This is a genomic window from Chryseobacterium foetidum (assembly GCF_025457425.1).
GTDB classification, from domain to species: domain Bacteria; phylum Bacteroidota; class Bacteroidia; order Flavobacteriales; family Weeksellaceae; genus Chryseobacterium; species Chryseobacterium foetidum.
The window spans coordinates 57,672-115,342 of sequence record NZ_JAMXIA010000001.1; the positions used below are offsets into that span (position 1 = coordinate 57,672).

49 protein-coding genes and 1 pseudogene (1 of these 50 only partly in view) are annotated in these 57,671 nt (G+C 36.9%); 20 read left to right on the forward strand and 30 right to left on the reverse strand.

All coding sequences use genetic code 11. The features are described from left to right. Positions 1–84: 84 nt before the first annotated feature. The 15 genes and pseudogenes from NG809_RS00260 to NG809_RS00335 all read right to left on the reverse strand — a co-directional run bounded on the left by NG809_RS00260 (position 85) and on the right by NG809_RS00335 (position 15,095). Positions 85–1,422 (reverse strand): T9SS type A sorting domain-containing protein, encoded by a 1,338-nt coding sequence (locus tag NG809_RS00260; protein ID WP_262147041.1) that lies wholly within the window; start codon positions 1,420–1,422, stop codon positions 85–87. Positions 1,423–1,765: 343 nt separating this feature from the next. Then, complete coding sequence (locus NG809_RS18345) at positions 1,766–3,202, reverse strand: LuxR C-terminal-related transcriptional regulator (RefSeq protein ID WP_262147043.1); 1,437 nt, start codon at positions 3,200–3,202, stop codon at positions 1,766–1,768. A gap of 121 nt (positions 3,203–3,323) precedes the next feature. Further along, the gene (locus tag NG809_RS00270; protein ID WP_396124910.1) at positions 3,324–5,723 is read right to left on the reverse strand and encodes a ligase-associated DNA damage response DEXH box helicase; all 2,400 of its coding nucleotides are present in this window, start codon (positions 5,721–5,723) and stop codon (positions 3,324–3,326) included. A gap of 199 nt (positions 5,724–5,922) precedes the next feature. After that, positions 5,923–7,503 carry an ATP-dependent DNA ligase gene (locus tag NG809_RS00275; protein WP_262147047.1) on the reverse strand — a complete coding sequence of 527 codons (1,581 nt, stop codon included), beginning with the start codon at positions 7,501–7,503 and terminating at the stop codon, positions 5,923–5,925. 54 nt (positions 7,504–7,557) lie between these two features. Then, positions 7,558–8,574 (reverse strand): ligase-associated DNA damage response exonuclease, encoded by a 1,017-nt coding sequence (locus tag NG809_RS00280; protein ID WP_262147048.1) that lies wholly within the window; start codon positions 8,572–8,574, stop codon positions 7,558–7,560. 47 nt (positions 8,575–8,621) lie between these two features. Next, entirely contained in the window at positions 8,622–8,981 is a 360-nt protein-coding gene (locus NG809_RS00285) for a rhodanese-like domain-containing protein (protein ID WP_262147050.1), read from the reverse strand. Then, on the reverse strand, positions 8,978–9,280 hold the full coding sequence (locus tag NG809_RS00290; protein WP_262147052.1) for a DUF3817 domain-containing protein: 303 nt from the start codon (positions 9,278–9,280) through the stop codon (positions 8,978–8,980). The genes NG809_RS00285 and NG809_RS00290 overlap by 4 nt, the downstream gene beginning before the upstream one ends. A gap of 2 nt (positions 9,281–9,282) precedes the next feature. Continuing rightward, positions 9,283–9,741, reverse strand: coding sequence for a hypothetical protein (locus tag NG809_RS00295; RefSeq protein WP_262147053.1), 459 nt, complete (start codon positions 9,739–9,741; stop codon positions 9,283–9,285). Between the two features lie 69 nt (positions 9,742–9,810). Continuing rightward, complete coding sequence (locus NG809_RS00300) at positions 9,811–10,401, reverse strand: TetR/AcrR family transcriptional regulator (protein ID WP_262147055.1); 591 nt, start codon at positions 10,399–10,401, stop codon at positions 9,811–9,813. Between the two features lie 82 nt (positions 10,402–10,483). After that, a complete protein-coding gene (locus NG809_RS00305) occupies positions 10,484–11,560 on the reverse strand; it encodes an SDR family oxidoreductase (RefSeq protein ID WP_262147057.1) in 1,077 nt (358 codons plus the stop codon). A gap of 96 nt (positions 11,561–11,656) precedes the next feature. After that, positions 11,657–12,244 (reverse strand): Crp/Fnr family transcriptional regulator, encoded by a 588-nt coding sequence (locus NG809_RS00310; RefSeq protein ID WP_262147058.1) that lies wholly within the window; start codon positions 12,242–12,244, stop codon positions 11,657–11,659. 94 nt (positions 12,245–12,338) lie between these two features. Next, positions 12,339–12,734, reverse strand: a complete 396-nt coding sequence (locus NG809_RS00315; RefSeq protein WP_262147060.1) for a MauE/DoxX family redox-associated membrane protein — start codon at positions 12,732–12,734, stop codon at positions 12,339–12,341. A 77-nt stretch (positions 12,735–12,811) separates the two neighbouring features. Beyond that, positions 12,812–13,666 carry an NAD(P)-dependent oxidoreductase gene (locus tag NG809_RS00320; protein ID WP_262147062.1) on the reverse strand — a complete coding sequence of 285 codons (855 nt, stop codon included), beginning with the start codon at positions 13,664–13,666 and terminating at the stop codon, positions 12,812–12,814. A 15-nt stretch (positions 13,667–13,681) separates the two neighbouring features. Further along, positions 13,682–13,971: pseudogene (locus NG809_RS18395) on the reverse strand (DUF3861 family protein). A gap of 2 nt (positions 13,972–13,973) precedes the next feature. Further along, the gene (locus NG809_RS00335) at positions 13,974–15,095 is read right to left on the reverse strand and encodes an aldo/keto reductase (protein WP_262147068.1); all 1,122 of its coding nucleotides are present in this window, start codon (positions 15,093–15,095) and stop codon (positions 13,974–13,976) included. A 330-nt stretch (positions 15,096–15,425) separates the two neighbouring features. On the opposite strand from NG809_RS00335, the gene NG809_RS00340 reads away from it, so the two are divergent. The 3 genes from NG809_RS00340 to NG809_RS00350 all read left to right on the forward strand — a co-directional run bounded on the left by NG809_RS00340 (position 15,426) and on the right by NG809_RS00350 (position 19,617). After that, positions 15,426–16,055, forward strand: a complete 630-nt coding sequence (locus NG809_RS00340; protein WP_262147070.1) for a chloramphenicol acetyltransferase — start codon at positions 15,426–15,428, stop codon at positions 16,053–16,055. A 351-nt stretch (positions 16,056–16,406) separates the two neighbouring features. After that, positions 16,407–17,117, forward strand: coding sequence for a DUF6261 family protein (locus tag NG809_RS00345; protein WP_262147072.1), 711 nt, complete (start codon positions 16,407–16,409; stop codon positions 17,115–17,117). Between the two features lie 97 nt (positions 17,118–17,214). Then, entirely contained in the window at positions 17,215–19,617 is a 2,403-nt protein-coding gene (locus tag NG809_RS00350; RefSeq protein WP_262147074.1) for an alpha/beta hydrolase family protein, read from the forward strand. Positions 19,618–19,845: 228 nt separating this feature from the next. Here the strand turns inward: NG809_RS00350 and NG809_RS00355 are convergent, their stop codons facing one another. The 5 genes from NG809_RS00355 to NG809_RS00375 form a co-directional block, all read right to left on the reverse strand. Next, a complete protein-coding gene (locus tag NG809_RS00355; RefSeq protein ID WP_262147076.1) occupies positions 19,846–20,094 on the reverse strand; it encodes a DUF6952 family protein in 249 nt (82 codons plus the stop codon). Positions 20,095–20,099: 5 nt separating this feature from the next. Next, positions 20,100–20,405, reverse strand: coding sequence for a thioredoxin family protein (locus tag NG809_RS00360; RefSeq protein WP_262147077.1), 306 nt, complete (start codon positions 20,403–20,405; stop codon positions 20,100–20,102). A gap of 126 nt (positions 20,406–20,531) precedes the next feature. Beyond that, complete coding sequence (locus NG809_RS00365; protein ID WP_056030238.1) at positions 20,532–21,164, reverse strand: peroxiredoxin; 633 nt, start codon at positions 21,162–21,164, stop codon at positions 20,532–20,534. 143 nt (positions 21,165–21,307) lie between these two features. Beyond that, positions 21,308–24,247 (reverse strand): M16 family metallopeptidase, encoded by a 2,940-nt coding sequence (locus NG809_RS00370; protein ID WP_262147083.1) that lies wholly within the window; start codon positions 24,245–24,247, stop codon positions 21,308–21,310. An 18-nt stretch (positions 24,248–24,265) separates the two neighbouring features. Then, positions 24,266–25,459 carry a pyridoxal phosphate-dependent aminotransferase gene (locus NG809_RS00375; RefSeq protein ID WP_262147084.1) on the reverse strand — a complete coding sequence of 398 codons (1,194 nt, stop codon included), beginning with the start codon at positions 25,457–25,459 and terminating at the stop codon, positions 24,266–24,268. A gap of 160 nt (positions 25,460–25,619) precedes the next feature. Here NG809_RS00375 and NG809_RS00380 point away from each other — a divergent pair, with 160 nt between their 5' ends. From NG809_RS00380 to NG809_RS00400, 5 genes are all read left to right on the forward strand, one after another. Then, entirely contained in the window at positions 25,620–26,441 is an 822-nt protein-coding gene (locus NG809_RS00380) for a GLPGLI family protein (protein WP_262147086.1), read from the forward strand. Between the two features lie 62 nt (positions 26,442–26,503). Further along, positions 26,504–27,139, forward strand: a complete 636-nt coding sequence (gene rsmG, locus NG809_RS00385) for a 16S rRNA (guanine(527)-N(7))-methyltransferase RsmG (RefSeq protein WP_262147088.1) — start codon at positions 26,504–26,506, stop codon at positions 27,137–27,139. Between the two features lie 63 nt (positions 27,140–27,202). Next, positions 27,203–27,610: a hypothetical protein gene (locus NG809_RS00390; protein WP_262147090.1), complete on the forward strand. Its 408-nt coding sequence runs from the start codon at positions 27,203–27,205 to the stop codon at positions 27,608–27,610. Then, positions 27,611–28,162 (forward strand): DUF922 domain-containing Zn-dependent protease, encoded by a 552-nt coding sequence (locus tag NG809_RS00395; protein WP_262147092.1) that lies wholly within the window; start codon positions 27,611–27,613, stop codon positions 28,160–28,162. Continuing rightward, entirely contained in the window at positions 28,149–30,848 is a 2,700-nt protein-coding gene (locus tag NG809_RS00400; RefSeq protein WP_262147093.1) for a PD-(D/E)XK nuclease family protein, read from the forward strand. Before NG809_RS00395 ends, NG809_RS00400 begins: the two co-directional genes overlap by 14 nt. Before the next feature lie 108 nt (positions 30,849–30,956). Here the strand turns inward: NG809_RS00400 and NG809_RS00405 are convergent, their stop codons facing one another. The 3 genes from NG809_RS00405 to NG809_RS00415 form a co-directional block, all read right to left on the reverse strand. After that, positions 30,957–32,135, reverse strand: coding sequence for an acyl-CoA dehydrogenase family protein (locus NG809_RS00405; protein ID WP_262147094.1), 1,179 nt, complete (start codon positions 32,133–32,135; stop codon positions 30,957–30,959). Positions 32,136–32,216: 81 nt separating this feature from the next. Continuing rightward, a complete protein-coding gene (locus NG809_RS00410; protein ID WP_262147095.1) occupies positions 32,217–33,005 on the reverse strand; it encodes an NUDIX hydrolase in 789 nt (262 codons plus the stop codon). Positions 33,006–33,026: 21 nt separating this feature from the next. Beyond that, complete coding sequence (locus NG809_RS00415) at positions 33,027–34,211, reverse strand: MFS transporter (protein WP_262147097.1); 1,185 nt, start codon at positions 34,209–34,211, stop codon at positions 33,027–33,029. 177 nt (positions 34,212–34,388) lie between these two features. Between NG809_RS00415 and NG809_RS00420 the strand changes: the two genes are divergently transcribed. The 5 genes from NG809_RS00420 (at position 34,389) to NG809_RS00440 (ending at position 43,587) form a co-directional block, all read left to right on the forward strand. Beyond that, the gene (locus NG809_RS00420; RefSeq protein WP_262147099.1) at positions 34,389–37,172 is read left to right on the forward strand and encodes a SusC/RagA family TonB-linked outer membrane protein; all 2,784 of its coding nucleotides are present in this window, start codon (positions 34,389–34,391) and stop codon (positions 37,170–37,172) included. 11 nt (positions 37,173–37,183) lie between these two features. Next, positions 37,184–38,647 carry a RagB/SusD family nutrient uptake outer membrane protein gene (locus tag NG809_RS00425; RefSeq protein WP_262147101.1) on the forward strand — a complete coding sequence of 488 codons (1,464 nt, stop codon included), beginning with the start codon at positions 37,184–37,186 and terminating at the stop codon, positions 38,645–38,647. Positions 38,648–38,649: 2 nt separating this feature from the next. Continuing rightward, complete coding sequence (locus NG809_RS00430; RefSeq protein WP_262147103.1) at positions 38,650–40,080, forward strand: glycoside hydrolase family 30 protein; 1,431 nt, start codon at positions 38,650–38,652, stop codon at positions 40,078–40,080. Between the two features lie 150 nt (positions 40,081–40,230). After that, positions 40,231–42,453 carry a beta-glucosidase BglX gene (bglX, locus tag NG809_RS00435; RefSeq protein ID WP_262147104.1) on the forward strand — a complete coding sequence of 741 codons (2,223 nt, stop codon included), beginning with the start codon at positions 40,231–40,233 and terminating at the stop codon, positions 42,451–42,453. A gap of 327 nt (positions 42,454–42,780) precedes the next feature. Beyond that, positions 42,781–43,587, forward strand: coding sequence for a glycoside hydrolase family 16 protein (locus tag NG809_RS00440; protein ID WP_262147106.1), 807 nt, complete (start codon positions 42,781–42,783; stop codon positions 43,585–43,587). 197 nt (positions 43,588–43,784) lie between these two features. Here NG809_RS00440 and NG809_RS00445 read toward each other — a convergent pair whose 3' ends face one another. Then, complete coding sequence (locus NG809_RS00445) at positions 43,785–44,594, reverse strand: enoyl-ACP reductase FabI (RefSeq protein WP_262147108.1); 810 nt, start codon at positions 44,592–44,594, stop codon at positions 43,785–43,787. Positions 44,595–44,715: 121 nt separating this feature from the next. Further along, on the reverse strand, positions 44,716–45,015 hold the full coding sequence (locus tag NG809_RS00450) for a hypothetical protein (RefSeq protein WP_262147109.1): 300 nt from the start codon (positions 45,013–45,015) through the stop codon (positions 44,716–44,718). A gap of 305 nt (positions 45,016–45,320) precedes the next feature. On the opposite strand from NG809_RS00450, the gene NG809_RS00455 reads away from it, so the two are divergent. The 3 genes from NG809_RS00455 (at position 45,321) to NG809_RS00465 (ending at position 48,501) form a co-directional block, all read left to right on the forward strand. Continuing rightward, a complete protein-coding gene (locus NG809_RS00455) occupies positions 45,321–46,475 on the forward strand; it encodes a hypothetical protein (protein WP_262147111.1) in 1,155 nt (384 codons plus the stop codon). 283 nt (positions 46,476–46,758) lie between these two features. Then, positions 46,759–47,586, forward strand: a complete 828-nt coding sequence (locus tag NG809_RS00460; RefSeq protein ID WP_262147112.1) for a hypothetical protein — start codon at positions 46,759–46,761, stop codon at positions 47,584–47,586. 81 nt (positions 47,587–47,667) lie between these two features. Further along, positions 47,668–48,501 carry a hypothetical protein gene (locus NG809_RS00465; protein WP_262147114.1) on the forward strand — a complete coding sequence of 278 codons (834 nt, stop codon included), beginning with the start codon at positions 47,668–47,670 and terminating at the stop codon, positions 48,499–48,501. 152 nt (positions 48,502–48,653) lie between these two features. Here NG809_RS00465 and NG809_RS00470 read toward each other — a convergent pair whose 3' ends face one another. Then, a complete protein-coding gene (locus NG809_RS00470; RefSeq protein ID WP_262147116.1) occupies positions 48,654–48,854 on the reverse strand; it encodes a hypothetical protein in 201 nt (66 codons plus the stop codon). 70 nt (positions 48,855–48,924) lie between these two features. Then, the gene (locus NG809_RS00475; RefSeq protein WP_262147118.1) at positions 48,925–49,779 is read right to left on the reverse strand and encodes a nucleoside phosphorylase; all 855 of its coding nucleotides are present in this window, start codon (positions 49,777–49,779) and stop codon (positions 48,925–48,927) included. A 120-nt stretch (positions 49,780–49,899) separates the two neighbouring features. On the opposite strand from NG809_RS00475, the gene NG809_RS00480 reads away from it, so the two are divergent. Next, positions 49,900–51,732 (forward strand): cytochrome-c peroxidase, encoded by a 1,833-nt coding sequence (locus tag NG809_RS00480; protein ID WP_262147119.1) that lies wholly within the window; start codon positions 49,900–49,902, stop codon positions 51,730–51,732. A gap of 34 nt (positions 51,733–51,766) precedes the next feature. Here the strand turns inward: NG809_RS00480 and NG809_RS00485 are convergent, their stop codons facing one another. Further along, positions 51,767–51,967, reverse strand: coding sequence for a hypervirulence associated TUDOR domain-containing protein (locus tag NG809_RS00485; protein ID WP_262147120.1), 201 nt, complete (start codon positions 51,965–51,967; stop codon positions 51,767–51,769). Positions 51,968–52,184: 217 nt separating this feature from the next. Between NG809_RS00485 and NG809_RS00490 the strand changes: the two genes are divergently transcribed. Then, positions 52,185–53,624 carry an SDR family oxidoreductase gene (locus NG809_RS00490; RefSeq protein ID WP_262147121.1) on the forward strand — a complete coding sequence of 480 codons (1,440 nt, stop codon included), beginning with the start codon at positions 52,185–52,187 and terminating at the stop codon, positions 53,622–53,624. Between the two features lie 180 nt (positions 53,625–53,804). Next, positions 53,805–54,092 carry a hypothetical protein gene (locus NG809_RS00495; RefSeq protein WP_262147122.1) on the forward strand — a complete coding sequence of 96 codons (288 nt, stop codon included), beginning with the start codon at positions 53,805–53,807 and terminating at the stop codon, positions 54,090–54,092. A gap of 29 nt (positions 54,093–54,121) precedes the next feature. Here the strand turns inward: NG809_RS00495 and NG809_RS00500 are convergent, their stop codons facing one another. Both NG809_RS00500 and NG809_RS00505 read right to left on the reverse strand, forming a co-directional pair. After that, a complete protein-coding gene (locus NG809_RS00500; protein WP_262147123.1) occupies positions 54,122–54,880 on the reverse strand; it encodes a hypothetical protein in 759 nt (252 codons plus the stop codon). Between the two features lie 280 nt (positions 54,881–55,160). After that, positions 55,161–55,499 (reverse strand): hypothetical protein, encoded by a 339-nt coding sequence (locus NG809_RS00505; RefSeq protein WP_262147124.1) that lies wholly within the window; start codon positions 55,497–55,499, stop codon positions 55,161–55,163. 1,128 nt (positions 55,500–56,627) lie between these two features. Here NG809_RS00505 and NG809_RS00510 point away from each other — a divergent pair. Next, a protein-coding gene (locus tag NG809_RS00510) for a DUF11 domain-containing protein (RefSeq protein WP_262147125.1) crosses the window boundary here: on the forward strand, positions 56,628–57,671 show its beginning. 1,650 nt of this gene lie beyond the right edge of the window; the window shows 1,044 of its 2,694 coding nt (coding positions 1–1,044); its start codon is at positions 56,628–56,630; the stop codon falls past the right edge of the window.

The window sequence follows — 57,671 nt, forward strand, 5'->3', positions numbered from 1 at the left end:
GCTTTTATTCCGGTTTCAAGCAAAAACAGAACCCTGAAATACTTCAGGATTCCGTTAAAAACATTAAGTTATATGAATGATTTTTTATTTTTTCAGAATTTTCTGAGTATGTTCAGATCCATCACTTAATTTTAGCTTTAAAATATAATTTCCACGCTTCAACTGTGATACTGTCACGCTTTCCGTATCAAATGAAGGCTTAATAAGCTGTCCTGAAGTGGTAAAAATTTCTGCACCGGTGATTTTTTCATTTCCTTTCACAAAGATGTAATCTGTTGCAGGGTTTGGATAAATTTCTATATTAGATTTTTTATAATCCTGAACTGAAAGCAAGGACGAAGTAAAACGTTTAACTTTCACACCATTATCTACATAGGCAAGCACAACCTTGTTGTTGGAATCTACTGCCAGCTCATTGTAGGTTGCCGCGGCTTCAGAAATTACAGTTCCTCCCAATTTATTCCACGCTGTCGCACCAGGATTTAGGGCATAAACCTGATTCTTTGAATGATTGGCATTTTGACTGTCCCAGATACTTGCTGCCGCATACACCGTTCCGTCATTTGCCAGGGCTATTGATGTATAATTAACTACCGCATCGGAAAAATTCGCTGTTCCGACCTGCACCCAGTTGCTGCCGTCAAACTTTTTTACATTGAGCTTTCTGCCATCACCACTTGCCGAAACGTAGGAAATATAAGGTGCGTTGTTACTGTCGAGGGCAAGGTCAATAAAAGAATTATCTGAGGAATAGGCAGTGCCGGCGTTTACACCTCCCACTAAAGTCCAGCTATCTGTACTGCTTGCGTTAGCACTTATTCTGTAGAGTTTCAGACCACTTGCTATCTGCGCAACGTAAATAAAATTATCTGTCCCAACAGCCATTTTCACATAAGTAGAGCCTCCCGCAAAGCCGGTATTTCCAACTTGTTCCCAAACACCGTTTTTATATCTTTTGACCGTACCGGAGGCCAACGAGTGATGAGCAAAAAGATCACCTGTCGCAGAAATAGCCAAAGCCTGATAATTAATCTGTGAAGCTGCAGCATTAGGCAACATAGACCACGCACCATTGCTGAATTTTCTGATTTCCATTCCGGCAGATCCTGCTTGATTACTGTAATAAATACTTCCGGAATTATCCATTGCCATACATCCGTACAGAGCTGTGGTCGTTGTAACACCAGGTGAGCCACCTACATACGACCATGACTGACCGTCAAACTGCTGCACAGATCCTTTGCTTACGCTGGTATCATAGTAAGATAAATAATAGTTTCCTGACGATGTAGCTAAAAGGTTTAACCAGCTTGCTCCGCCTGCAGAAACGGTGTTGGAACTTCCAACGTTTTCCCACTGTCCCTGAGCTTTTGTTTGAAGACCCAGCATTAAAAAACAGGTTGCTGCCACTGCTTTTTTCAAAAATAGAGATTTTTTACCCATATTTATAATTATTAGATTTTAAAAAATAATCCGAAAATTTGTAAAACCGTTAGATATAATAATGCGTAGCATACGGCGAATTACTATTCAGCAAAACTAATAACAAAATGTTGTGAAGGATGATTTTTAAGAGAAAATAATGCGTTGTAAGATACTCATCAGGTACTTTTTTAAACTTAAATATGTTAAAAAGTAAAAAAATAATGTAAAATTGATAATTCTTACTAAATGTATTGCAACAATTCTGTACAATTTCAGGAATGATTTCGAAATAATGATATTTATTAAAATTACACTTATAATTATGAATATTTTAAGGCTTTCAAATTTGATCTATATAGTAATATATATCAACATCCTGAGGAATTTCCAGCTTTTTCCGTAATCTGTACTTTTTATTTTGAACTGTGCGTGTTTCAATAAAAGTGTATTTTGCAATTTCCTTGGTGCTTAATTTAAGTTTCAGCATCGCACAGAATTCTCTTTCTGAAGGCTGAAGCTCGGGGTGCCTTTGTGAAAGATTTGCAGTAAACTCAGGAAATGCCAATTCAAAATTGATGAGAAATGTTGGATCATTTTTGTCTAATAATTCAATCAGCTGTTGAAGAACCTCGGTTGAAGGCCCTGTTTTTTCGTATGAAGTTTCAACGTTAATTATTTGTGCTGACTTTCTTTTTTTTGTAAAATAATACAGTCCAAAAGCACTCAGAATTCCCAGTCCCAAAATTATGTAGAGAAAATACATCGGACTTTTACTTTGTTGATCTTTTTCTTTTGTAAGAACTTTCTGCAAAGAATTGTACTTGCTGTTCATTACTTTTAAATCGTACGCTTCGGCTTTATTCCGGTACAGTTCGGCGCTGTCTTTTTGATTGAGAACTGAATAAATTCTTTGCAGAGGAAGATAAATTTCGTTCAGATTAAGATCTGTCCCGTTGCTTTTGTTGATTTTTAAAGCCTGATGAAAATAATAGATGGCAGACTTAAAATCTTCTTTTTTCTCAAAATAATTTCCGAAAACGGTGTAATTGGTTATTAAATTCCTGTTGTCGGCATCTTTTACCGGCCTTATAGCCAAAGACTTGTCGGCAAACATTTTGGCAGAATCTATATCAATCTGAAGATAAATATTGGCAATGTTCGAATAATTCAGGTATTGAAAAGCATTTCTTTTCTGCTTATCAGGAATCTGCTCGCCGTTTTTGATGACCTGCAGGATTTTTTTAGCAGCCTCTTTTGGTTGCTTTTCATCGAGATAAATGTTGGCAAAACTCCCAAGCACATTGGCTTTGGCAAAGAAAACCTTTTCACTTTTCTGGTCTGCTTTTTCCAAAAGGCCGTAAGCTTCGTTGAGATTTTCAATGGCTCTGTCCGGAAGATTGTTGATAGAATAGGTCTCAGCAAGATAAACATGAGCCATAGATTCAAAATAATAATCCTGATGGTTGGCAGAAACTTTCTTCAGAACTTCAGCCTGTGTGATAAGGCTGTCTGTGAGATTTTTGCTGTAAAAATACCGGCATTTTCTGTCCAGAATCTTCATCTCCGCTTTCCCATCTTTCAAAACTCTCGAAAGTTTCAGCAAAGCAGGAAGCTGCTGAAAAGCTTTGTCTATATTGTCGCGGTAAAGTTTTGCGTTTTCATCCAGTCTGCGGTTAAGTTCTGCTGCAGAATTATTTTTCTGTCCCTGCACGATGGTACTCAAAAACAGAAAACAGCCCGAAAAAAATAGTATTTTAATGGCTTGAGGGAGATTCACAAAAACTTAATTTTAAATTTGATTGAGTAAAAGTATAGAAAAAGAAAGAATTTATGAAATATAAGACAAAATATTATCGGTTTTAATGAAAATAATTCGTGAAAAACATTCTTAAATTAATTTACTTAATTTTCTTCGCCTGCTGAATCAGTTTTTGAATTCTCGCATCCAGATCTTCACTAGTTAAAGTCTGTCTCAAACTGTCAACCTTAATCGGGAAGCTCAAAGGCGTAAATGCATTGGCAAATTTCAAAACAATTTTAGACTTTTCAATTCTTTTGAAAGCCTCTACCAATCGCTGTTCCTGCAACTGCATATTAAAAACTTCGGTATATGCCTGTTTTACTAGAAAATGATTTGGGTCATAATCTTCGAGAACTTTAAAAATCAATCCTGCCGAGCTTTGCAAAGCTTTATTCGAACGCTGTTGACCAGGGAAATTCTGCACGACCATTCCTGAAATCACTGCAATGTCTCTGAATTTGCGGCTTGCCATTTCTGCTGAATTGATACTTGAAATAACATCAACCATCAGATTATCTCTGGTCAGAATTCTATCCAAATTATCTTCAGTGATTGGAATTTCTTTATCGCTAAAAAGTTCAAAACCATAATCATTCATCGCCATCGAAAAGGAAATGGGAGCGAGTTTCGAAATTCGGTAAGCAATTAAAGCAGCCATTACTTCGTGCACCAAACGCCCTTCAAAAGGATACATAAACAAGTGATAGCCTTCACGGTTTTTAATCATCTCAACCAAAAATTCGTCCTCTTTGGGAATGTGAGAACGCTTCTCCTGATTGGCTAAAAGCGGATGCAGAAATTTCAGTTCCTTTTCAGAAGCTTTAGGGTTAAGTGCTCCTGATAATTTTTCTCTTAAAAAATGACCTAGATTCGAACTCAAAGGCAATCTTCCACCCAAATAACTCGGAGCCTGTGCTTTACCTTTAGAAGCCCGCACGAAAACCGTCATATCCTTAATCATCGCCACTTCCAAAACCCGACCTGCAAGAATAAATTTTTCTTCTTTCTTCAGTCTTGAAATAAAATATTCCTCGACCATTCCGATATATCCGCCGGAAATAAATTTCACCTTCAGCATTGCATCGCTTACGATTGCGCCCATATTCATCCGGTGCAACATCGCAATTTTTCGGGAAGTTACTTTGTGCAGTCCATCTTCCATCACGACCACTTTGTGATATTCTTCATAGCTTTTCAAGGCACTTCCGCCAATCGTGAGAAAATCAATCATTCCTTTCCATTCTTCATCTCTTATTTCCTGAAACGTGTAGACTTTTTTAATTCTTTCATAAACTTCAGCAGGGAAAAATCCGTCACCAACCGCCAAAGTCATTAAGAATTGGACCAAAACATCGAAACACAAAACCAAAGGTTCACGTGGCTCAATGACTTTCTGTTTTACAGCTTCCTTTAAAGCGGCAACTTCGATTAATTCTAAAGAATGCGTCGGGACACAGAATATTTTTGAAGTTTCAAAAGGGGAGTGGCCGCTTCGTCCCGCACGTTGCAAAAATCTCGCAACACCTTTCGCAGAGCCGATTTGAATGACCGTATCCACAGGTTTAAAATCAATTCCCAAGTCCAAAGAAGATGTGGAAACAACCGCTTTCAGTTTCCCTGAACTTAAATTTTCCTCAATCCAAATTCTCAGATGCGAATCAATCGAACTGTGGTGAATAGCGATTTGTCCCGCAAAATCTGGATATGCATTCAGTAAAAGCTGATACCACATTTCGCTCTGACTTCGGGTATTTGTAAAAACAATCGTCGATTTGGATTCTAAAATAATGGGAACCACCTTATCCGCCAGTTTTTGTCCCAGATGTCCTGCCCAAGGCAACAGTTCAACTTCGTCCGGAAAAACCGAAATAATATCGATTTTCTTGAGTTCTTTAGCTGTAATTTTTGTTTTCTTAATGTCATACGGAATCAAAACATCCTGCGCTTCATCAAGATTTCCGATGGTTGCCGTGATTCCCCAGATTTTAAGTTTTGGAACATAATGGAAAAGCTGTGAAATTCCCAATTCAACCATTACGCCCCGTTTTGAACCAAGCAATTCGTGCCACTCATCCACTGCAACGCAATGCATATTGGTGAAGAACCGCTGATGATTTTTCTGTCCTAAAAGTAAATGCAGACTTTCGGGAGTCACCACCAAAATCTCGGGCATATTTTTCACCTGTTGTTGACGGACTTTTGGGTCAGTGTCGCCGTTTCTTACGCCAACAGCCCAATCCAATCCAATCTCATCAATCGCTTCCTGCATTGCTTTGGCGATATCTTTGGCGAGGGAACGAAGTGGCGTAATCCAAATCATTTTCAGTCCATTTTTATACTTTTCAGGATAAGTCAGGAAATCTGAAATCAAAGCTAAAAATACCGAAAAAGTTTTCCCAAAACCGGTCGGAGCCACCACCATTCCGCTGTAGCCACTGCCGAATTTCTGCCAGGTATCGACCTGAAATTTAAAGGGCGAGTTGCCTTTTTCCATCATCCAATTCTGAATGATTTTAAAGCCTTCGGTATTTTCGTAGTTGCTCAAATTATATTTTTTTTTAACCACAAAAGTCACAAAAGATTTTAGTGCGTTTTAGTTATTCAAAAGTTCAAAAAGCTTTATTCTAAATCTTTTTTGAACTATCTACAGAATCATTTTAAACTTTAGCTTTTGTGACTTTTGTGGTTGATATTTTTTACTGAATCAATTTTTTAATCTCTTCAATATCATCAATATCGTTCACGGTTTTATCTTTCCGCCATCTTAAAATTCTTGGGAAACGCAATGCAACACCGCTTTTATGACGATTGCTGAAGCCAATTCCTTCAAAGGCAATCTCGAAAACCAATTCAGGCTTCACGGTACGCACGGGGCCGAATTTTTCAATCGCATTTTTATTCACAAACTTGCTGACTTCCATTATTTCCTTGTCGGTCAATCCGGAATAGGCTTTCGCAATTGTGACCAGTTTATCTTCACTTTTCACGGCAAAACTGTAATCGGTGTAGTAGGCGCTGCGTCGTCCGCTTCCTTTCTGAGCGTAAATCAATACCGCATCAATCGTCAACGGACTGATTTTCCATTTCCACCAGTCGCCTTTTTTTCGTCCGGAATGGTAATGTGAATTTTTCTGTTTCAGCATCAGACCTTCACTATTGATTTCCCGTGAATTTTCTCTGATTAAATCTAATTTGCTCCAATCATCGAAATCAATGGCCTGTGAAATTTTAATTTTTTCCGGTGCTTCATTCAGCAACAATTCTTCCAGCATCGCTCTTCTTGCAGAGATTGGTTTTTCCCGTAAATCTGTTCCTTCCAGTTCCAAAATATCATATGCAAAAACTTCAATAGGAATTTCAGCGAGCATTTTTTTAGTTAAAGTTTTACGGTTTAATCGTTTCTGTAATTCGTTAAAATTTAAAACGTTACCTTCCTTTACCGCAAGTATTTCTCCATCAATAACGAAATTTCCTTTCATATTCTGAACCACTTCTGCAATTTCAGGAAACTGTTCTGTTACCAATTCTTCACCACGCGACCAGATGAAAACTTCATCGTTTCTTCTGATAATCTGTCCTCGAATTCCGTCCCATTTGTATTCAATGAGCCATTCATCGGGTTTACCCAAATCTTCCAAATCTTTCTCCAGAGGATAAGCCAAACAAAAAGGATAAGGTTTTGAGTTGTCAGGATTAATATTTTCAGCAGAAATCAGCACTTGGAACGAAACTTCATCAGGTTGCCATTTTCCCATCAGACTGTGCATCAGCGTGCTCGCTTCCTGTCCGGAAAATTTAGTCAGAGAATTAATTAAAGTCTTAGAAGAAACCCCAATTCTGAAACTTCCACCCAGTAATTTATTGAAAATCAACCGTTCTGTATAATCCAAACCATTCCACGAGGTAAGAACAAACTCTTTTTTCTCAGCTTCAGTTTTTGTTTTTAAACCAATGATTTCATTCATCCATTCGGACAAGGTTTTTTCGATTTTTTCCGTTGGTGGCGGAAGAATCAAAGAAATCGTCTCGCCCAAATCACCTACCGAAGAATAGCTTTCCTGAAACAGCCAAAAAGGCAATTGGATAATTTCCAACGCCCATTCTTTCATATAATTGGTATTCACATTTCGCTTAGGTCTTTTCCCCGTAAACAGAGCGATGAACCATAGTTTATCGTCATCCGGCGCACGCTCAAGATAGTCGACGATGGCATCGATTTTAGCATTCGTTTTATTGGTGCTTTCCAAAGCGTTGATAAGTTCAGCGAAATTTCTCATTTCTGATTTATTTTAATATGTCCAAACCTTCAAGGTTTCAAAAACCCTGAAGGTTTATTTTGTCGCAACTTCTTTCTCAACAACTTCCTCATCATCATCGCCATACAAAGTTTCCACAACATCAGACTTGATTCCAATTTCATTTAAATATTTCGAAAAAACTTCGGTCTGGCCGTGTGTAACGTGAACGATTTCAGCTTCTGTAGCTTTGATGGCTTGCAATAATCCTTTCCAGTCGGCGTGGTCGCTCATCGGGAAACCGGCATCCATACTTCGCCATCTTCTGGCACCACGAACCTGCATCCAACCTGAGCAAATGGCTGTCGCCGCATCAGGAATTTTCTTAATCACATTGCTGTCCACCAAAGCTGGCGGAACAATGACAATATCGCCGGCAACATGCTTGATACTTTCCCTGAAATCAGGAACTTCATAATCAGGAAGTACGATTCCAACCTCTTCAAAAGCCTTATTCAATTTTCCAATCGAGTAGTGGACGTGAATTTTTCCCATTCCTTCAACCGCTTTCATAATTCTTTGAGCTTTCCCCAAAGAATAACCGATGAAAACAGAAGTCTTTTGATTTTCCTGATTTCTTAGAACCCAATTTTGGAGTTTTTTATTCAAGTCCTCAACTTCAAGCCAGTTGTAAATGGGAAGTCCGAATGTACTTTCAGTAACAAATTCATTGCATTTCACCAACTCAAAAGGTGTACTCAATCCATCATCCTGCACTTTATAATCTCCTGAAATTACGCTCACGTAACCTCTGTATTCCAGACGAATCTGAGCCGAACCAATAATATGACCAGCCGGATGCATTGAAAGTTTGACGCCGTTAATGTCTAAAACCTCACCGTACTGCAAGGTTTGACATTCGATATCCGGGGAAATTCTTTGATGTAAAATCGGTTTTGTGAAATGGTGACAAAGGTATTTTTTCATTCCCCAACGGGCGTGATCGGCGTGTCCGTGCGTAATGACCGCATAATCTACGGGTCTCCAAGGGTCAATATAAAATTTCCCCTGCGGACAGTAAATACCTTTGTTTGTGAATGTAATGAGTTTCAAAAGTGTGTTGATTGGTGTGTCTCTGAATATTCAAAAACCTAACCAAATTACTTTTTCTCAATACTTTTCTGTAAATCGCTCCACGCGCCGCCGTTGTATACTTTTTTGAAGCCTTTTTCCTTTAAAATAGATTCCACTTTTACACTTCGTAAACCGTGCGAACAGACGGTAATATAAGTTTTGTCTGGATCGAGTTCGGTATATCTATCTCTGATGGTTCCTAAAGAAATATTTTGTGAACCGGAAATATGTCCCATTTCAAATTCTTTTTCAGTTCGGACATCGAGAATAATGGCGCCGTTTTTAATTAATTTATCTAAACCATCGTCTAAAGTCTGATATTTATAAACTCGGTAAACAACGTAAATCAGTAGGATGATGCCACAAAAAATCAGGATATTCTTCATAATTTGCTCAGTATTTTTTTATCAATGTAAAATGTTCCGAAAGGAATAATGCACGCCAGAAGAACTTTCCCGGTGGTTTCTTTGAACTTCCAGTTTTGTTCGACGCCGACACTTAAAGTATTAAATAGAAACAGGAGAAATAAAGCGCCGTGAATAGGTCCCATCATTTTTACCAAAGCCGGATTGTCAAATGCGTATTTCAGCGGAACCGCAATGAATACTAAGGTAAGTAAAGAAATTCCCTCAAGAATGGCAATGATTCTCAAACGCCCGATTTTGGTTTTAAATAAATCAATCATAATTATCTGAAATAAGGTCTGTTGGCGAGCGGTGAAAATGGCCACGGAATGGCGATGAAAATAATGATTAAAGCAATAACGAAATAAATCAACATCGTTTTAAACTTCTCTTTATCAGTTGTTTTTCGTTTGGAAACTGATGAGCCGATTGTTATTAAAATAATGGAAAACAACATCAGAAAAATATGAATCATCCCGAAAAACAGTAAATCAAAAGATTCTTTAGCTTGATTGAAATTCTTCCAAAAGTATCTGATAATTGGACTTTGAGAATATAATGTAATTCCCAAAACCAACTGTATATGCGCAATCGTAGCAGTCCAGTGTCTGGCTGAATCGTCTGTTTTAGAAAATTTTGTATTGCTGAAATAACCTCTGTAAGCTCTAAAAATTGAGTAAAGCAAACTCAGTAAAACCAGCCAGCGAAAGATTGAATGTAGAAATGTAAGCGTCTGATACATTGTTTTAAAATTTCAATGCAACAAAGATAAAATAAAAACATACTAATTAGTATGTTTTTGAATAAAAAATTATTTTAAACTATCGAAATAATTCTTAAGTCCTTTCAAATAAACGAGATACACCGATTTAGAGTTTTCTAATTTTCCCAAATTTCTCACACCCCAATAACCCGACATCACGAAAACAGCAATCTCTTTTGCATTCACATCTTTTCTGACCGTGCCATCAAGTTGAGCCTTTTCAATCGCGTCGATCATTGTTTTTTCCCAGTCGAGAGAGAGTGTGTTGAGTGCTTTTGTAAAATCAATGTTCCAAGGTGCCATTTCCTGCGTGAAATTGGAGGCTGGACAACCGTATTCTACTTTTAAATCTTCACTTTCAATAAGTAAATAATAAAGCATACCGTGAATTATGTCCAGCGGATTTCCCTCATTTTTAAAAGGTTCAATAAAATTGTTTTTAAAAGTCGGAATCATCAGTTCATTGAGAATCGCCAGTCCCATCTCGTCTTTCGTTTTAAAATGATAATAGAACGCACCCTTGGTAACCTGCGTGGTTGCGATGATCTCATCCACACTGGTCGTCTGATAACCTTTTTGGTAAATCAAATCAAATGCTTTTCGGAGAATATTCAAACGGGTTTCCTGTGATTTTTTCATAAAATACCAATTGGTCTGTTTTGCAAAGGAACAAAATTTTGATACAATAAAAAAGAGCTGTAAAAACAACTCTTCCAAATATTTACGGTATAATCTTTTCTTCCTTCAGTTTTTTAAACAGATCAAAAAAAGATTCTTCGGTGTTCTGAAATTCTTTGAATCCTGCTTTCCGGCTGTTGGTCATATCCGTCATCACTTCCAGCGGTCTTCCTAAATCCAAATCGGTATGCCATGCGGAAGAAAGTCTTTCCAATTTTTCTTCTTTCAAATTATATTTCTTTACGATTTGGCTCCAGATTTCCCGGTTGCCTTGCATTTCTATTTCAAGAGGTCTGATTTCATTTTCGAAACCTGTTGCTTCAATTCCAAAATAATCTGCCAATCTAAACCAAAGCCATTTCCATCTGAAAATATCTCCGTTTGTAATATTGAATGCTTTGTTTTTCGCTTCTTCAGTTGTCGCAGCCCAAACCAGTTGTTTAGCCAAAATTCTTGCATCCGTGACATCAGAAATTCCGTTCCATTGGGCAGATGATCCCGGCCAAATAAACTGACGACCTGTTTCTTTGCAAATGCTTGCATACACCGCTAAAGTTGTTCCCAAATTCATCGCATTTCCCACTGCATAGCCGATAACGGTATGTGGTCTGTGAATGCTCCATGTAAATCCTTCTCTTTGAGAAGCCGTATAAACTTCATCTTCCTGAGCGTAATAAAAATTGGGTAGCGGAAGCCGTGGCTGCTCTTCTCTCAAAGGCGTTTCGGGTAGTTTTCCTTCTTTTGCATACGCTTCAAACGGTCCTAAATAATGCTTTAAACCCGTAACCAAAGCCACGTGCTGCACCGATTTTTTTGGAGATAAAACGTTCAGTAGATTTCTTACCAAAGCACTGTTGATTCTGATATTTTCTTCTTCAGTATCATTTCGCATCCACGTTGTGAAAAATACGTGGGTGGGATCGATGTTTTCCAAAGCGGTTTCTAAACTTTCAATGTCTGATAGATCTGCTTTAACAGAAATTAGTCCGTTGATATTGTTGTTGGTATTTCGGGAGATTCCGTAAGTAGTCCAGCCTTGGGATAGAAGTTCGTTGGCGAGATTGCTTCCCGTAATTCCGGTGGCACCAACGACTAATGCTATGTTTTTATTGTTTTCCATTATGTAAAATTTATTCTACAAATTTAGAATGATGAAAAGCGAAAGCACTTGATCTAAGTCATGAGTTGCGACGAATTTAAAATTCAGGATTTAAATTTAAAGTTGGTTTTTTAACAGAAGTTTTTTACGGATTCTGCTGACGGTTTCAGGGGCTAAACCTAAGAATGAAGCAATCAGATTGTGTGGAATTCTTTTAATGACTTCCGGACTTTTTTTAGAAAATTCAAGGTATTTTTCTTCGGCAGTGAAGCTGTTGGAAGCAATCAAACGGTAATCTTTCGTAACCAGACTGTTTTGATACAAAATCCTGAAATATCTGTCCATCACAGGAATTTTCAGCATTAATTTTTCATAATCGTCGAGACTGATGATGAGCAATTCTGTTTCTTCGACGGCATCAATATTCAAAACTGCCTTTTCCTGACTGATAAAACTTTTAAAATCTGAAATCCACCAGCCTTCAAACGCAAACATGTTGATGTTTTCACCACCTTTTTCATCCACAAAATACGATTTTAATAAGCCTTTAAGCACGAAGGAAAGATGTGTACAGACATCACCTTCCTGCAGCAGAAACTGTTTTCGCTTCAGATTTTTAACTGTAAAAAAAGACTGCAGATCAATTTTTTCTACATCGGTAAGCTGCACTTTATTTTGAACATGAGAAATGAGAACTTCAAACATTTAGAAATTTATAAAACAAAATTAAGGTTTCTCGACAGACTTTTGAAATCATAAAAACTGATTCAACACTTTCATGTTTCGTTTCTGTCGTCGATTATATTACAGGTTGATTTTCCTGAGGGCTATTTTTAATATAAAACCAAAGAAGTACAAATAAATACAAAGAATGGAGTAGCTGTGCTTCGATTGCCGACCAGTTTTCAACGGAGCTGCTTCCCAAAATCAGGATGCTCATCAGGGCAAGTGATGCGTAGATTGTCGGTTTCGGTTTAAAACCAATCAACAGCACAATTCCCAGAATCGCTTCTAAAAAAGGCAACAGGTATCCGAAAGGTGTGATTAATATGTCAGGAATCACTGATTTCTCCATAGATTTTACCATTCCTTCGGTGAAGGTCTGCAGTTTTGGAATTCTTACCAATCCATGTCCTGCCAAAGAAATGGCAATGGGAAGTCTCAGGAAGAAAAAGAGGGTTTTGAAGTCTTTCATAGTTTTTTGGTTGGGTGTTTGAAGTGGGAAGATGGGAGATGTAAGCGGGAAGTTTGGATGCTTCTTTTAAAATATATTTAAGTTCGGTTGTTTTTTAAATAATTAATGATTCCAATGACGTCATCTTTTCCGAAGCCTTCGTTTTGTGCTGACTGGTAGGTTTCAATTAAGGTTTTTGACAGAGGGAAATCGGCGCCGGCATCTTTGGCGAGGAGAATGTCTTTTAACATTAAGTCCAGTGAAAATGCAGGTTGGTAATCGTCTTCAATCAGCAAATGCGTTTTCACTTTGGTGGCGCCACTGCCGCTTGCACTTTCGTTAATGATGTCGAGCATGTCTTTTCTTTCAATTCCTAAATGATCTGATAACAGAATCGTTTCTGCCAAGCCCTGATACAAAGCCGAAATAAAATAATTAACCGACAGTTTTGCTGCCAGACCTTTTCCGTTTTTGCCTAAATGTTTGATTTCTTTTCCAAGCTTTTGCAGATACGGTCTTGCTCTTTCAACATCTTTGTCTTCGCCGCCAACCATGAAAATTAAAGTGCCTTCAGCAGCAGGTTTTGTACTTCCGGCAACAGGAGCATCCAGAAACGAAGCTTCCTTAATTTTCAGCGCATCGGCAATTTTTCTACTGGCTTCCGGCGAAACTGTACTCATGTCGATAAAGAGTTTCTCTGAAATATCCAGTTCTAAAATCTGTCTGTAAATATCCTTCGCCGCTTCATCATTAGTCAGCATTGTGAAAATTACATCACTGTTTTCCACCAGTTCTTTCACGTCATCAGCTACTTTTGACTCAGCTTTAAACTCGTCTGCTTTCTCCGCAGTTCTGTTGTAAACAGTTAATGGAAATCCTGCTTTTTCAAGGTTTTTTGCCATCGGATGTCCCATATTTCCTAACCCGATGAAGCCTATTTTTTCTGTGCTCATATTTTACTGTCTAAATTAATAACTTTTAAGTTTTTTCATGAATTCTGAAATTGCCGGACTTAAATCTTCAAACAGCGGATGATTTTTATTTTTAATTAAAACTTCTGTAAATAATTTCAAACCTAATGTAAATTCAAGAGACGTTTTTTCATCTTCAAAGAGATTTTATTTTTTATTAAATAGAAAATTTTAAAAAGATCATCATGGTTTTCAAACTCAAAAGAAAGATTTTTGCCGGCCATCGAGCCATCTTTTAATTCTAATTCTTTCAGATCAATATGGTATTTGTTATTTCTTTTTTCCATAATTAAGCTTTTGGTATTGGAGCGTTTTCTTCAATTAATTTTTCCTTTTTCAATTCTGCCCAAAAACCCGCAGGAATTTTTTCATTAAATGATGCTGCATTTTCCTGAGCCTGTTTCACGGTATGCGCTCCCGGAATCACTCCCGAAACCACGTCAGGAGCCGCCGCAAACTGAAGTGCTGCCGTGCGGAGATTCACTTTATGATTGTTGGCAACACGCTGTAAAGCTGTCAGTTTTTCTTTCACGCCAGCCGGAAAATCGCCATTGTATAAATATCGATCTTTACCTGAGAGAAAACCCGCACACAGAGGAGCTCCAACCACAATAGAGATGTCTTTTTCAGCAGCTTTTGGAAATACTTCATTTAAATCAGCCTTATGCTCAATCAAAGAATACTGACATGCAGACAGGAAAATATCAGGATCTGAAACTTCCATCGCTTTCAAAATCGGCTCGATGGTGTTGACACCAAATCCCCAGCCTTTTATTAAACCTTCCTCGCGCATTTTAATCAATTCCGGCATTGCACCTTTGGCGGCGATATCAAAATATTTTACCCAGTCACCCTTCATATCCTTATTGTCCGGCGACAGATCGTGGATGAAAACAATGTCAAGAGAAGCCAGTCCGAGGCGTTGGAGGCTGTCTTCCACACTTTTTCTCACACCGGCAGCGGAGTAATCGTATTCGTATGAAAAGTTGAGCTTTCCTTTCCAGAGTGCATCAAGCTTGAAATCGTCATGAGGTTCCAGAATTCTACCGATCTTTGTTGAAAGCGTGAAATCATCCCTTTTTTTATCTTTCAGAAACATTCCCATCCGATGTTCGCTAATCCCCAAACCGTACCACGGCGAAGTATCAAAATAGCGTACACCCGCATTCCATGCAGCTTCCATAGATTGCAGACATTCGATATCGGGATTTACATTGAAACCGTTTCCCAAGGCGACACCGCCAAATCCTGATTTATATTTCGGTCTGAATCTTTTACCCAAGCCGGTATTTTCAAATTGTTCCATTGTATTTTTGCTTAAAAATTGTGAGGCAAACGCAGGTGCGGCGGAGGATGCCATTAAACCTGCAGCGGCAAGTCCGCTGTTTTTCAAGAAAGTTCGTCTTTCCATTTTCTTATATTTTTGTGTGGTGTTTGCCGGTATTTACAGCATTTACCAGACCATCCCCATTATCACAGCTCCGATTTATTCAATTTTAACATAATTTTTTCAACTTTCCATTTGTGAAATCTGTTTTTTTGAATATTCAGAGTTATCAGTAAGAAAACTTTTAAATTTTAATGAAGGCTGAAGTTCAGAAATGATTTGTCGAATATTTAAATCTATTGATGAAGACATTGTAACATGCCATCAACTGAATATGATTTGTTACAGTGTATTTATCTGAACTTTCATTTTCAAAATCAATAAATCTTACGGAAATTTGCGAAAAAGAATTTCATGAAGATCATCGATTTTGAAAACTGGAACAGAAAAGAACATTTTGAATTTTTCTCATCTTTAAAAAGCCCGTATTTCGGTTTTACCACTGAGGTGGATTGCACAAAGGCTTATGACAATGCAAAGAAAAACGGACATTCTTTTTTCGCCTATTATCTTTACAAATCGATGGTTGCGATTAATAAAGTGGATGCTTTGAAACTCAGAATTGTAGATGATAAGATTGCTTTGTACGATACAGTTCACATTGGAAGTACAATTGGCAAGGCAGACGGCACTTTCGGTTTTTCATACTTTGAGTTTTCCGATGATTTTTCCACCTTCAACGAGCGTTTGCAGGAGCAGATAACGACGGTTCAGAACACGAAAGGTTTAGGAATTAAAAATGAAGTTTTACCGCCGAATCACATCAGACACACGACGATTCCGTGGCATTCTTTTACTTCGATTCTGCATCCTACCGATTTTGATCCTAAAGAATGTATTCCCAAAATAGCCTTTGGAAAATTCAGCGAGCGTGATGGAAAAAAAATGATGCCTGTTTCCATTGAAGCGCATCACGGATTGGCGGATGGGATTGATCTGGCGAAGTATTTTGAGGCTTTTCAGGTGGAGTTGGATAGGGAGTGAATTTGGTATATACTTGTTTTCCTGCATATTTTGTTTTGTTAATAATTGAATAATCTATCAAATAGTTTTTCTAATAGAAAGACTATTATTAGTCCTCATTCAAGCAACAAGTATTTTTGATCCACACAACAACTTCGAGGGTTACAAAACAACCATTCCGCAACAAAACAACTTTTACTTTTCTTTAAAATAAAGTCTGTGTAACAAAACACAATTGACGGAGGTTTCCCAGACTTCATTTGAGACAAAACACAAACATGTTTTGTTTCGCGGAAAATTTTTGGAACAAATCAATAATTTATTTACATTTAAATTATTAATGAATTATTAACAAGTAAAAACACATTTTGTATGAAAATTACACTGTCAAAATTGAGTACCAAAGATTTGGCTACGCTTTCTCAGAGAATCATCAATTCTTCAGAATCAGGAAACTTTCCGGTCATCAGCAATCATCCTTTACTTGCAGAATTAAAAATAATGTATGCAGAGTACGATAAGGTCTACACCAAAAAAATCTACAGTGGAAAAGGTGCCAATGTAGCAAATGCAGACTTAGAGAGAGACCATGCTTTCAGAATTTTAAAGAATTTTCTCAACGCCTACAGAAAAATGCACACTTTAGCTAATCATTTGTTAGCCGAAGAACTTTATCAGATTTTTAAGCTGTACGGACTTAGTATGGATATTGAAAGCTATTCTACACAATCTGCCCAAATGAAAAAGCTGACTGAGGATCTCGAAAAACCAGAGAACTTTCAAAAAGTCAATGCACTTTCATTAGTTCCGGCTTTGAATGAAATGAAAGCTAAACATGATGCTTTTGAGCAGATATTTGCAGAACAGGCAGGGGCCAATGCCAGTTTGAGACAAATGAAAAGTGCAACAGCTATCCGAAGAGATTTAGAAAAAGTTTTAAAATCTTTTATCAATATACTGACTGCCATGAAGGTTGTCGAAGAATGGAAATTATTGTATGCTGAAATAAATGAGTTTGTAACTTCAGCAAAAAAATCTCAGCAGAAACCCTCCGAAGAAAACATCAAAGGTAATTCTAATTAACCTTTAAGACAGCCATCTAAAAATGGCTGTTTTTATTTTATAAGAAATATTCAACAAAAACAATTTTTCATTAATTTCGTCAAAAATCAATTAGATTATGAAGATTAAATTAACTATCTGTTTGCTGGCTTTTCTGAATTTTTATGAAGCGCAGGAAAACATCGGCTATCAGAAGCCTTCTGCGGAGATTTTGCAGCTGGCAGATTATGAGCGACCGCCAAGTGTTCTTACCAATTCAAAAAAAGACTGGGTTGTTTTTGTGTACAGACCAACGTACAAAACGCTGGATGATCTCAATCAGCAGGAAATGAAACTGGGCGGCTTGAGAATTAATCCGGTGACCAATATTTCAAGTTCGGTGACGTACATCAACAATCTGAAAGTGCGGAAGATGAATGATAAAACGGAAGTTCAGGTAAAAGGTTTGCCTCAAAATCCGAAGATTACCAATACGAGTTTTTCGCCAGATGAAAAGAGAATGGCTTTTACCAACACCACCGACAAAGGAGTTGAACTTTGGGTAATCGATCTGGAAACAGCAACGGCAAAAAAGATTTCTCAGGATAATCTGAATGCCAATTACGGTTCGCCTTACACGTGGATGAAGGATTCTCAGAGTTTCCTTTTAAAAGTCCTTCCGGCCAACCGTCCGAAACTGATTGATGCTTCCAAAGATTTACCGACAGGCCCGATTGTTTCGACAGCAGATGGTAAGGTTTCACAAAACAGAACATATCAGGATTTGCTTAAGAACCCTCAGGATGAAAAGAATTTTGACAACCTGATGAGCTCTGAACTGTATCATACTGACCTTAATGGAAATCAGAAAAAATTTAAAGAAAAAGATCTTTATGCCGGTCTGTCTTATTCTCCTGACGGAAAATATCTGATGGCAACTACGATTAAAAGACCTTATTCCTACATCGTTCCGTTGAACCGTTTTCCGATGACTTCAACCGTTTATGATGCAAATGGAAATGTAATAAAAGTGGTCAATGAGATTCCGCTGAATGAAATTATGCCTAAAGGTTTTTCCTCTGTAAGAATGGGGAAAAGAGACATGAGCTGGAGAAGCGATATGCCTGCAACATTGGTGTATGCCGAAGCTTTGGATGGTGGCGATCAGTCTAAAACAGTGGATTTCAGAGATGAAGTTTTCACTTTGGACGCACCTTTCAACGGAACTCCAAAATCTTTTTTCAAAACAAAACAGCGTTATGAAGGCACGAGCTGGACAAACGATCATTACGCTATTGTTTCGGAAGGCTGGTACGACACCAGAAATACAAAATCCTATCTGATCGACCTGAACAGCGGAAAATCTCAGGTCATTGAGGACCGAAATTATCAGGATGTTTATAGCGATCCGGGAAGTTTCAACACAACCAAAAATGATTTCGGAAGATATGTGGTCAATATGAAAGGGGAGAAGGCTTACCTTATCGGAGCAGGTTTTACGAAAGACGGTCAACATCCTTTTGTGGATGAGCTGGATATGAAATCTTTAAAAAAGAAAAGACTCTACACCTCAAATCTGAAAAATGCCAAGGAAGAAATCATCGATATTATTGATCCTAAAAAAGGCGATGTTTTAACGATACAGCAGTCGGCAAGTTCTTATCCGAATTATTTTAAGAAGAACATTAAATCCAATAAATCTGAGCCGGTAACGCAGTTTGCCAATCCTTTTGAAAGCATTAAAGATGTATACAAGGAAGTGATTACCTACAAAAGAAACGACGGTGTTACTTTGACGGGAACGCTTTATTTACCTGCCAACTACGACAGAAAAGCGAAGAAAGAAAAGCTTCCGTTGCTGATCTGGGCATACCCAACAGAATATAAAGATAAAAATACGGCAGGGCAGAATACACAAAACCCGAATGACTTTACCTTTCCATATTATGGTTCGTTTGTTTACTGGACGGCAAAAGGGTATGCGGTTTTGGATGATGCAGCATTCCCGATCATCGGAGAAGGAAAAACAGAACCGAACGATACTTTTATCACACAGTTGGTTGCCAACGGAAAAGCGGCAATTGATGCTGTGGATCAGTTAGGTTACATCGACAGAACAAAGGTAGCTGTGGGCGGACATTCTTATGGAGCTTTTATGACAGCGAATCTTCTGACGCATTCCAAAGATTATGCATGTGGAATTGCAAGAAGTGGTGCGTATAACAGAACTTTGACGCCATTCGGTTTCCAAAGCGAACAGAGAAATTACTGGGACGTACCGGAAATCTACAACGAAATGTCTCCTTTTATGAATGCCGATAAAATGAAAACTCCGCTGTTGCTGATTCACGGTGATGCTGACAATAATCCTGGAACATTTACTTTGCAGACGGAAAGGTATTTTCAGGCTTTGAAAAACCTTGGGGCACCAGTGAAGATGGTTCTTTTACCTAAAGAAGCTCACGGATATGTTGCGAAAGAAAACATTTTGCATTTGCTTTGGGAACAGGATCAGTTTCTGGAGAAGTGTCTGAAGAAGTAAGCGTAAACAGGTATTTAAAAACAAAATTTTCAACCATTTTTCTTCCTCCAACTCTGAAGGGTGGAAAAATGCCGAGAAAGCATCGTTAAAATCATGCTTGTGTCATCCTGAGTTTGTCGAAGGAAATTTTGATCAAATACAAAAAAGTTTAAAACGACTTTTAAAATAAACTGCCCCTGAAAGTTTCATCCTTCAGGGGCAGTGTTTTTATAGTTTTAAAACTAAAATTTATTTATCAATCGATCCCAAAACCTTTTGTGCAAAAGAGTTTAGGGCATCTTTTTCGCTCATTCCGTTTTGTACGTTGGCGTGAACTTCCAAAGCACCGCAGATATTGGTGATCAATTCTCCGGCAACATTCATATCTTCGTCAGTGGTTCCTCTGAATTCTGTAAAGCTTTCCAGAACTTCCAAAGTTTTTTCTAAATTTTCAGGAGTCTGTGTCTGAAAAAACTGTCTTATAATCGGTAATTTCATTGTAATTAAAGTTCGATGAATAATTCAATTAAACTTTCAGCTTTGTTAGACTGCACCTGATTTACCAGTTCTCCGTTTTTGAAAATGGCAAACGTAGGCAAATTGTCTACTTTAGCTAATTTTCTACTTTCAGGAAGTTTTTCTGCATCCACATATAAAAAAGGAATTGCATCATTCTCAGAAGCTAATTTTTTGAATTTCGGCTTCATAATTCTGCAGTTTCCACACCATGTTGCTCCGTATTGCACCACAACTTTTTCATTATCGCTTACAATGCTTTGCAACGTATCTTCCGCTAATTCTGTATACATAATTTCAATTTGAAAATGTGAAAATTTATTAATTTGAAAATGTCATTAAACAGAAAATGAGATAATTTTTAAATAATCATGTGATTAATTTTCTAATTATCTCATTTTCAAATTAACACATTTATCTTAGTTTTTTGCTAAATACTCAGCTGTAGAAGTTCTGTCTGCTTTCATCGCATCTTTTCCTTCTTCCCAGTTGGCAGGGCAAACTTCACCATGCTTCTGAACGTGAGTGTAAGCGTCAATCATTCTTAAGAATTCTTTTACATTTCTTCCCAAAGGCATATCGTTTACCGCTTCGTGAAATACTTTTCCGGTCTCGTCGATAAGATAAGTTGCTCTGTAAGTAACGTTAGAACCTGTGAAAACTTCATTTCCTTCTTCGTCAAAATCAAGATCCTGATCTACAATGTCAAGCAGATTTGCCAACTGTCTGTGAGTATCAGCCAAAAGCGGGTAAGTTACACCTTCAATACCACCGTTGTCTTTTGATACATTTAACCATGCGAAATGTACTTCGTTTGTATCACAAGAAGCACCGATTACTTTAGTATTTCTTTTTTCGAATTCAGGTAAAGCTTCCTGAAAAGCGTGAAGCTCAGTCGGGCAAACGAAAGTGAAATCTTTCGGGTACCAGAATAAAAGAACTTTTTGTTGGTTTTCTGCAGCTTCCTGAAATACATTGATTCTTAAATCATCACCCATTTCAGACATTGCGTCAATCGTTACATTTGGGAATTTTTTTCCTACTAAAGACATAATTTTCTTGTTTTTATTTAAATTTTTCTGGTGCAAATATATTGCTTTTCGTCTATTGAATTAAAACTATCCAATAAATAAAATCTATAATTGTTTTTGGTTTCAATAAAAAAAAGCTCTCAAATTTGAGAGCTGATTTGGTTTTAATATCCGAAGATTTCTGTAAGGCTCAGCTTTTTCACTTCGCCTAATTTCTTCATATCCTCTTCCTTCACTTTATCTTTAGAAGCTACAATGCAATACGTGTAATTCTTATTTTTCATTTCCTTATTGTGGAAATTGTTGAGATCCGAAAAATTAAGTTTCGGAGACTGATCGTAGACATTTTTTCTCATGTCAAAATTGTTTCCGAGTCTTTGGGCGGCAAGATAATTAAAAATGATTCCATCCTGAGTGATTCTTTCAGCAGCAATCGATTTTCTTAAAGAATTTTTGGCTGTTTCGACCAACTGCTCAGATTTCGGAAGTTCATTCAGAAGCTCGTTCATAGCGACAGTTGCATCATTAAATTTATCAGCCTGCGTTCCTACATAAGCAATCACTGAACTTTTATCTTCTTTTTTGGAAGGCATCGAGTAGGCAGAATAGCTTGAGTACGCCAAAGCTTTAGACTCTCTGATGGTCTGGAACACGATGGAACCCATTCCGCTGCCGAAATAATTATTGAAGAGCTGAGCCGTCGGTGTGATTGTAGGATTGTAAAGTTCGCCATTTTTTACCCAAAAAACTTCAGCCTGAACCATATCAAAATCGGAAAACAGAACTTTGTTTTTGTCGGATGAAATTTGGGTAAACGTTTTCGATTTCGGCATATCCTTTAAATCTGATGCCACAGGATGGATAGGTTTTAAAGATGCAGTCACTTCAGTTCCGGTTTTTGGTCCGTAATAAAGAACTTTATGCTTGAATGTGAATAAATCTTTCAGGATTTTAACCAAATCTTCGGCCTTCAACGCATCCAGTTCAGCATCACTCAAAACATTATTGAAAGGATTCTGAGCACCGTACTGTGCATAGCTTCTCAATCCAGCCATAATTGATCCTTTGTTCTGCTTGGCATTGTCTCTTGCCTTTCTCAGACGGACTTTATAAGCTTCCAAAGCTGCCTGATCTGCCTGACAGTTTTTAATTAAATCTTCAAAAAGCGCTGCTGTTTTCTCAAAGTTTTCGTTTAAACCTTCAAGTGAGATGTAGGTCGTTTCATTTCCGGCTCCTACGTTAAAGCTGGAAGCCAGTTTGTAAAACTCTTTACTGATATCTTCTGAAGATTTATTTTTCGTACCTAAATACTGAAGATATTCTGCTGCCAGAGGCAACATTTTATTGCTCCATTTTCCAGCCTCGAAATAGTAATACATTCTGAATAATGCATTATCACTGTTTTTAACGGAAAGAACATCCACCGTTCCCAGTTTGTTTTTCGTTATGTCCTTTTCAAAATTCAGCCAGATCGGGGAAATGGCATTTTCAGGCATTGCATCGATCTTTTTCAGGAACGGAGACTGATCTTCTCTGTTCACCGAAACCGGAGTGATGGTCGGTTTTTCAACTTTAGCGATATTTTTGTCTTCGCCTTTTCGTTTATAAATCGATACGTAATTGTTGTCCTGAAGATATTTTGAAGCGAAATCCATAATATCTTTCTTGGTAATCGCAGAAATCTCTTTCACATATTCCAAAGAAACTTTGTGGTCAATTTCAGATGTAAATTCACTCATCAGAATATCGGCTCTTGAAGAATATTTTTCGTCCCGCTGAATGATGCTTTTCTTTTCATTGTTGACGATAGACTGGATCAAATCTTCAGAGAAATCTCCTTTTCTAAGCTTTTCAATCTGTTGAAGGAGTAAATTTTTGACTTCATCCAAAGACTGACCTTCCGTAGGTCTTCCGCTCAATAATAAAGTGGAATAATCTTTTAAAACATAAGGGAAAGCGCTTGCCCCGAGGAGTTTTTGTTTTTTAACTAAATTTAAATCAATCAATCCTGCCTGTCCGTTAGTCAGCATACTTCCCACCAGATTCAGCATTCTCGCATCTTTGGTTGTTGCGCCCGGAAATCTGAAGCCCATCAGTAAACTTTCAGGATTCGGGCCAAAAACTTCTTTTGTCACGGGAGAAGTGATCGCTTTTTCCTGTCCGACAACATAATTGGGAACTGCCTTTTGCTTCATGTAAGAAAAAGCCTTGTCGATTTTGGCAATTATTTCATCAGGATTAAAATCTCCCGACATGATGATTCCCATATTATTGGGAACATAATAATTATTGTAATATTCTCTGATCGCCTTTAGTGAAGGGTTTTTCAGGTGCTCAACCGTTCCGATTGTAGTCTGTTTTCCGTAATTGTTGTTCGGGAAAATAGCTGCAAAGAATGCTTCATAAGATTTATCGTCATCGTCATCCAAAGCTCTGTTTTTCTCTTCATAAACCGCTTCGAGCTCAGTATGGAAAAGCCTCAGAATCGGTGCTCTGAATCTCTCGCCCTGCAATGCCAGAAATTTATCAACCGCATTCGCCGGAATATCTTCTGTATACACCGTTTGCTCCACCGATGTGAAGGCGTTTGTGCCGTCGCCACCCATAGAAGCCATCATTTTATCGTATTCGTTGGCGATAGCATATTTTGCTGCTTCACCGGAAACTTTATCAATGTTTTTGTAAATCTCTTTTCTCTTTGCTTCGTCTTTCGTCTGATTGTATTGTTCGTACAAAGCATCAATCTGATCCAGTAAAGGCTTTTCCTTAGCCCAGTCTTTAGAACCGAACTTATCTGTGCCTTTGAAAAGCATGTGCTCAAGGTAATGAGCCAAACCTGTGTGGTCGGCCGGATCGGTTTTGCTCCCTGCTTTTGTCGCAATATAAGTCTGGATTCTCGGCTCCTTATTGGTCGGACTTAAAATGACCGTCAAACCGTTTTTTAAAGTATAATATCTTGCAGAGGTGGGATCGTTGGTCACGTATTTATATGTGTAACCGTTAGATTTTGCTTCCTTCCACTGGAAATCCTGCGCGTGCGCACAGACACAGAAACTTGCTGCTGCAATGCTTGTGGCAATGGTCAGTTTTTTGAAAAAATTCATCTGATAAATTTGTGTTTTTTAACTGTATTTTTCTAAAGTTTCTTTAATTCTTCTCATCGCTTCTCTCAATTCTTCTTCTGAAGCTGCATAGGAAAATCTAATACATTCAGGGCTTCCAAAAGAAACTCCGCCGACGCAGCCTACGTGAGCATTTTCCAGAAGGAACATCGCAAAATCGTCAGCATCTTTTATTTCAGTTCCGTTCAAAGTTTTTCCGATGTAATAAGAAATATCAGGGAAGAAATAGAAGGCAGCTTTAGGCAAAAGAACCTTGAAACCTGTGATCTCTTTCATCAGCTCAAACATCAGATTTCTTCTTTGTTCGAAAGCATTGATCATGTATTTGTATTCTGACGGATCTGTTTTTAAAGCTACAATTGAAGCTCTTTGAGCAACAGTATTCGCTCCGCTTGTCATTTGTCCCTGTACTTTTTCGCAGGCTTTTGCCAGCCATTCCGGGCACGCTGAATAACCGATTCTCCATCCTGTCATCGCAAAAGCTTTGGACATTCCGTTGATTACTGCGGTTTGTTCGTACACTTCAGGAAACTGTGCGATAGAAGTGGTTTTGGTTTCGTAATTAATATATTCGTAGATTTCGTCTGAAATTACCGTTACGTGAGGATATTTCGCAATTACTTTTGCCAAAGATTTCAATTCATCGTACGTGTAATAACCTCCTGAAGGATTGCACGGCGAACTGAAAAGTATTGCCTTTGTTTTATCATTTATGGCCTCTTCAAGCTGCTCAGCAGTAATTTTGAAGTCGGTAACGTATGATGTTGGAAGCATTATGGAATTTCCGCCCATCATTTTTACCATTTCATCATAACTCACCCAGTAAGGCGTAGGAAGAATTACTTCATCTCCATCGTTGACAATGGCAGCCAAAACATTAATGATGGCCTGCTTTGCACCGTTGGAAACACAAATCTGTGCAGGTTTATAATCTAATTTATTATCTCTTTTTAATTTATCTGAAATCGCCTGACGCAATTCTAAAAATCCCGGAACAGGTGAGTAGTGGCTGTAATTTTCGTTGATGGCATCAAAAGCAGCCTGTTTGATATTGTCGGGAACATCGAAATCCGGTTCACCTAAAGTTAAGCTTATAACATCAATGCCTTCGGCCTTCATCTCTCTTGCCTTGTTAGACATCACAAAAGTCTGTGAGTAACCCAGTCTGTTTACTCTATCTGATAGTTTATTCATGAATCTTTTTGTCTTTCGAACAAATATATAAATTATGATTGTGACAAAAAACTAAAATACCACAGATTAATACATTTTTAAGCATGACAAGAGTTGTTAAATATAGATAAATTCACTCTTTCAAGAGATTTTTTATTTATTTTTGAGAAAATTTAAAAAAATGATAAGACTTTTATTTCTACTCGTAGCAACAACACTTGCCGGACAAAACTACAGATTCGTTTATGAGTATAAATTCCGTCCTGATGTTGCTTCCAGAGATTCTTTGGTAACAGACTACATGAATCTCGATACCGATGGAAAAGAATCTTATTTCTACAACGCCGCAAAATTTGAAAAAGATTCTGTCTATGCTGCCACCAAAGATTCCAAAGTGCTTTCAGAGTTCAAAAATTTTGACAGAAACCTTACCTACACCATTCACAAAACCTATTCTCCAAAGAGTATCAACTTTTACGATAAATTTCAAACGGCAAATCTTGTTATCAAAGAAGAAAAATTTCCGGTCTGGAAAGTTCAGAACGAGTTTAAAAAAATCGGAGATATCAACTGTCAGAAAGCCACAGCAGATTACAGAGGAAGAAGCTGGACAGCATGGTTCAGTAAAGATTATCCGATAAGCGACGGACCTTACAAGTTTTCAGGTTTGCCGGGGCTTGTTGTTCAGATTAATGATACTGAGAATGATCATCAGTTTAATTTAATTCAAATTAAAAAGACACAAAATACGTACAGTTTCTTACCTAAATCCAACAGGGAAATCAGCGAAAAGGAATTCAAAAAGCTTTGGGCCGATTACCGTTTTACTCCGGATGAAATCAACAGTATGAACATCAATTCAAAGGAAGGAAACATGACTGTACAGTTGAAAGACGGCTACACGAGCAAAATCAGCCTTGATAAAGTAAAAAAAACAAAGGATATGGATGCAGCACTTTCTTTAATTCTGTCAAAGTCTAAAAACAGGATTGAGAGAGATTAATTTCGCATAAACTTGATTAGAGAAACTAAAAACTTTATTTTTGCTCAATTATACTATTTAAGATGTCTACAGCGTTATTATTAAAATATTTTCCCGATCTCACAGATGTACAGAAAGAACAGTTTGCCAAACTCGAAGGTTTGTACGGAGAATGGAATGAAAAAATAAACGTGATCTCCCGAAAGGATATGGAATCGCTTTATGAAAAGCACATTCTGCACTCTCTGGGAATTGCAAAAGTTATGGAATTTGCTCCAGGAACTAAAGTTTTAGACATCGGCACCGGCGGCGGTTTTCCCGGAATTCCTTTGGCAATTCTGTTTCCGGAAACTCAGTTTACGCTGATCGATTCTATTGGAAAGAAAATCACCGTTGTGAACGCAGTGGCTGAAGGCGTAGGATTAACCAATGTAACAGCCATTCACGGAAGAGCTGAGAAGCTGAAAGAAAAATTCCATTTTGTGGTCAGCAGGGCAGTGACGCAGATGCCGGAATTTCTTCGTTGGCTGAAAGGAAAATTTGAAAAAGAACAGATGAACCAAAAACACAACGGAGTTCTTTATCTGAAGGGCGGAGAGCTTGCTGAAGAGCTTGCCGGATTGAAGTGTGAAATATTCAATCTGAAAAATTATTTTGATGAAGAATTTTATGACACTAAAAAAGTAGTTTATTTATCAAAAGGTAATTTTAATTCTTGATTTGAATAGCATAAGGAATAATTTTTGATGAAAATTTAAAATATCTGAATAAAATTTAATGTAATGAAAAATCTACTCAACATAGGCTTTATTGCCATTCTTTCAGGCCTAACATTCACCTCCTGTAATGATAATGAAGATTATGAAACCATACAGTCGGTGGAAAAAGTAAAAATTGACAGCGTTGCGATTGTAAACGATACCATGAGCGTCTTTGATGTACAAAGCATCAGAACCTATCAGAAATTTACGCAGCAATGTGAAGGTTTTTACGGTTATGATTACGTTCATACTGCAGATTTCGACAGAAACGTGACCGCTTATAAGTTTAAAACCAATGCCAACTGTGGCTCGGGAACTTTCAAAGGCTTTAATCAGATCAACTTTGCTCCGAAAGTGGCCGGAACTTATAATTTTAAATTCTGGACCGGTGATACCACTTTCATAACAAAAACAATTGTAGTTCAATAAATGAAATATAGATTCTCAGCTTTTTTACTTTTAATGTCTTTTGTCTTTATTTCAGCTCAGAAAATCTACTGGAGTGAAGGGAGGAAACTTACTTGGGACGATTTTAAAAGCAAAACAAATATTCTAAAAGGCGCTGAAGTAGTTGCCTTTACCAACTGTGGCTGGGAACATTCCGCAAAAACAACAACGAACCCGAAAGCTCCTGTTGAAATGAAAATTCTGACTGTCTTTAATCCTGAAAAATCATGGAAAGATGTGACAAGAATTAATGATTATGTGCTTTTGCATGAGCAGAAACATTTTGATATAGCTGAAATGTTTGCGCGAAAATTCAGAAAAGAGGCATCAGAAAAAATTAAAACTTCCGCTGATTATAAGAAGCTTTTCAATACGCTCTACAAGAATATTTTGACGGAATACAAAAACTTCCAGCGTAAGTATGATGCCGAAACGGATCATGGAAACAACAGGGAAAAGCAGGAGTATTACAATAATTTTATCAGTGAGGAACTGCAAAAACTAAATAACTACCGATACATTGAAGTTTCTTAATAAAATAATCGATGAACTGCTGGCTCAGGAAAGCGATCTTTCTAAATTCAGCATTGTTTTGCCGGGGAAAAGACCTATAGTTTTCATCCGCCAGATTCTCGAAGAAAAAAAATATTCCGGTTTTTTGCCGGATTTTTTTACGGTGGAAGATCTGATCGTGGATATTGTTGATCAACAGCCCATTCAGGGGATTTCTCTGTGGTTGTTTTCCTATGATGTTTACAGAAAACTCAATCTCATTCCGCAGGATAGTTTTTCAGACTTTCTGAAATGGTTTCCGACATTACAAAAGGATTGGGATGACATTCTGAAATTTTCAGATTCCGACACCGCAGTTTTGCAGTACATGTTTGATGAAGAACGCATCAAAGAATGGGCTCAGGATTTGGGTGATCAGGATGAAGTTCCTCGTAAAAAGTTCCTGAATTTCTGGCGTAACATGAATATTTATTTGCCGGCTCTGAAATCCGCGTTGCTTGAAAAAAACTGGGCAACGTCGGGAATGATTCATGAAATAGCGACGGAAAAAATTCAAAAATATGCCACAGAGACGGATAAAAAATTTGTTTTCTGCGGATTCAATGCTTTTACACCTGTAGAAGAAAAACTGGTACGAAACCTTTTGCAGTGGGATAAAGCACAGTGTTATTTTCAGGGAGACCGATATTATTTCGACGATGAAAGACAGGAAGCAGGGAAATTCCTGAGAGATCACAAAACATGGAAAGAATTCAATGACAGCCGTGAATTTACATGGATTGAAAATGATTTTAACCAGCCTAAAAATATTAAGGTTTATGAAGTTTCGGGGAATATCACACAGACCAAAATTTTGCCTGAAATCTTTAGAGAAAGCCTTGATGCCGACTATTCTGATACTGCCGTCGTGCTTTTGGATGAAAATCTTTTGCCCGCAAGTCTTGATGTGATGCATGCCGTGGATCATCTGAATATTACAATGGGGTTTCCGTTAAAAAACCTGTCTTTTTCAAATGCTGTAAAACAACTTTTTTATCTTCAGAAACAGCTTGAGAAGAATAAAACAACGTATTATTACAGAGATATTTATCCAATTCTGGAAGAACTTCCTGCGTCGGAATCTGACGAGAAGATTATTTCAAATTTTAAATCAAAAATAGAGGAGAGAAACATCGTTTACATTTCGCGAAACCTTTTCTCAGAACTGCTTTCGGAGCTTTCTTATTTTAAACTTTTGCTGAAAGCTGATTCGGCTCAGATTTATCTTGATTTGCTGACAGACTTTTGTGTTGGTTTGAAGTGGCTTGAAATCGACGATATTCAGTACGAAAATATTTCTCATTTCGAAAATGCTTTCAGGCTTTTGAAAAACCAGATTCTTCCGTATCAGTTTGATATTAAAATGGAAACGCTCGAGGTTTTGATTAATCAGCATATCAACACAGAAAGTATTGATTTTCAGGGCGAACCTCTGAAAGGCCTTCAGGTAATGGGACTTTTGGAAACACGTTTGCTCAACTTTAAAAACGTCATTCTCTTATCGGTAAACGAAGGAAAACTTCCCCTCGGAAATTCTCAGAACACCTACATTCCTTTTGACATCAGAAGGCATTTTGAGCTTCATACTTACCTTGAAAATGACAGTATCTATGCCTACCATTTTTACCGCTTGATTCAGGATGCTGAGAATGTGCATTTGCTTTACAATGCTTTGAGTTCGGGAGTCAATACAGGCGAAAAAAGCCGTTTCATCACGCAAATCGAGATGGAAAGCAGTCACAACATCGAGCATTTGATCATAGAAAACACCAGCGAGCCAATAAAAACGGAACCGATTGAAATCCAGAAAACTGAAGCCGTAATGCAGAAACTTCAGAGCTGGAAAGAGAGAGTATCAGCTTCACATTTAACGAGCTATCTTTATAATCCTGTTGATTTTTACACTTCGAAAATTTTAAATACATCTGAAACCGACGAAATTGAAGAAGAACTTTCTGTAAGAAATTATGGGAATTTGGTTCATTATTCACTTCAGGATATTTATGAAGGATTAAAAGGTAAAGTATTAAAGGAAAGTGATTTACAGAAATCAATTCAAGCAATTGATCACTATATTGACGGAGCCATTGAAAAGTTGAAACATCAACCCGAATTTTACGAAAAAGGAATGAACTTCATTCACAGAGCCATCGCTAAAAAGGTGATTGCATCTGTTTTAAATTTTGACCTTGACCTGATAAAAGCCGGAAACGAACTGAAGATTATCGATATCGAAAGAAAATTTGAAAATGTAGATTTTTACATCGATGAAGATTCAAAAGATAAAATATCTTTTTATGGGTATATCGACCGCATTGATCAGCTAAACGGAACCATCAGAATCATCGATTACAAAACCGCAAAAACAAAAAATCTGACGATCAAAATTGATGAACTGAATCAGGATGATTATTTCCAGAACAGCGACCGCAAACAGGCGATGCAGCTTTGTCTGTACCAATACGTTGTTCAGAGTCTTCCCGAATTTTGGGGACTTCCGGTACAAACAGGAATCTGGAGTTTTGCTGATGCCAAAAAAGGAGTAGTGGCGCTGGAATTTGCTCAGGGAGAATTGCAGAATGCAATGGTTTCTATACAGAATTTAATTCTTGAGATTTTAAATCCTGAAATAAGTTTTGTGGAAAATGTGAAAACTTACGCAAATTAAAACTTGCTTAAATTTTAAAACTCTCGCAAATTTTGCAGATTTAGCTGATTTATTTTAATGTTTCAAATCTGCTAAATTCGTAAAATCTGCGAGAGACATTATTTATTTTTAAAATGCATTAAAGCCGGTAATATCCAATCCCGTAATCAGCAAATGAACATCGTGTGTTCCTTCGTAAGTGATTACAGATTCTAAATTGGCAGCGTGACGCATCATCGGGAATTCGCCCATGATTCCCATTCCACCAAGGATCTGTCTTGATTCTCTGGCAATATCAATCGCCATTTTTACATTATTTCTTTTTGCCATGGAAATCTGAGCCGGACTTGCCTTATGGTCATTTTTAAGATTTCCTAACTGTAGACAAAGCAATTGTGCCTTTGTAATTTCCGTTAAAAATTCAGCCAGCTTTTTCTGCTGCAACTGAAATGAGCCAACCGGTTTACCAAACTGTTTTCTTTCTTTAGAATACTGAACAGCAGTACAGTAGCAATCAATTGCTGCACCAATTACGCCCCATGAAATTCCGTAACGTGCAGAATTTAAACAGGATAAGGGTCCTTTTAATCCCGTAACGTTGGGTAATAAATTTTCTTTCGGAACTTTCACATCATTAAAAACCAATTCACCTGTTTTTGAAGCTCTCAAACTCCATTTGTTATGCGTTTCCGGTGTGGTAAAGCCTTCCATTCCTCTTTCCACGATTAATCCCTGTACTTTTCCTTCTTCATTTTTTGCCCAAATCACGGCAATATCGCAAAGTGGTGAATTGGTAATCCACATTTTGGCGCCGTTCAAAAGATAATGATCTCCCATATCTTTGAAATAGGTTTCCATTGAGCCTGGATCTGAACCATGATTAGGCTCAGTAAGACCGAAAGAACCGATCATTTCACCTGATGCAAGTTTAGGTAAATATTTCTTTTTTTGTTCTTCAGAACCGAATTCATTAATCGGAAACATCACCAGAGAACTCTGAACAGAAGCTGCAGAACGCACAGCAGAATCTCCTCTTTCCAGTTCCAGCATAATCAATCCGTAAGAAATCTGGTCAAGACCCGAACCGCCGTACTCTTCAGGAATATAAGGTCCCAAAGCCCCGATTTTCCCCAGTTCTTTCATTAAATTTGGTAAATCAGTGTGATTTTGTGCTGCCTGATCGATATTTGGCATCACGAAACTTTCTACCCAATCCCGTACGGATTGTCTGATAAGCTTGTGTTCATCGGTAAGGAAAGCATCAATTCCAAAATAATCTGGTATGCTGGTAAGCGGATAATATGACATAAAAATTTGTTTTTCTAAAAATAAGATTTTTTAGACAGTGACAAAAAAATAATAGGTCATAATGATGAAAGAGATTGAAATTTAAATAAAATCTTCCTCCAAAAAAGTATAAGGCTTTGATTTTGAATGGTATTTTTCTATAAATTTATAGAGGTAAGGCGCTTTGTTTGCTGAACCATCGTATAATTTTTCCAGTCTTTCAAGCATATTCATGCTCAAAATTTTTCGCTGAAAATTGTTTCTTCTGAAAGTTTCGCCCAAAATTGTTTCGTAAAGACTCTGCAAATCTTTCATTGTAAATTTTTCCGGAAGCAAATTGGAAGCTGCTACTTGGGTATCGATGTTATCCCTCAGAAATTCCAGTCCGGATCTGATAATTCTGTCATGATCAAATGCCATCTGCGGAAGCTTGTCTACCTCAAACCATGCACAGGATTCGTTAAAAGCATCGGCGAAGGTGTTGGCAAGAGAATAATCGATCAAACTGCAGTATGCAACGGTGATAAAGCGCTGTAAAATCCAATGGTTTTCGGTGACATCAAGACCTTTGTTCTGAATTAAAGTTTTATGAACATTATTTTCGGTACGGCTCATCCTTCCAAAAGTATGAAACTGTTCCAGAAAAATGTCTTTAAGATGCGTTCTTTCCAACAAAACTCTCGCAGCGGCATCGCGAAGATCTTCATCCAAAAAAACAAAACCTCCGGGAAGAGAATACAGATCAAGATCGTGGTATTTTAAAAGCAAAACCTTCAGGATACCGTCATGAAAACCAAAAATAGTACAGTCTACCGACAGGTTTGGGATAAAATCTTTACTGTCGATAAGTTCTTTTAAAGTTTCAATGTTTTTATTATGATCTGTTTTCATGCTGTAAAAATAAAATTATTTCTAATACTTTTGATTAATGAACTTAAAAAATGAAAATCCGAATATAAAAACTATGGTCACCGCTGTAAAAATAAAAACTGCGTAATAATTTAGCATTTCATTTTCAAACAAAACCGAAATCAAAGCAGAGCTTGCCGAACTTCCCAAAGATGAAAAAATCACGATAATGGAAGTAAGCACATTCACTTTTTCTTTATCTGCAGAAGAAATCATTTTCGAATTGGCAACGGGATAGAGTGGTGCCAGAAAAAATCCTATGACCGGAAAAATAAACATCAGAACCGAAGATTTGTCATCATCTGTAAATTGAATTAAAATAATCAGAAGTAAAATCAGCAAAACCATACAAACGCAGAAATAGAAATATTTAGATAAATCAAATTTTCTGATCATCTGAGCAGTAAAAATTCGTCCCAGATAACTGAAAACTGCCAAAAAAGATGTCGCCTGTAGTGCAAAAAAAGAATCGACGCCCAAATGATTTTTATAATAGGAAGGTAACCACGAATTGAAACTCTGTTCGGTAAAGACGATAAAAAAAAGCAAGCAAAAAAAAGCAATGAACGCAGGTTTGCCAAAACCTTTGAAGTCGGGGAGAAGTGTCGTGCTTTTGTTTTCTGTTTCGCTAATTTCTGTTTTCATAAAAAGATAAACTGTGAAAAAACTGATAAGAGAAATTCCAAAAAAACCAAATTTCCAGAATTCACCATATTCGCTTGAAATAAGCCATCCGAAGCCGGTGTTAACCACAAAAATTCCAATCATAAATGAGGCTTCGACGCTGCTCATGGTTTTCGTTAAAGTTTTCTCGTCAAAAATATTATGCTTAATAATATTGTATACGCAGATTTTACCCAACGCAAAACAGGCCCCAATAATGGCAAACCATAATTTATAAAACCAAAAAACCTGCACAAACGGTAAAATTAAGGAGCAAACCGCCACAATCATCAGTGCTGAGATAATTGAAGTCTTAGTCCCGATTTTACTGATAAAACTTACCGCAAAAATAGAAATCAGGGCAATCGGAAGATCTTTGAAAGCCTCTAACAGCCCCAGTTTATTATATGAAATGTTCTCTTCTGAAAGCTGAAGAATGATTATTCCCATACAGTTCAGAACCATCGAGAAAATGAGGAAGGTCAGTTTCAGCGGAAGTGTTATTTTACGGAGGTTGGTCGCCATTTTGGGATTAAATTACTTATCTTTTCTACTTAAAATCTTAAAAATCCGAAGAATCTGTGTTCTCATAATACCCAAAAATAAAAGAAATATCAAAATAATGATGAAAAATATATTAACTATTCAAAAAAAATAATATTTTTATTGTCTCAATTTGAGAATTAAAAACTATCATATAATATGAATGTAAAAATATCAAGAAGTTTGGGAATCATTGCCGCAGTTTATTTCACGGCAAATTTCAATGCACAGACAACCCCAAAAGATACTGTTCAGAAAGAGCAGAAGATTGAGGAAGTTGTGGTGATTGGGTATGGTTCGGTAAAAAAATCAAACCTTACGAGCGCCGTTTCTACCGTAAAAGCCGAAACATTTGATGACAGACCGATCTACAATGTTGGGCAGGCCTTACAGGGAAATGCGGCCGGTGTGAATGTAATTCAGTCTTCCGGAAAGCCAGGTGCTGCAATTGATGTGAAAATCAGAGGAAATAATTCTATCTCGTCAAGTGTGAATCCGCTTTACGTAGTTGATGGAATTCAGACTTTTGACATCAGCGGAATCAATCCGGATGATATTACCGACATGACGATTCTGAAAGATGCAACTTCGGCAGCAATCTACGGGATCAACGGTTCTTCCGGAGTTGTGATTGTAACGACTAAAAGAGGTAAAGCCAACAAACCACAATTAGCATTTAATGCTTATTGGGGAATGTCTAAAACCGTGAACAATATTGATGTTTTAAATTTAGATCAGTATAAAGCGCTGATGGGAGAAATAAATCCTTCCTATCTTACAACGATTAATAATCCCCGATATGCGGGTATCAATACCAACTGGAGAGACGAAGTTTTCAGAACCGGTTTTGATCAGAATTACAATGTAAACTATTCTTTTGGTAACGAAAAAGTGAGAGCTTACACCGCATTAGGTTATCAGGGAATTGACGGAATTATTGATCCAGCGAGATTCGACAGAGTTTCAGCGAAGGTTAATTTAGATGCAAAAATTACCAATTGGCTGAAACTGACGGGTAATTTTAATTATATCAATACAACGCTTAAAAATACCAATGACAATTTAGGTACATCAAGAGGTGGGGTTATTTTAAGTGCTTTAAATACGCCTTCATTTTTACCGATTTACGGTAGTCAGCTTGCTGTAAGAGAAACGGATACCAATGGAAATTATCTGGATGGTTACAAAGACGGTCAGTTTGCGTTGAACCCATTCCAGTCTTCATGGGAAAACCCGGTAGCTTATCAATCAAGAAAAAATGAAACACAAACTCAGCGTTTCATGAGTAATTTAGGATTGGAAGTTAATTTACTCAAAAACTTAGTCTGGAAGCCAACTGTATCATTTGATTTAATTGATGTTACCAATGACCAGTTTACAGATGGTTATCAAACAAGTTACGGAAGACAGCAAAAAGGAATTGGTGGTAAATATTTATCGACTTACCAGGATATGAATATTGAAAATACATTAACGTATACAATAAAATCTGGTGTTCACGATTTGGCTTTGTTGGGAGGAAATCAGATTCATGAAAAAAGAAATTCATGGAATAATTTTGAAGGAAACAATTTTCCTGAAGGTACCACATTCTTTGATTATAATACAGTAATCGACAACAAAAGAGAAACGCTTGTAAAAGAACATTTGCGTGAGCTTTCATTCTTTGGAAGAGCATTATATACTTATGATAACAAATATACCATCATGGGAGTGTTCAGATACAACGGTAGTTCAGCATTGGCACCGGGAAATAAATGGGGATTCTTCCCGGGAGTTTCAGGAGCATGGACGGTTTCCAATGAAGATTTCATGGCAGACAGCAAAATTTTTTCAGAATTAAAAATACGAGGAGGATGGGGACAAAGTGGTAACGCATCTGGAATTCCGCCGTATTCTCATTATAATCTGGAAAGAATTTCACGTTTAGGTCCGGATGGTGTTTGGTTCAGCCAACAATGGGATAGTAGCGACCTGGGTTGGGAGAAGACGACAGATGCGAATGTCGGTATTGATTTTGGCTTTCTGAATAACAGAATTAGATTAAGTGCGGATGCTTACAAAAGAAAAACAAAAGATTTAATTGTTCCTATTTCATTTGAAAGTGCGGGTATCGGAAATATACTTAAGAATATTGGAAGCATGGAAAATCAGGGATTAGAATTTGCCCTGAACACACAGAATTTCAAAGGAGAAAACTTTAACTGGAACACCAACTTCAATATTTCATTCACGAAAAATAAGGTTTTAAATTTAAATTACAGACCGAATATCGATGTGGCAAATATCGAAACCGTAGGAGCCAACTTAGTTAGATTTACACCAGGTCAGGCAATTAGTTCATTTTATGGCTATCAGGTGAGTCATGTCGATTCGCAAACGGGTGATTTGGTATATAAAGACAATAATGGGAATGGAATTTTTGATCCCAACGACAGAACAATAATTGGAAATCCAAATCCTGATTTTAGTTTTGGTTTCAGTAATAATTTCTCTTATAAAAACTTTTATTTAGATGTTTTGGTGACAGGATCTTACGGAGGTGAAATTTACAATGCTTCAAGATTTGATCTTGAAATGATGAACGATTTTAAAAACCAGTCTGCAGTCGTTTTAAACAGATGGACTACCCCTGGGCAAATCACTAACACACCAAGGGCAAATTCTACCAGCTCACAATATGTTTCAGACAGATTTGTAGAAGACGGCTCATTTATTAAAATTAAAAGTGCTACACTTGGGTATAATTTCTTAAGTCCATTTAAAGGTGTGAGCAAGATAAATCTTTATGTTACCGGACAAAATCTGGTAACCTGGACAGATTACACTGGATTTGATCCGGAAGTAAATGCATTCAACACTACAAACGGAGTTTCTGGTGTAGATTACGGAACTTATCCTCAGGTAAGAACATTTATTTTCGGTCTTAAAGCTAATTTTTAATTAAAATTCTCATGAAAATCAACAAAACAATATATTATTTTTTGCTTGGAGCAACTTTAACAGTTGGAACAACTTCTTGCAGTGATTATTTAGATACAGAGCCACTTACAGACAGAGCAGTGCCAAATAATGATACGCCTTATACAAAGGCAGATGAAGCGGAAGGTTTGATGACGGTGATCTACACAGATTTGGGTAACGAATACTGGCAATTGGATTATTTTTTTAATGGTGATGCTCAAACCGATGTAGCTCATGCCGGAAGTGATAATATTCAGAATTTTCAAATTGATGAGTACAGAATTATCGCAACCAATTCAAACGTCAACAGAGACTGGAATTATTTGTTCAGATTTATCAACAATTGTAATAAAGTTCTGAATTATGTAGATAACATTCCAGATCCCGCACTAACAAATGCGCGTAGATCTGAAATGAAGGCTGAAGCTGCGATTATGAGAGCGATGTATAACTTTCATGGCGTACAACTATGGGGCGACTTCCCTTTGGTTACCAAAGCAGTAGTGGGGGTAAATGCAGATAATTTTGATGAAGTTTACAGTCAGGTATATCCTGCAAGAAAGCCAGTTAATGAGGTGTATGCTCAGATAATTTCAGATTTGGAGGGAGCTTTGGCGAGTGCACCTGCAAGTTCAAATAAATACAGAGCTACAAGAGGTTTAGCCTTATCTTTATTGGCAAAAGTGTACGCAACAAAACCAAATCCGGATTACGCAAAAGTCTTAGACTACACAACGCAGTTAATGGGACAAGGATATTCTTTGCTTCCAAATTACGACCATCTTTTTGACGGGGCTCATGAAGCTAATGCAGAATCCATTTTTGAATCCAATGGAAACGCAGGAACGATTTGGGCTTGGGGATCATCTATGTTTTTCGGCACAGACTGGAAAAAATTCAATACCCCTTCTTATGATTTGGTAAATACTTTTAATACAGAAAACGACTTGGTCAGAAAAAATTCAAGCATTTGGGTTTCTCCTACCACCGTTGACTGGTCAGATAACTTTTGGCCGAGTTCGGCATTTCCTTTTATGAATAAAATGAGAATCACTACAGGTCATCAGAATTTCTATGTGATGCGTTACGCAGATTTACTTTTGATAAGAGCTGAAGCATTAGTGCGTCAGGGAAATTTCACGGATGCTGCAACTTTGGTTAATCAGGTAAGAGCAAGAGCCAACTCAGGTTTAACACCGGTTACCATTGCAAATACCGACGATGGAATTAATAAAATTCTTAAAGAAAGAAAACTGGAACTTGCATTTGAAGGTCACCGTTGGTTTGATCTGAAACGGACAGGAAAAGCAATTGAAATCCTTTCACAACAGAAAAATGCTGCAGGAAATCTTCTACCGTATGTGAATAATTTAAATCAAAACAGATTATTATGGCCAATTCCACAAACACAGTTGGATAATAATCCCAATCTAACCCAAAACCCCGGTTACTAAATATGTTAAAGAAAAAATCATATAGTTTCTTTTCAAAGAGTACTGCACTGCTTTTCAGCGGTGTGGTACTTTTATCTTTAGGCTCATGCACATCAACAGTTTCTACGAAAAATCAGGTTCAGTCGTGGCTTACAAAAGGCGATGAAAGCGTAAAATTACAGCAACAGCTACCCTTGGTTATTGTAAATACATCCAATAATTTTCAGAATATTGAAATTGATGACACTCAAAAGTTTCAATATATTGACGGTTTTGGGTTTACATTAACGGGCGGAAGTGTAGAAGTGATCAACCGTCTGTCTCCGTCTAAAAGAAAAGCTTTATTACATGAACTTTTCGGGAAAGATGAAAATTCTATTTCCATCAGTTATTTGAGATTAAGCATCGGCGCATCAGATCTGGATGGTGAAGTTTTTTCTTACGATGATTTGCCTCAGGGACAGACAGATCCTACTTTATCAAAATTCAGTCTGGCAAGAGACAAAGATTTAATTGCGATGTTAAAAGTAATTTTAGCCATCAATCCGAAAATCAAAATTATTGCTGCCCCGTGGTCACCTCCGGTTTGGATGAAAGACAACGGAAAATCAATTGGAGGAAGTTTAAAACCTGAATTTTATGATACGTATGCAAAATATTTTGTCAAGTACATTCAGGGAATGGCTAAAGAAGGAATTACAATCGATGCCGTAACTCCTCAAAACGAACCTTTGCATCCTGGAAATAATCCAAGTTTACTAATGGTTTCAGATCAGCAGAGGGATTTTATCAAGCAAAGTTTAGGACCAATTTTTAAATCCAATCAAATTAAAACTAAAATTGTCGTTTATGATCACAACTGCAACAAACCGGAATATGCCATCAATATTTTAAACGATCCTGAAGCCAATCAATACATTGACGGCTCGGCTTTTCATTTGTATGACGGCGATATTTCTGCTTTAAGCACTGTTTATAACGCTCATCCAAACAAAAATTTATACTTCACAGAACAATGGACAGGTTCAAAAGGAACATTTGATGGAGATCTGAACTGGCATGCAAAGAATGTAGTCATCGGTTCGATGAGAAACTGGAGTAAAATCGCCTTAGAATGGAATTTAGCCAACGATGCTGAATTCAAGCCTCATACTCAGGGCGGCTGCACCGAATGCAAAGGCGCAATTACGGTTTTAGATAAAGACAATTTCACAAGAAACGTTGGATATTATATTATTGCTCACGCCTCGAAATTTGTTCCTGCCAACTCTCAGAGAATTTCTTCCACTCAGACAGACAATTTATCAACGGTTGCCTTCAAAACGCCCGAAGGAAAAACGGTTTTGATTGTTCAGAATTACAGTAAGAAAGATGAAAATTTTAATATTAAATTTAAAAGTAAAACTGCTCCGGTAAATATTCCAGCAAGTTCGGTGGCTACTTATATTTTCTAAATTTTAAAAGTGAAAACTTTGTGATCTTTTTTAAGTGAAATCGAAGATTCGACGAAGTCAAACGCCTTTGCGAACTTAAAAATCGACGGCATTATTTTCAAAAAAATCTTTGCGCTCTTTGCGTTAAAATTTAAGCAAAATAAAATTACAATGAAAAAGCTCTACATCATATTAACCTTCGCAGCATTCGGATTAAATGCTTTTGGACAAAAGACAATTGACCAGAAAGTCACTGAGCTTTTGTCTAAAATGACGTTGGAAGAAAAAATCGGTCAGCTCGTTCAGTACAGCGGTTTTGAATACGCCACCGGTCCACAGAATTCTAATTCTGCGAATGTTTTAAACGAAATTAAACAAGGGAAAGTTGGTTCAATGCTGAACGTTTCGGGAGCAGAAGAAACGAGAAAATTTCAGGAACTTGCGTTGAAATCAAGACTGAAAATTCCAATGTTGTTCGGTCAGGATGTCATTCATGGCTACAGAACTACTTTTCCTGTGAACCTCGGACAGGCAGCAAGCTGGGATTTAAAATTAATTGAAAAATCTGAAAGAATTGCCGCAACAGAAGCATCCGCTTACGGAATTCACTGGACTTTTGCCCCAATGGTTGATATTGCCAGAGATCCAAGATGGGGAAGAGTGATGGAAGGTTCGGGCGAAGATACGTACTTGGGAACACAGATTGGTTTGGCAAGAATCAAAGGTTTTCAGGGAAAAGGTTTGGGAAATCTTGATGCAATTATGGCGTGTGCGAAGCATTTTGCAGCGTACGGAGCAGCAGTTGGCGGCAGAGATTACAATTCGGTAGACATGAGTTTACGACAGCTTCATGAAACCTATTTACCACCTTTTAAAGCGGCTGCAGAAGCGGGTGTGGCAACTTTTATGAATTCTTTTAACGACATCAATGGAATTCCGGCGACTGCAAACAAATATATTTTAAGGGATATTTTAAAAGGTCAATGGAATTACAAGGGTTTTGTGGTTTCAGACTGGGGAAGTATCGGCGAAATGGTCTATCACGGATATGCGAAAGACAATAAAGAAGCAGCCGAAAAAGCCATCAATGCAGGAAGCGACATGGATATGGAAAGCCGTGCATACATGGCAGAACTTCCGAAATTAGTTCAGAAAGGAAAGGTTGATCCTAAATTAATTGATGATGCAGCGGGAAGAATTTTAGTTAAGAAATTCGAAATGGGATTATTCGATGATCCTTACCGGTTCAGCAATGAGAAAAGGCAGAAAGAACAGCTCAACAATCAGGAAAACAGAAAATTCGGGAGAGAATTTGGTTCGAAATCTATTGTTTTACTGAAAAATGAAAAGAACATTCTACCACTTTCAAAATCAACAAAGACAATTGCATTGATCGGACCGTTTGGAAAAGAAACAGTTGCCAATCACGGCTTTTGGTCGGTTGCTTTTAAAGATGATAACCAAAGAATTGTTACCCAATTTGATGGAATTAAAAATCAGTTAGATAAAAACTCAACATTGCTTTATGCAAAAGGTGCCAACGTTGATGACAATGATAAATCGATGTTTGCCGAAGCGGTTGAAACTGCGAAAAAAGCGGATGTTGTCATCATGACTTTGGGCGAAGGTCATGCCATGAGCGGCGAAGCGAAGAGCAGAAGTAATCTTCATTTTTCGGGAGTTCAGGAAGATTTATTAAAAGAAATCGCCAAAACAGGAAAGCCGATTGTTCTGATGATCAACGCAGGAAGACCTTTGGTTTTTGACTGGGCTGCAGATAATATTCCGACAATCGTTTACACTTGGTGGCTGGGTACGGAAGCCGGAAATTCTATCGCAGACGTTCTTTTTGGAACCGTAAATCCAGCGGGCAAACTACCAATGACTTTCCCGAGAACGGTTGGACAAGTTCCAATTTACTACAATCATTACAATACAGGTAGACCTGCGAAAAATAATACAGACCGAAACTACGTGTCTGCGTACATCGATTTGGATAATGACCCGAAATTCCCGTTTGGTTTTGGCTTGAGCTATACTCAGTTTAAATATTCTGATATGAATTTAAGTTCGACAAATCTTAAAGGAAATCAGACGTTAAATATTAGCGTAAAAGTTACCAATACCGGAAATTACGATGGCGAAGAAGTGGTGCAATTATATATCAGAGATTTATTTGGAAAAGTAGTCAGACCAATAAAAGAATTGAAAGGGTTTGAAAAAGTTTATATCAAAAAAGGAGAAACTAAAACCATCAATTTCACTTTAACAATGGAAAATTTAAAGTTCTATGATGACGCATTAAATTACGATTGGGAAGCCGGAGAATTTGATATTATGGTCGGAACAGATTCTCAGAATGTTCAGACGAAAAAAATTAATTGGGAAAAGTAGATAATATTTTCAAATTTGAGAGCAGGATAAAACCCGCTTTTGGTGGAAAATGGCATTAACATCAGGTTTGTCATTCTAAAAGAATCTACATAATGTTTGTAGAAATGCTTACAGCATGACAACTTTGAAAATAATCTTAATCTAAAATTTTTTGACGCAAAGATTTAAATATTATAACTCAAAATTTTAAGGAGCAAAGAATGAATCAATGAATTGATTTAAGCTCCTGCATATTTTCAAGCATAAGCGATTTGTCGCATCATTGACCTATTAAATCAATGGCATCTTTAAATAAAACTCTGCGTTTAAAAACAGCAAAATTCAAACATGAAATTTAAAAAAACAATCGCAATTCTAATCGGAGGAACTTTAGTTTTCTCATTATTAAATTGTGCTTCAAACAAACCGGATTCAAGCAGAAATTTAATCTGGAGCGACGAATTCAATTACAAAGGCTTACCTGATTCCACAAAATGGGGTTATGATGTGGGTGGCGATGGTTACGGAAACAATGAAGCTCAGTTTTACACCAAAAACCGTCTTGAAAATGCCAGAGTTGAAAATGGAAATCTCATCATTGAAGCCAAAAAAGAAAACTGGGAAAAGAATCAATATACTTCTGCAAGGCTTTTAACGAAAGGAAAATTTTCATTTCAGTACGGGACTGTTGAAGTCCGTGCGAAACTACCGAAAGGTCGCGGAACGTGGCCCGCTATCTGGATGATGAGCGAAAATATGAAAGAATGGCCCGATGACGGCGAACTGGATATCATGGAACACGTCGGTTTTAATCAGGGGTTTGTTCATGCTTCAGTTCATACTAAAAAGTACAATCACATTATCAATACTCAGAAAACAGATACGCTTTTTGTAAAAGATACCAGCGAAAAATTCCATATCTACAAAGCGGACTGGACACCCGAGAAAATTGATGTCTACATCGATGATCAGAAGTTTTTCACCTATGAAAATAAAGAAAAGACTTATGAATCATGGCCATTTGATCAGCCTTATTTTATTATTCTAAATCTTGCCGTCGGCGGATTTTGGGGTGGAAAAAAAGGAATTGATGATTCAATTTTCCCACAGAAATATGAGATTGATTATGTAAGAGTTTATCAAAAAAAGAAATAAACTACACTTCATATTAACATTTTTATTTTAAGTTTCGGCAGGGCAGTGGTTCTGCCGAAACTGTTTTTTTTAAACAAATTATAGAATTTAATTTGGTTAAATTTTTAATTCAAAATCAAAAAAAATCCGAAACAAAAAGTTCCGGATTCTATATATAATTGAAATATTAATTATTATCACTGACTCATTACCCATGATTATTCAACATCATACTTGCTGATCACCTTCTGAGTAACTCCTGAGCTGCTGAAACCTCCGTCATGGAAAAGATTCTGCATAGTCACTTTTTTCGTTAAATCTGAGAATAATGTTACGCAGTAATCTGCACATTCCAATGCGGTTGCGTTACCAAGTGGAGACATATCTTCAGCGTAACCCATGAATCCGCCGAAACCTTTCACACCGCTTCCTGCAGTAGTTGGAGTAGGAGATTGAGAAACCGTGTTTACACGTACTTTTCTCTGTCCCCAGTAGTTTCCGAAAGTTCTTGCGATACTTTCAAGATATGCTTTGTTGTCAGACATATCGTTATAGTCAGGGAATGTTCTCTGTGCAGCAATGTAAGTCAATGCCAAAATACTTCCCCATTCGTTCATACAGTCTTTCTCGTAAGCCACTCTCATCACTTTGTGGAAAGAAACTGCTGAGATATCCCAACCTTTCTCCAACCAGTCGTAGTTCATTTCGGTGTAATGTTTTCCTTTTCTTACATTGATAGACATCCCGATAGAGTGCAGGATAAAATCGATTTTACCAAATTTTGCAGTTGCAGCATCAAAAAGTTTTTCAAGATCTTCGATAGATGTAGCATCTGCACCAATCACCTCAGAACCTGTCTTTTCAGCCAAAGCATTCAATTCCCCCATTCTCAGGGCAATTGGAGCGTTTGATAAGATAAATTCTGCACCTTCTTCATGGCATCTTTCTGCAACTTTCCAAGCGATTGATTGTTCATTAAGGGCTCCAAATATAATTCCCTTCTTGCCTTTAAGTAAACCGTATGACATAGTATTTTAATGTTTATTAATCCACAAATGTAACGAATATTTGTGTTTAAAGCATAATAAAAAACGATGCCTTTAGTAAAAAAGACATCGTTTTTCTTTGAAATATTTATATGACTGAATTTTAATTCGTTTTCTTGTTCCATTCTGCCTTCACATCTTCTGCGGCATCTTTGGTTTTTTCCCATGCATCGCTGGCTCCCTGTTTAATATCGTCCCAGGTATCTCCGGCTTTTTCTTTTGCTCTTTCAAGCCATCCTTCGCTTGTCGCTTCTTCGTCGTTATTTCTTCTTTCGTTGATATAATCTTTAGCTCGGTCTGCTAAATCCTCAACTTTCCATTTTGCGTTGTCTGCAGCGTTTTTCAAAGAATCTTTGGTGTTGTCTACTGCGTTTTCTGCTTTGTTGTAATCTTGATTTTCCATTTTATTTTATATTTAAGGTGTTATGTTTTTGTTTAAACAATAAGCATTCCTAAAAACTTTTGGAATTGTTAAAATTCTCATAATTTATTTTTACTGTTTCAATTTAATTCCAAAACAAATTTCTTCAAACGACACTTTCTGATTGTTTTTAATAAAATATCGACGGTATTTTGAATAATTAAATTTCATTATAAAATCATTTAATCAAAATATTATTTGTCTAAATTTAATAAAATATGATTTATGTTCATTTATTTATATATAATAATTAAATATATTTGTGCCTTTAAAAATCAAATGAACTCATGAAAAAAAAGATAGTACTTTTATCGGCATCATTCCTTTTATCAGTAAATATGATCAACGCTCAGGTCGGAATAGGAACCACAACGCCTGATAACTCATCGATTCTTCATCTCAACAGCAGCAATAAAGGTCTTCTACTCACAAGCATTGCACTTACTTCATCTACAGACAACACTACAATTCCTTCTCCTGCTTCAGGACTGCTGATCTGGAACAACGGTACAGGCGGCTTCACTCCGGCAGGACTATATTACTGGGACAATTCCAAATGGAATATTTTGTCAACTGGCACTACTATCACAGGAAGCGGCACAACATCTTCGGGTTGGAGTACTTCCGGAAACAATTCAGGATTAAGTTCAGGTGCATCCACAACACTTTCTATCGGTACCGCAACGTATGACGATCTTATTTTTAAAGTGAACAATACTTATGCTGGGAGACTGGGCACCAATAATTCTGTACAGATGGGTACAGGAACTTCGGCCTCGCAAAGCGGAACGGCTTTAGGTCACAATGCCAAATCCACAAGCAATGAAAGTACTGCAGTGGGAGCAAATTCCACCGCTGCCGGTTTTCAGTCGGCTTCTTTTGGCTATAATTCTAAAACAAATTCCAATAGTGAAACAGCTATCGGATATAATACTATAACTAACGGTCAAAATTCTACTGCGTTAGGATCAGGAGCTTCTGCAACAGGGCAAAATTCAACAGCGATTGGTTACGGATCTGCAACTGCACAGCCAAACGCCATTGTTTTGGGGAATTCGGGTGTTAACGTTGGTGTTGGGACGTCTACACCCAACACCTCCGCAAAGCTGGATGTGAACGGACAGTTTAAACTGGGTGATAAAGGAAGCATCACAAAAAATATACTGAGTTTTGAAGCGTATCCAGGCATATCTATCAATAATCTTTCTGCGGGAGGTTCTGCGGAAATTGATATTGCAGTTCCACCTGCAGCACAGATCAGCTCAACGAGAGCCAGCATCGTGGTTTCGCCGGCAGGAGATTTTACAGGGAACTCTACCTTTGCCATTTCAAATCCAAGATATACATCTTCATCCAATATAAGAATTAATGTTACGAATATTTCCGGTGCTGCGGCAAGTCTTTATTACGGACATTTTTTTGTGACAGTGAATGAATTTTAAAAAAGAAACTGGGAGTAAAGGAATATTTTTTAAATAAGTGAAAATTCTGCATTGTTTAAATCTCACCTTTAATTTAATGAATCGGTTTTTCCGAATTTTGTAAGATTGTTTTCCGAATGATAATCATTTAAGCGAAATTGTTATTAAAAGTTAAAAGGTATTTTATTACCAAGGTAGCTTTCGTAAAATATTTATCCAAGATGTGATAAAATCATAATTTTTCTTTATGTTTGAATCGTAAAATATTTTCTGAAAACTTTAATTTTAAAATTACTAATAATCAATGAAACTAAAATTATCTATTCTTGCAATGTGCTTTTACAGTGCACAGTTTTTCTCACAACAATACTATGGCAAACAGCAGTCTAAAGATCTTCCCAAAGCTGAATTTACTTTAGCTGACGGCTCCAAAGTTGACGCTTTCTTCGTAGGATATACCTATCCAAACGGTACTTATCCGGGCTTTTTCGATAAAGATGATATCTACAATTTTGTTTATAAAAAAACGAAAACGTCAGCGGATGAGAAATTTGGAGCAAATGAAGTGAAACTGGTAAAAATCTATGATGACCATGATGATGTAGTGAATGCCATTGAAAGGCTCGACATGAAATATATCGATAAAAACGGTCAGGTTTCAGACAAGAAAAAAAGATCGTTCCAGCCATTGCTTTATGATGGAAAATTGCAGATCTTCGGTTCAAATCTTACCATTTGCACAGGTGCAGCCTGTAATTATGTCTACTCAAAAATATATATTAAAAATGCAAAGGATGATTTTGCCGTAATGCCTGTAGATTACGATAAAATGGGACTTTTTGCCGGCTCACTTTATGATAAAATGGTTGAAGCCTTTAAATATGCAGGCAGAAACTGTCCGGAATTTCAAAAATATATGGATAATTTTCAGAGCAAACTTGACGATAAGGATTTCAAAAAACAAATCAATGAGAGATTCAAGGGTGTAAGAAAAAAAGCCTATGAAGACGGCAAAATTGCAAAATTAGGCTACAACGGAACTCAGGAACTGATAGGTCAGTACATGCTTCAGGCCTACCTGGATTTTTATGGAGGTATCGTCAGGGAATACGAAAAAAACTGTCCGAACTGATTTAAATTAAACAATATAACTTTAAATAAAATTCAATACTACCTCAAACTACTCTTATAAAAACAGAACTTAAACTTATCAATGAAAAAGATCATCCCTTTACTATTACTTTTTATCGCAGTGCAGATTACGGCACAGAAGAAAAGTGATTACGCACCTGTAGAAATTACCAAAGCTGATGGCAGCAAAATGACCGTACTGTTTAAAAGAATCACTCTTCCGCAGTTAAGCAGTTTTAAAAGCTTCTTCGGCGGAGAGCAGAACACCAATGTGAAGATCGAATACAAGACCTCTGAAGACGGTCAGAAAATGACGATGAATTCTAAAGACATTGTTGGTTTTAAGTTGCTGGATAAAGACAGTGATGAGATTGCATCTTTCGAACGTTTATCCATAAGGGTTTTCGATAAAAATAACGTTTTAAAAGATCTGAAGCAGGTGATGTACATGCCTTTGGTGTATGAAGGTAAAATAAATGTCTATGGAGAAGCCAATTTTATCTGTCAGACTTCTCCGGGCAGCAATAAAATTGTAAAAGGCACTTGTGAGTATGCGTACTCCACATTTTATCTTAAGAATAATCAGGAAAATTTTGCGGTTACGCCTCTTGACATAAAATTGTTCAACAGAGAAAGAAGTCTGGATAATTTTGCGAATGCCTACAAAGTTGCCGGTAAAGACTGTCCTGCATTCACAAAGTATCTGGATGACTTACGCACAAGGGTATATGATAAAGCTTTTACAAAAAAAATGCGGGAGGATATGATCAGCTACCGTAAAGAGGTGAAAAAAGCTTCTCATGAAATTGACGGAAACCGGGAAGGGAGAATGGAATATATAGGAAGGCAGTTATTTCTGCACGAAGCCCAGATGTACATTGACATCGTGAAAGAATACGAAAAAAACTGTCCGTAATCATGATAATAAAAAGGATTTCAAAATTTTGAAATCCTTTTTATTTTATTTAAATCTGCTGTTTGAAAATTTCATCAAAATTAACTCCCTTTAGGGTCGGGGAAATTAATTTTGATAAAATTCAAACAGGCTCTTGAAACCAGCTTTTTAAATTAGTTTTTCCTAATATACTTCAAAGCATAACTTGACGGAAAATAAACCATTGATGTCAAGAGAAACAGAATTGCAGTCATTCCAAAAAATTCTGTAAATCTCATCATCATACTTGGTTCTAAACGGTCTCCGTCTGCAATGAAACCAAAGGTTGCAAGAACAAACGATACGGCAAGAAGTCCTAAAAATTTAGATTTCATAGTTTTTGTTTTAATATTTATCACTCAATATTGAACGGGAATTGGCTGATTTTATTTTGGAATTAAAAAATTATTTCACAACCCTTTCCAAAACCCATTCAATCAGATTTTGCTCTGAAGCGTGATGGTCTTTAGAAAATTCTCCTCTTCGTCGGTTGGCAATTACATTGTTTACGGTAATGGCTTTATGACCCAAAAGTTGAGAGAAAGCATAGATAGCAGATGTTTCCATCTCAAAATTGGTGATGCCAAGATCGTTTAAATTTTCTAAAAATTGTTCGTCTGTTGCCAGTAGACGCAATTGTCGGCCTTGTGGTGCATAGAAGCCAGGGAAAGTTGCAGTATTCCCGTGGTATTTTGCGTCTTTGTAGAGCTCGCCCAATTCTTCAGACCATTCTGAGAAATAGAGCATTGGTTTTATCTTTTCGTAAGGGAATTTTTCATAAAAACTCTTTGAAAATTCATTTTCAAACTGATAATCTTTGTAGAAATTCATCAGTCCGTCAAGACCAACTACATTTTGGGTAACGAGCATATTGTCTACTTCCACGTCGGGATTTACACTTCCGCAGGTTCCCATTCTGAAAAGTTGAAGTGAAGTTTTTTGAGATTTGATTTCTTTCTTTTTTAAATCAATATTCACCAAAGCATCCAGCTCATTCATCACGATATCAATGTTTTCGGTACCGATTCCTGTGGACATCACGGTGATTCTTTCGCCTCTTAAAATTCCCGTATGAGTATAAAATTCTCTTTTATTTTTTTTTATTTCTACTTTGTCGAAATGTTTTGAAACCTTTGCTACACGGTCGGGATCGCCAACAAGAATAATTTTCTCTGCAATATCTTCCGGTAGAAGATTTAGATGATAGATGCTTCCGTCTTCATTGAGAATAAGTTCCGAAGCTGCAAGTTGATTAAGCATAATGTTTATTTTTCTGTTTCTAAAAGTACTAAAATTGATGTAAACGAAATGTAAACATTATTTAATTTATCGTTAAAATGTTAGCAAAACAAAGAAGGTACATTTGCGGCTAAAAAAATCGTGAGATCTTACTTTTTACTTATTCCCGCTATTCTGATTGTATTATTTTCCATGTCTTTTAATGATGCAGATAAAGGTTTAAAAACCGAAAATACATTCATCAATAAAGGTCTTACCAATTTCAAAATCGAACTCGAATATCTGAAAAACGATGCCGAACTTTTTTCTGAAAACAAAATCTCCGTCGGAAAACTTCGTAAAACCATCAGAAAGACCCGAAATTCATTCAAAGAAATCGAATTTTTTGTTGCCTACCATTATCCGGAATTTACCAAAACCCATCTCAATGCAGCACCGCTTTTTCATATCGAAGCCGCAGGAACAACTGCTTATACTTTGCCTCCGGAAGGTTTACAGGTTTTGGATGAACTGATTTTTTCTGATGAAGCCGAAAATGAAAAGGAAGAAATAAAAACCATTACCAATTTCCTTTATAACAGCTACGCCAATTTCTATCTGAGTGCTTTAAAGAATGGTTTAAGTAATGGTAAAAATAAAACGCTTCCGCTGAGAATTGAGTTGATCAGAATTTACACGTTGGGAGTGACTGGTTTTGATACGCCGGGATCTTTAAATACCTCCGAAGAATCTGCTCACGCTTTTGCTGGAATGAAAAATTATATTACGGATGATGTATATTTTAAAAGTTTTAAAACTGAAAAAGCCATTCAGATTTTAGATCAAACCATTCAGTACTTAAGAAAAAATAAAGATTTTGAAACCTTTGACCGTATTGAATTTTACAAAAACTTCATTCAGCCTTTGTATGAAGAATTGGGTAAATGGGATGGCAGACCGGATGACCTCAAAAACTTTTCAGGATGGAATGTTTCCAACAAAAACTTTTTTAAAGCCGATTTTTTTGATCCGTATTTTTATACTTTATTGAAACCTTCTGAAGACAGTGAAGAACTGAGAGATCTGGGCGAAAAGATATTTTATGACGCAGGTTTCAGTGCTAACGGTAAAATGAGCTGTGCAAGCTGTCATTTACCTGAGAATGCGTACACCGATTTAAATTCAAAATCATTAAGTAATGTAGAAGGGAAGACAGTTTTGAGAAATTCGCCGTCACTTTACAATGCTGTTTTTGCGAAAAGGTTTTTCTATGATATGCGTGCTTTTTATCTTGAGCAACAGGCGGAACACGTGATTTACAATAAAGAGGAGTTTGACACCGATTATGAAAAGATTGTTGCCAGATTAAACTCAGATAAAAATTATAAAAAATCTTTTTCAAGTATATTTAAAGACAAAAAAATCACAAAACAGAATTTTTCCAAGGCTCTGAGTTCGTTTGTGGCTTCACTGTACTCTTTTGAAAGTGATTTTGACCGTTTTATGAGAAATGAAATAGATATTTCTGAAGATGCCAAAAAAGGATTCAACCTTTTTATGGGTAAAGCCAATTGCGCGACCTGCCATTTTGCACCTCACTTTTCAGGATTGGTACCACCGTTTTTCAATGAAAATGAATCTGAAGTTTTAGGGGTGACCAAAAGACCGATTTCAATTTTACCTCTGGAACTTGATGATGACAGGGGAAGGATTAATTCAAGTGTGAAAAAAGAAAGTTCGTGGATTTACGAGAATTCTTTCAAAACAATGACCGTGAGAAATATTGCCTTAACGAAACCTTATTTTCACAACGGAGCTTTTTATACTTTGGAAGAAGTAATAGAATTTTATAATGAAGGTGGAGGAGAAGGCTTGGGATTGCCCATGAAGAACCAGACACTTCCTGCCGACAAACTCAATCTTTCTGAGATGGAAAAGAAGCAGCTGATTAGTTTTATGAATACTTTGACGGATATCAGTAAGCCTACGAAATAACTTACACCGCTAAAATATTTTTTGCCATAGAGATCTAAGTCTTTTTTAAAGCCGAAGCTTTATGCACAGCAGATTTACCGCTTTTCTCGCTCATCACTTCGTATTGAGGCTCATCTTCTGATGCCCGACGCTGGCGTTTCATAAATTCGAAGTCCTTTGTGTGAACTTTGGTAATAATTCCATGAGTTTCACCGTTTTGAAACTTCCATTTTACATGGTCTCCTTTTTTTAGCATTGTATTATAATTTAAAGATTGGTGTAGACTAAGGATTAATCTGAATAAATTTAAAACCTGTTATTCAAATAGTATGCTATAAATTTTGTGGATTTATTGATCTTGTAAGACTTTGCCAGTAAGTCCAATCAGAAGTTTAGATTTGGTAAAATATTTTACTAATAATAATGACAAGGTATATTAATTGTATAATATATTCCATTTAAAAATATCAGTCGTGAAAAAGATTTTACTCACAGGAGCAACAGGTTATATCGGAAAAAGAATGATCAGTGTAATTACCGAACAAGGCTATAAAGTGGTTTGCTGCAGTCGTGATGTCAGTCGTTTTTCCAAACCTTCTGGAATTGAAGACCATTTAATTGAGGTGGTGGAAGTGGATTTTCTAAAAGAAGAAACATTAAAAAATATTCCAAATGATATTTCTGGTGCTTATTATCTGATGCATTCCATGAGTACAAGCGGGGAATATGAAAAATCTGAACAGATCTGCGCTGAAAATTTTGTTGCTGCGATTGAAGAAACTCGGTGCGAACATGTGATTTATCTCTCCGGACTGGTCAATCAGAAAGAACTGTCCAAACATCTCAATTCAAGATTTAATGTGGAGAAAATTCTGCTTGACAGCAAAGTACCCACTACAGTTTTGCGGGCTGGTATAATCATTGGTTCCGGAAGTGCCTCCTTCGAAATTATCAGGGATTTGGTAGAAAAACTTCCCGTAATGGTCACTCCCAAATGGCTCACGACCAAATGTCAACCCATCGGTATCGCAAATGTTCTTGATTTTCTCATCTTCACATTATTTAAAGAAGAAACTTTCCGCAAAAGTTTTGATATCGGTTGTGATGATGTGCTGACTTATAAAGAAATACTGCTCGGCTTCGCAAAAATACGGGGATTGAAAAGAACGATAATTACGCTGCCCGTAATGACTCCGAAACTGTCTTCATACTGGCTTTATTTTATCACTTCCACCACCTACAGTCTTGCAAGTTCGCTTGTAGGGAGTATGAAGATTGAAGTGGTTTGTAATAAAGAAAGCTTATCAGAAATAAAAAGAATTACAGGAGTGGAACCATTCTCCTATGAAGAAGCTTTGAAGAGGACGATGGCAAAAATTCAGGCGAATGAAATCAGATCAAGTTGGAAAGACAGTTTCATCAGCAGCAGAAACGATTCTTCGCTTAAAGATTTTATAGAAGTTCCGCATTTTGGCTGTTTCAAAGACATAAGAAGTGAAAAATACGACGGTCGCGAAAAATGCCTTGACCGCGTTTTCGGTTTGGGCGGAAAAAATGGTTGGTACGGACAGAGTCTCTGGAAAATCAGAGGATATCTTGATGTTTTGGTTGGTGGCCCGGGTCTGAGAAGAGGAAGAACGCATCCTTTGCAGCTGCATGAAGGCGATGCTTTGGATTTTTGGCGTGTAATTTATGCCAGCAGGGAAGAAGGTAAACTGATTCTTTTTGCAGAAATGAAACTTCCGGGAGAAGCCTGGCTGATGTTCAAATTATACAAAGGAAAACTCTGGCAGAAAGCTGTGTTCAGACCAAAAGGACTTTGGGGAAGACTGTATTGGTTTTCGGTGCTCCCATTTCACGGTTTGATATTTAAAGGAATGTTGAAGAGGCTGGCGATGGGTTCGGGTAAATAGTTTTTTTTAGATTGATCACCTCTAATTATAAAGCTAAATTTTAATTAGCTGATTTGATATATTACAAATTTTAAAATGACAAGTAATGATTTCCAACATTTTACTCACAAAATAAAACCTGTAACAATTTGTTAACATTAAATAAAAATTTCACTTTCTTAAATGATGTAATTTTACCCCATGGGAAAGAAGAAAAAAAAGGTAACTAAGGAGCAGCTGGATGAATTGAAAGGTTTAAGAAAACAGCTTTCACCGCAGTTATCTGTTGACAGTAAAATCAATACTTTGATTCAGGTAAGTCAGGTTTTGAGAACGATCAGCATGACAAGCACGTTTTCCAGCAATATCTCTACAGAGTTTACAGGACTGGAAGTTTTTGGGGAACGTTACAATAATTTCCCAAGAATCACTTCGGTAATTGATGATGCTATAAGCTTCTATGACGAGCAATTGACTCATACGAATTAGTCTATGGTAATGAAAGTTGTAGATTTAAACTAAAACTCCAGCTCATCAAAATCTTTTATTTCTGATAATTTTAAAAGCCTGTCAACTTTTATGGTTTCCCAGGTGTCTTTAAAATTTTCAACATAGTTTTCACCATCATCATCTTTATTGAGATTATCGCGTGTCAGTTTCTTTTTTGTTAAAAGATTAATGCTCGTTATGGTTTGAGGAACCGGTCCACGGTTGTAATCAGAATCATATCCTATCATTTCAAAATCACCATTTTTATGTCTGAAAGTATAGCTCCAGCTTCCGTATCTTCCATGGGCATAATTGATTTTTAGATTTCCCTTCTCGACAGCAAGCCAAAGTTCTGGAGCGTAATAAACACCGCCTTCCTCATTTTCAGATGAAAAACAATTGTAGTTTTTGGTTGCCAGTTCGTACCCATCACCTCTGTTATACAAAATAATAATTCCACGCCGGTTTCTGTCTAATTTGCCACGGTATTCATGATCAAAAAATTTCGTTTTATCAGTTCCTTTAATCAGAAAAACAACATCTTCCAGACTGTCTCCATTGAGATCGCCTTTGATGTCTTCCATACCTTCTTCTTTATACAGAACATAGCCTGCCGGAATGAAGTCTGCAATGTCTTTTTTAAGTTGGACAACCTCTGTTTCTTTTGGTTTTAAAATATCAGGAACCTTTTCGTCCTTTGGGATAAGCTGAGGTTTTTTCTCTTCCGTTTTAGAATTACAGGAAGTTAAAAACAAGATGGCAAGAAGTACCGGAATATTTTGTTTCATATCTTTATTAAAATTTGTGTTATTGAAGTTAATTTATCTTTTTTAGCTGAAAGCCTGTTTGGAATTTCTCCTATTTACTAAGATGACCGTTGCCGCGATAATTAACATTAATCCAAATATTCCAAATCATGCGGCTGCAATATAACTATTTTGTCTGTACTCTGTGATATAATCTTCCAGCGTACGATAAGTCTTCGATTTATTGCTGATTTCAACGATATTTATTTTATCATAATGCAGAATATTACCTGGGAACGGAATTGTCTTCTCCTTTAATATTTTACTTTGGATATTCTGAATTTTCCAATAGCATTGTGACTGTATCGCCTGTTTTGTTGTCCGTGATCAAATCATCAACATTCGTTTGGTCTAACGCAACAACTCCGATCTGAAAATTGATGTCCGGATATCTTTTCAAATTAAAAACCAGTGTTTTGCTTCTCCTGCCTCTCTCAATCCTGATATCCTGAATTAAAATATCTGTAAGTTTACTGGTATTTCTTCTATCGGGAAGCTCTGAACTTGAAATTCTGTAAGCGATAAAAAGAAATACAGTTCCCAGAAGAAACGCTGTCCATAATGCTTTTTTATACGTTTTTATATAGGGGTTTTTAGTCATTTAACCTGTAATGCAATAATTAAAATGCTGTAAAAAACTAAATAATATTCCTGATAAATCCTCTGTCGCCGTTTGATAAACGGTTTTGAAATTCAAATTTATTATTTGTAATTCACATCATGGAACATTTAAAGGTGAAAATTGTAAGAGGGAAATATTCTGTTTTTTCACGATCATCATCAAGTTTATCCCCAAAGTACTATGAATTTGCGCAGAAAGATAAACATAAAAAATTCTGGTCTCCTTTGCAGCCTGCTGTCAAAACTTAAGATTTAGTTAGAAGTATTTTTCTTGTTTAGATACAAAGTTTGATTAAAATTATAACTATTTAACAAAAAATATTTATAATTTTATAACGAAAACCAAATCTATTGAAAAATATTATTCTTTCAAATTTACAAAGTGTAAAAATGTCAGATTTCATGAGGAAATCTGGTAAACTTATACGGTTTTCAGGCATTCTCTTTCTCTTCTTAAACATTCAGTATTTATCTGCACAGAGTGAATTTAATAATTCCAAGATCATATTAGCGGTTTCCGAGGGATCAAAAATATATTCTGCAGATGAAAGTTTTAATTATCAAATCACACAAAAAAGAATTATTTTAAAGGAATCTTTTGTTTCACAGGTCAATTCTTCTGAGATGAAATATCTGGTAATTGATAACAGACGAATAACCGGAAATAATCATAATAATCCAGCCTCACAAAACAGAAGATATAAAATTGGTTCGCGCAAAAAATCAGAGGATTTGCAGAAGATTAAGCAACAGATTGCTTCATTTAGGGTAGAGAAAGCCAAACTGTGGATAAAGATTAAAAGTGCTCATGCTTCTGGCGGCTTTTTCAAGACTCATTATGTAAATAAACATTATTTACACGAGCGTTCTCATCAGGATAATCATCATAAATTTGAGTTAGCGCCAAATGAATTTTTGAGGTTGCAGTCTCTGGATTATTTACATTCGCAGAAACATTTCGTATACAACAGTAAGTCTTTTAATTATTGTTATTCTAAGGTCTTTTCTGTTAGGCCTCCGCCATTTTTTGTGTAAAATTTATCAATCTACTTTCTCTTTATAATTTTTTTAAAGAGTAACTAATTATTAATTTTTTATACAACTAAAAATGAAAAAAAATATATTCTTCAGCATATTCTTTATGTTGCTTTCAATGTTTTACGTAAAAGCACAGGATATTGCAGTTAACATTTCAGGACCTAGAGCGGCTGTTTCCAGCAGTGCCATCACATACAGAATCTATGTTACCAACAACAGCAGAATTGCAGCTTCAAATGTGAGGATATCTGCTCCAGCAGTTCCGAATCTCACAATTTCATCAATTACATGCGGAAATGGCGCAGGAAATGGAGGATCCTCGACCTGCCCAACCACCGTAAGTATTGGTAATTTGCAGAGTTCTGGTTTGGTTATTCCAAATCTGCCCAGCGGAAGTGTAGTAGTGCTCACTGTAAATGGAACAGCAGGAACGGCAGTTTCAAACCTGAATTATACTGCTACAGCGGTTTTCCCCGGAGACAGCAACAGTGTCAATAATACTGCTACACTGACTACAAATATTTATTCAGCAAATGCTTGTGGAACCTCAACTACATACAGTCTTAATCTGGGTCAGACACAAAGCAACAATACGATCGCTAATAATGGCGGTACGATCAATCTTTACTACACAAGAACGGCAGGTGCAGCAATTCCTGGTTTAGCCGATCCACTGATTATACCTGTTACATACAGTGATTTGATCAGAGATGCAGGAACAGGTGTTGATCATCAGTGGTTTTCTCTTGTAAACGAAACTACCGGATCAGGTATCGGATTAAACCTCGGAATGGCATCATATAATAACAATACCCCAGCGCAAATAGCTGACCCCGGAAGCGTATATAATGGTTTGCCCGCTACAAATATAGAATCCAGCCCAATTCCTAACTCTCCGGCTGGTAATAATTTGGTAGTTGATGGAACCTTTACAGAATCTCTTCGCAATGGAAGGATAGATCAATTAGGAACCTTTACTTTAAATTTTGGGAATATACCTGTGCCCAGCGGAGTTCGGGTAACTTCTGAAAGCTTGATTCTTCAGGGACGCGGATCGGCAAATGGCACACCGTCGGGAGCTGAAATAGTTTCTGGGCTTTTTGCCAAACCTATA

Bases quoted from the DNA above. Each gene is read 5' to 3' on its own strand.
- NG809_RS00270 (WP_396124910.1), bottom strand. From the start codon at position 5,723: ATGATGGAAAAAGGCAACTCGCCCTTTAAATTTCAGGTCGATACCTGG.
- NG809_RS00275 (WP_262147047.1), bottom strand. From the start codon at position 7,503: ATGAGAAATTTCGCTGAACTTATCAACGCTTTGGAAAGCACCAATAAA.
- NG809_RS00285 (WP_262147050.1), bottom strand. From the start codon at position 8,981: ATGAAGAATATCCTGATTTTTTGTGGCATCATCCTACTGATTTACGTT.
- NG809_RS00290 (WP_262147052.1), bottom strand. From the start codon at position 9,280: ATGATTGATTTATTTAAAACCAAAATCGGGCGTTTGAGAATCATTGCC.
- NG809_RS00295 (WP_262147053.1), bottom strand. From the start codon at position 9,741: ATGTATCAGACGCTTACATTTCTACATTCAATCTTTCGCTGGCTGGTT.
- NG809_RS00300 (WP_262147055.1), bottom strand. From the start codon at position 10,401: ATGAAAAAATCACAGGAAACCCGTTTGAATATTCTCCGAAAAGCATTT.
- NG809_RS00305 (WP_262147057.1), bottom strand. From the start codon at position 11,560: ATGGAAAACAATAAAAACATAGCATTAGTCGTTGGTGCCACCGGAATT.
- NG809_RS00310 (WP_262147058.1), bottom strand. From the start codon at position 12,244: ATGTTTGAAGTTCTCATTTCTCATGTTCAAAATAAAGTGCAGCTTACC.
- NG809_RS00315 (WP_262147060.1), bottom strand. From the start codon at position 12,734: ATGAAAGACTTCAAAACCCTCTTTTTCTTCCTGAGACTTCCCATTGCC.
- NG809_RS00320 (WP_262147062.1), bottom strand. From the start codon at position 13,666: ATGAGCACAGAAAAAATAGGCTTCATCGGGTTAGGAAATATGGGACAT.
- NG809_RS00335 (WP_262147068.1), bottom strand. From the start codon at position 15,095: ATGGAAAGACGAACTTTCTTGAAAAACAGCGGACTTGCCGCTGCAGGT.
- NG809_RS00340 (WP_262147070.1), top strand. From the start codon at position 15,426: ATGAAGATCATCGATTTTGAAAACTGGAACAGAAAAGAACATTTTGAA.
- NG809_RS00345 (WP_262147072.1), top strand. From the start codon at position 16,407: ATGAAAATTACACTGTCAAAATTGAGTACCAAAGATTTGGCTACGCTT.
- NG809_RS00350 (WP_262147074.1), top strand. From the start codon at position 17,215: ATGAAGATTAAATTAACTATCTGTTTGCTGGCTTTTCTGAATTTTTAT.
- NG809_RS00355 (WP_262147076.1), bottom strand. From the start codon at position 20,094: ATGAAATTACCGATTATAAGACAGTTTTTTCAGACACAGACTCCTGAA.
- NG809_RS00360 (WP_262147077.1), bottom strand. From the start codon at position 20,405: ATGTATACAGAATTAGCGGAAGATACGTTGCAAAGCATTGTAAGCGAT.
- NG809_RS00365 (WP_056030238.1), bottom strand. From the start codon at position 21,164: ATGTCTTTAGTAGGAAAAAAATTCCCAAATGTAACGATTGACGCAATG.
- NG809_RS00370 (WP_262147083.1), bottom strand. From the start codon at position 24,247: ATGAATTTTTTCAAAAAACTGACCATTGCCACAAGCATTGCAGCAGCA.
- NG809_RS00375 (WP_262147084.1), bottom strand. From the start codon at position 25,459: ATGAATAAACTATCAGATAGAGTAAACAGACTGGGTTACTCACAGACT.
- NG809_RS00380 (WP_262147086.1), top strand. From the start codon at position 25,620: ATGATAAGACTTTTATTTCTACTCGTAGCAACAACACTTGCCGGACAA.
- rsmG (WP_262147088.1), top strand. From the start codon at position 26,504: ATGTCTACAGCGTTATTATTAAAATATTTTCCCGATCTCACAGATGTA.
- NG809_RS00390 (WP_262147090.1), top strand. From the start codon at position 27,203: ATGAAAAATCTACTCAACATAGGCTTTATTGCCATTCTTTCAGGCCTA.
- NG809_RS00395 (WP_262147092.1), top strand. From the start codon at position 27,611: ATGAAATATAGATTCTCAGCTTTTTTACTTTTAATGTCTTTTGTCTTT.
- NG809_RS00405 (WP_262147094.1), bottom strand. From the start codon at position 32,135: ATGTCATATTATCCGCTTACCAGCATACCAGATTATTTTGGAATTGAT.
- NG809_RS00410 (WP_262147095.1), bottom strand. From the start codon at position 33,005: ATGAAAACAGATCATAATAAAAACATTGAAACTTTAAAAGAACTTATC.
- NG809_RS00415 (WP_262147097.1), bottom strand. From the start codon at position 34,211: ATGGCGACCAACCTCCGTAAAATAACACTTCCGCTGAAACTGACCTTC.
- NG809_RS00420 (WP_262147099.1), top strand. From the start codon at position 34,389: ATGAATGTAAAAATATCAAGAAGTTTGGGAATCATTGCCGCAGTTTAT.
- NG809_RS00425 (WP_262147101.1), top strand. From the start codon at position 37,184: ATGAAAATCAACAAAACAATATATTATTTTTTGCTTGGAGCAACTTTA.
- NG809_RS00430 (WP_262147103.1), top strand. From the start codon at position 38,650: ATGTTAAAGAAAAAATCATATAGTTTCTTTTCAAAGAGTACTGCACTG.
- bglX (WP_262147104.1), top strand. From the start codon at position 40,231: ATGAAAAAGCTCTACATCATATTAACCTTCGCAGCATTCGGATTAAAT.
- NG809_RS00440 (WP_262147106.1), top strand. From the start codon at position 42,781: ATGAAATTTAAAAAAACAATCGCAATTCTAATCGGAGGAACTTTAGTT.
- NG809_RS00445 (WP_262147108.1), bottom strand. From the start codon at position 44,594: ATGTCATACGGTTTACTTAAAGGCAAGAAGGGAATTATATTTGGAGCC.
- NG809_RS00450 (WP_262147109.1), bottom strand. From the start codon at position 45,015: ATGGAAAATCAAGATTACAACAAAGCAGAAAACGCAGTAGACAACACC.
- NG809_RS00455 (WP_262147111.1), top strand. From the start codon at position 45,321: ATGAAAAAAAAGATAGTACTTTTATCGGCATCATTCCTTTTATCAGTA.
- NG809_RS00460 (WP_262147112.1), top strand. From the start codon at position 46,759: ATGAAACTAAAATTATCTATTCTTGCAATGTGCTTTTACAGTGCACAG.
- NG809_RS00465 (WP_262147114.1), top strand. From the start codon at position 47,668: ATGAAAAAGATCATCCCTTTACTATTACTTTTTATCGCAGTGCAGATT.
- NG809_RS00470 (WP_262147116.1), bottom strand. From the start codon at position 48,854: ATGAAATCTAAATTTTTAGGACTTCTTGCCGTATCGTTTGTTCTTGCA.
- NG809_RS00475 (WP_262147118.1), bottom strand. From the start codon at position 49,779: ATGCTTAATCAACTTGCAGCTTCGGAACTTATTCTCAATGAAGACGGA.
- NG809_RS00485 (WP_262147120.1), bottom strand. From the start codon at position 51,967: ATGCTAAAAAAAGGAGACCATGTAAAATGGAAGTTTCAAAACGGTGAA.
- NG809_RS00495 (WP_262147122.1), top strand. From the start codon at position 53,805: ATGGGAAAGAAGAAAAAAAAGGTAACTAAGGAGCAGCTGGATGAATTG.
- NG809_RS00500 (WP_262147123.1), bottom strand. From the start codon at position 54,880: ATGAAACAAAATATTCCGGTACTTCTTGCCATCTTGTTTTTAACTTCC.
- NG809_RS00505 (WP_262147124.1), bottom strand. From the start codon at position 55,499: ATGACTAAAAACCCCTATATAAAAACGTATAAAAAAGCATTATGGACA.